46 protein-coding genes, 1 rRNA gene and 3 pseudogenes (1 of these 50 running past the window's edge) are annotated in these 57,671 nt (G+C 72.4%); 14 read left to right on the top strand and 36 right to left on the bottom strand.

The genetic code is table 11. The features are described from left to right. The 3 genes from ABZ851_RS33935 to ABZ851_RS33925 all read right to left on the bottom strand — a co-directional run. Positions 1–104, bottom strand: the 5' portion of a protein-coding gene (locus tag ABZ851_RS33935) for a hypothetical protein (RefSeq protein WP_361136037.1). 874 nt of this gene lie to the left of the window's left edge; 104 of the gene's 978 nt are visible here — the first part of the coding sequence; it begins with the start codon at positions 102–104; the stop codon falls past the left edge of the window. Continuing rightward, on the bottom strand, positions 101–1,360 hold the full coding sequence (locus tag ABZ851_RS33930; protein WP_361136034.1) for a glycosyltransferase family 4 protein: 1,260 nt from the start codon (positions 1,358–1,360) through the stop codon (positions 101–103). Before ABZ851_RS33930 ends, ABZ851_RS33935 begins: the two co-directional genes overlap by 4 nt. A 267-nt stretch (positions 1,361–1,627) precedes the next feature. Continuing rightward, positions 1,628–2,230 (bottom strand): transglycosylase family protein, encoded by a 603-nt coding sequence (locus ABZ851_RS33925; protein ID WP_361136031.1) that lies wholly within the window; start codon positions 2,228–2,230, stop codon positions 1,628–1,630. Positions 2,231–2,514: 284 nt separating this feature from the next. On the opposite strand from ABZ851_RS33925, the gene ABZ851_RS33920 reads away from it, so the two are divergent. Further along, positions 2,515–3,312 (top strand): hypothetical protein, encoded by a 798-nt coding sequence (locus ABZ851_RS33920; RefSeq protein ID WP_361136028.1) that lies wholly within the window; start codon positions 2,515–2,517, stop codon positions 3,310–3,312. Positions 3,313–3,429: 117 nt separating this feature from the next. Next, positions 3,430–3,774 (top strand): hypothetical protein, encoded by a 345-nt coding sequence (locus tag ABZ851_RS33915; protein WP_361136024.1) that lies wholly within the window; start codon positions 3,430–3,432, stop codon positions 3,772–3,774. A gap of 25 nt (positions 3,775–3,799) precedes the next feature. Here the strand turns inward: ABZ851_RS33915 and der are convergent, their stop codons facing one another. From der to aroH, 5 genes are all read right to left on the bottom strand, one after another. Further along, entirely contained in the window at positions 3,800–5,260 is a 1,461-nt protein-coding gene (gene der / locus ABZ851_RS33910) for a ribosome biogenesis GTPase Der (protein ID WP_088796995.1), read from the bottom strand. 94 nt (positions 5,261–5,354) lie between these two features. After that, positions 5,355–6,011 carry a lysophospholipid acyltransferase family protein gene (locus tag ABZ851_RS33905; protein ID WP_361136021.1) on the bottom strand — a complete coding sequence of 219 codons (657 nt, stop codon included), beginning with the start codon at positions 6,009–6,011 and terminating at the stop codon, positions 5,355–5,357. Continuing rightward, positions 6,008–6,742, bottom strand: a complete 735-nt coding sequence (cmk, locus tag ABZ851_RS33900) for a (d)CMP kinase (RefSeq protein WP_311625739.1) — start codon at positions 6,740–6,742, stop codon at positions 6,008–6,010. The genes ABZ851_RS33905 and cmk overlap by 4 nt, the downstream gene beginning before the upstream one ends. An 86-nt stretch (positions 6,743–6,828) precedes the next feature. Beyond that, entirely contained in the window at positions 6,829–7,914 is a 1,086-nt protein-coding gene (locus tag ABZ851_RS33895; protein WP_336053236.1) for a prephenate dehydrogenase, read from the bottom strand. Next, a complete protein-coding gene (gene aroH, locus ABZ851_RS33890) occupies positions 7,911–8,273 on the bottom strand; it encodes a chorismate mutase (RefSeq protein ID WP_336053234.1) in 363 nt (120 codons plus the stop codon). Before aroH ends, ABZ851_RS33895 begins: the two co-directional genes overlap by 4 nt. 264 nt (positions 8,274–8,537) lie before the next feature. Between aroH and ABZ851_RS33885 the strand changes: the two genes are divergently transcribed. Further along, positions 8,538–9,233: a nucleotidyltransferase domain-containing protein gene (locus ABZ851_RS33885; protein WP_361136017.1), complete on the top strand. Its 696-nt coding sequence runs from the start codon at positions 8,538–8,540 to the stop codon at positions 9,231–9,233. A gap of 61 nt (positions 9,234–9,294) precedes the next feature. Here the strand turns inward: ABZ851_RS33885 and ABZ851_RS33880 are convergent, their stop codons facing one another. From ABZ851_RS33880 to ABZ851_RS33830, 11 genes are all read right to left on the bottom strand, one after another. Next, positions 9,295–10,167 (bottom strand): nucleotidyltransferase domain-containing protein, encoded by an 873-nt coding sequence (locus ABZ851_RS33880; RefSeq protein WP_361136013.1) that lies wholly within the window; start codon positions 10,165–10,167, stop codon positions 9,295–9,297. After that, a complete protein-coding gene (locus ABZ851_RS33875; RefSeq protein ID WP_361136011.1) occupies positions 10,160–11,173 on the bottom strand; it encodes an ADP-ribosylglycohydrolase family protein in 1,014 nt (337 codons plus the stop codon). The genes ABZ851_RS33880 and ABZ851_RS33875 overlap by 8 nt, the downstream gene beginning before the upstream one ends. Positions 11,174–11,253: 80 nt before the next feature. Next, positions 11,254–12,417 carry a pseudouridine synthase gene (locus ABZ851_RS33870; RefSeq protein ID WP_361136008.1) on the bottom strand — a complete coding sequence of 388 codons (1,164 nt, stop codon included), beginning with the start codon at positions 12,415–12,417 and terminating at the stop codon, positions 11,254–11,256. Further along, positions 12,417–13,133 carry an SMC-Scp complex subunit ScpB gene (scpB, locus tag ABZ851_RS33865; protein WP_361136005.1) on the bottom strand — a complete coding sequence of 239 codons (717 nt, stop codon included), beginning with the start codon at positions 13,131–13,133 and terminating at the stop codon, positions 12,417–12,419. Before scpB ends, ABZ851_RS33870 begins: the two co-directional genes overlap by 1 nt. Further along, the gene (locus tag ABZ851_RS33860) at positions 13,130–14,185 is read right to left on the bottom strand and encodes a segregation/condensation protein A (protein ID WP_361136002.1); all 1,056 of its coding nucleotides are present in this window, start codon (positions 14,183–14,185) and stop codon (positions 13,130–13,132) included. Before ABZ851_RS33860 ends, scpB begins: the two co-directional genes overlap by 4 nt. A 294-nt stretch (positions 14,186–14,479) precedes the next feature. Then, positions 14,480–15,145 (bottom strand): hypothetical protein, encoded by a 666-nt coding sequence (locus tag ABZ851_RS33855; RefSeq protein ID WP_361135999.1) that lies wholly within the window; start codon positions 15,143–15,145, stop codon positions 14,480–14,482. Beyond that, entirely contained in the window at positions 15,130–16,146 is a 1,017-nt protein-coding gene (locus ABZ851_RS33850; RefSeq protein WP_129297091.1) for a ParA family protein, read from the bottom strand. The genes ABZ851_RS33855 and ABZ851_RS33850 overlap by 16 nt, the downstream gene beginning before the upstream one ends. Before the next feature lie 488 nt (positions 16,147–16,634). Beyond that, positions 16,635–17,750 carry an alanine dehydrogenase gene (gene ald, locus ABZ851_RS33845; RefSeq protein WP_336053292.1) on the bottom strand — a complete coding sequence of 372 codons (1,116 nt, stop codon included), beginning with the start codon at positions 17,748–17,750 and terminating at the stop codon, positions 16,635–16,637. A 168-nt stretch (positions 17,751–17,918) separates the two neighbouring features. After that, a complete protein-coding gene (locus ABZ851_RS33840; protein WP_361135996.1) occupies positions 17,919–20,066 on the bottom strand; it encodes a tetratricopeptide repeat protein in 2,148 nt (715 codons plus the stop codon). Positions 20,067–20,238: 172 nt separating this feature from the next. Beyond that, positions 20,239–20,865 (bottom strand): NUDIX hydrolase, encoded by a 627-nt coding sequence (locus ABZ851_RS33835; protein ID WP_336053225.1) that lies wholly within the window; start codon positions 20,863–20,865, stop codon positions 20,239–20,241. A gap of 96 nt (positions 20,866–20,961) precedes the next feature. Then, positions 20,962–22,617, bottom strand: coding sequence for a CTP synthase (locus tag ABZ851_RS33830; RefSeq protein ID WP_361135993.1), 1,656 nt, complete (start codon positions 22,615–22,617; stop codon positions 20,962–20,964). A gap of 464 nt (positions 22,618–23,081) precedes the next feature. Here ABZ851_RS33830 and ABZ851_RS33825 point away from each other — a divergent pair, with 464 nt between their 5' ends. Continuing rightward, positions 23,082–24,893, top strand: a complete 1,812-nt coding sequence (locus tag ABZ851_RS33825; RefSeq protein WP_336053290.1) for a glycoside hydrolase family 15 protein — start codon at positions 23,082–23,084, stop codon at positions 24,891–24,893. Between the two features lie 105 nt (positions 24,894–24,998). On the opposite strand, the pseudogene ABZ851_RS33820 reads toward ABZ851_RS33825, so the two are convergent. Further along, a pseudogene (locus tag ABZ851_RS33820) lies at positions 24,999–26,209 on the bottom strand (beta-1,3-glucanase family protein). A gap of 244 nt (positions 26,210–26,453) precedes the next feature. On the opposite strand from ABZ851_RS33820, the gene ABZ851_RS33815 reads away from it, so the two are divergent. Both ABZ851_RS33815 and ABZ851_RS33810 read left to right on the top strand, forming a co-directional pair. Then, positions 26,454–27,584, top strand: coding sequence for a LacI family DNA-binding transcriptional regulator (locus tag ABZ851_RS33815; RefSeq protein ID WP_361136167.1), 1,131 nt, complete (start codon positions 26,454–26,456; stop codon positions 27,582–27,584). Positions 27,585–27,707: 123 nt separating this feature from the next. Further along, positions 27,708–29,372: a PucR family transcriptional regulator gene (locus tag ABZ851_RS33810; RefSeq protein WP_361135990.1), complete on the top strand. Its 1,665-nt coding sequence runs from the start codon at positions 27,708–27,710 to the stop codon at positions 29,370–29,372. 72 nt (positions 29,373–29,444) lie between these two features. Here ABZ851_RS33810 and ABZ851_RS33805 read toward each other — a convergent pair whose 3' ends face one another. From ABZ851_RS33805 to ABZ851_RS33765, 9 genes are all read right to left on the bottom strand, one after another. After that, positions 29,445–30,608: a glycosyltransferase family 4 protein gene (locus ABZ851_RS33805; protein ID WP_361135987.1), complete on the bottom strand. Its 1,164-nt coding sequence runs from the start codon at positions 30,606–30,608 to the stop codon at positions 29,445–29,447. A gap of 462 nt (positions 30,609–31,070) precedes the next feature. Continuing rightward, positions 31,071–31,862, bottom strand: coding sequence for a hypothetical protein (locus ABZ851_RS33800; RefSeq protein WP_361136164.1), 792 nt, complete (start codon positions 31,860–31,862; stop codon positions 31,071–31,073). Positions 31,863–31,990: 128 nt separating this feature from the next. Further along, complete coding sequence (locus tag ABZ851_RS33795) at positions 31,991–33,319, bottom strand: LCP family protein (protein ID WP_361135984.1); 1,329 nt, start codon at positions 33,317–33,319, stop codon at positions 31,991–31,993. A gap of 250 nt (positions 33,320–33,569) precedes the next feature. Beyond that, positions 33,570–35,663: a bifunctional polysaccharide deacetylase/glycosyltransferase family 2 protein gene (locus ABZ851_RS33790; RefSeq protein ID WP_361135981.1), complete on the bottom strand. Its 2,094-nt coding sequence runs from the start codon at positions 35,661–35,663 to the stop codon at positions 33,570–33,572. Between the two features lie 593 nt (positions 35,664–36,256). Then, positions 36,257–37,984: a DNA repair protein RecN gene (recN, locus tag ABZ851_RS33785; protein WP_361136161.1), complete on the bottom strand. Its 1,728-nt coding sequence runs from the start codon at positions 37,982–37,984 to the stop codon at positions 36,257–36,259. Between the two features lie 350 nt (positions 37,985–38,334). Continuing rightward, a complete protein-coding gene (locus ABZ851_RS33780; protein ID WP_361135978.1) occupies positions 38,335–39,072 on the bottom strand; it encodes a class I SAM-dependent methyltransferase in 738 nt (245 codons plus the stop codon). Between the two features lie 288 nt (positions 39,073–39,360). Then, entirely contained in the window at positions 39,361–40,302 is a 942-nt protein-coding gene (locus ABZ851_RS33775) for an NAD kinase (RefSeq protein WP_328388002.1), read from the bottom strand. After that, complete coding sequence (locus tag ABZ851_RS33770; protein WP_088797018.1) at positions 40,299–41,114, bottom strand: TlyA family RNA methyltransferase; 816 nt, start codon at positions 41,112–41,114, stop codon at positions 40,299–40,301. Before ABZ851_RS33770 ends, ABZ851_RS33775 begins: the two co-directional genes overlap by 4 nt. 7 nt (positions 41,115–41,121) lie before the next feature. Then, positions 41,122–41,463 (bottom strand): hypothetical protein, encoded by a 342-nt coding sequence (locus tag ABZ851_RS33765; RefSeq protein ID WP_361135974.1) that lies wholly within the window; start codon positions 41,461–41,463, stop codon positions 41,122–41,124. Positions 41,464–41,537: 74 nt separating this feature from the next. Here ABZ851_RS33765 and ABZ851_RS33760 point away from each other — a divergent pair, with 74 nt between their 5' ends. Continuing rightward, positions 41,538–41,885, top strand: coding sequence for an SCP2 sterol-binding domain-containing protein (locus ABZ851_RS33760; protein WP_336054662.1), 348 nt, complete (start codon positions 41,538–41,540; stop codon positions 41,883–41,885). On the opposite strand, the gene ABZ851_RS33755 is transcribed toward ABZ851_RS33760, so the two are convergent. The 3 genes from ABZ851_RS33755 to ABZ851_RS33745 all read right to left on the bottom strand — a co-directional run bounded on the left by ABZ851_RS33755 (position 41,869) and on the right by ABZ851_RS33745 (position 45,126). After that, positions 41,869–42,813 carry an ABC transporter ATP-binding protein gene (locus ABZ851_RS33755; RefSeq protein ID WP_361135971.1) on the bottom strand — a complete coding sequence of 315 codons (945 nt, stop codon included), beginning with the start codon at positions 42,811–42,813 and terminating at the stop codon, positions 41,869–41,871. The genes ABZ851_RS33760 and ABZ851_RS33755 overlap by 17 nt on opposite strands. A gap of 67 nt (positions 42,814–42,880) precedes the next feature. Beyond that, positions 42,881–43,939, bottom strand: a complete 1,059-nt coding sequence (locus ABZ851_RS33750; RefSeq protein ID WP_361136158.1) for an iron chelate uptake ABC transporter family permease subunit — start codon at positions 43,937–43,939, stop codon at positions 42,881–42,883. Between the two features lie 137 nt (positions 43,940–44,076). Then, positions 44,077–45,126, bottom strand: a complete 1,050-nt coding sequence (locus ABZ851_RS33745) for an iron chelate uptake ABC transporter family permease subunit (RefSeq protein ID WP_361135968.1) — start codon at positions 45,124–45,126, stop codon at positions 44,077–44,079. A gap of 64 nt (positions 45,127–45,190) precedes the next feature. Here ABZ851_RS33745 and ABZ851_RS33740 point away from each other — a divergent pair, with 64 nt between their 5' ends. Together ABZ851_RS33740 and ABZ851_RS33735 are read left to right on the top strand one after the other, a co-directional pair. Then, a complete protein-coding gene (locus ABZ851_RS33740) occupies positions 45,191–46,219 on the top strand; it encodes an ABC transporter substrate-binding protein (protein WP_361135965.1) in 1,029 nt (342 codons plus the stop codon). A 152-nt stretch (positions 46,220–46,371) separates the two neighbouring features. Next, the gene (locus tag ABZ851_RS33735) at positions 46,372–47,274 is read left to right on the top strand and encodes a siderophore-interacting protein (protein ID WP_361135962.1); all 903 of its coding nucleotides are present in this window, start codon (positions 46,372–46,374) and stop codon (positions 47,272–47,274) included. A gap of 97 nt (positions 47,275–47,371) precedes the next feature. On the opposite strand, the gene ABZ851_RS33730 is transcribed toward ABZ851_RS33735, so the two are convergent. Beyond that, a complete protein-coding gene (locus tag ABZ851_RS33730) occupies positions 47,372–48,400 on the bottom strand; it encodes an HAD-IIA family hydrolase (protein ID WP_361135959.1) in 1,029 nt (342 codons plus the stop codon). 172 nt (positions 48,401–48,572) lie between these two features. Here ABZ851_RS33730 and ABZ851_RS33725 point away from each other — a divergent pair, with 172 nt between their 5' ends. The 5 genes and pseudogenes from ABZ851_RS33725 (at position 48,573) to ABZ851_RS33705 (ending at position 55,299) form a co-directional block, all read left to right on the top strand. Beyond that, positions 48,573–49,838: a DUF1015 domain-containing protein gene (locus ABZ851_RS33725; protein ID WP_361135956.1), complete on the top strand. Its 1,266-nt coding sequence runs from the start codon at positions 48,573–48,575 to the stop codon at positions 49,836–49,838. A gap of 161 nt (positions 49,839–49,999) precedes the next feature. Then, positions 50,000–51,571: an aspartate aminotransferase family protein gene (locus ABZ851_RS33720; RefSeq protein ID WP_361135952.1), complete on the top strand. Its 1,572-nt coding sequence runs from the start codon at positions 50,000–50,002 to the stop codon at positions 51,569–51,571. Positions 51,572–51,607: 36 nt separating this feature from the next. Then, on the top strand, positions 51,608–52,927 hold the full coding sequence (locus tag ABZ851_RS33715) for a lysine N(6)-hydroxylase/L-ornithine N(5)-oxygenase family protein (protein WP_361135948.1): 1,320 nt from the start codon (positions 51,608–51,610) through the stop codon (positions 52,925–52,927). Continuing rightward, positions 52,924–53,406: pseudogene (locus ABZ851_RS33710) on the top strand (GNAT family N-acetyltransferase); the annotation flags it as partial. The gene ABZ851_RS33715 and the pseudogene ABZ851_RS33710, both read left to right, overlap by 4 nt. An 84-nt stretch (positions 53,407–53,490) precedes the next feature. Continuing rightward, complete coding sequence (locus ABZ851_RS33705) at positions 53,491–55,299, top strand: IucA/IucC family siderophore biosynthesis protein (protein WP_361136155.1); 1,809 nt, start codon at positions 53,491–53,493, stop codon at positions 55,297–55,299. Between the two features lie 89 nt (positions 55,300–55,388). Here the strand turns inward: ABZ851_RS33705 and ABZ851_RS33700 are convergent, their stop codons facing one another. The 3 genes and pseudogenes from ABZ851_RS33700 to rrf all read right to left on the bottom strand — a co-directional run. Next, on the bottom strand, positions 55,389–56,204 hold the full coding sequence (locus ABZ851_RS33700) for a hypothetical protein (RefSeq protein WP_336054674.1): 816 nt from the start codon (positions 56,202–56,204) through the stop codon (positions 55,389–55,391). Between the two features lie 450 nt (positions 56,205–56,654). Continuing rightward, positions 56,655–57,290 (bottom strand): annotated as a pseudogene (locus tag ABZ851_RS33695) (hypothetical protein); the annotation flags it as partial. A gap of 290 nt (positions 57,291–57,580) precedes the next feature. Further along, positions 57,581–57,671: ribosomal RNA gene (gene rrf / locus ABZ851_RS33690) — 5S ribosomal RNA — on the bottom strand; the annotation flags it as partial.

The raw sequence follows: 57,671 nt of genomic DNA, 5'->3' as shown, positions 1-57,671 counted from the left end.
GGGCCCGGGGTGTGCGCGCTCACCGGAACTCCGGTTTTCTGATCAATGGCAGCGGACTCCTTCATCTCGTCTCCGGTCACGGTCAGTTGGCTCGGCGCCGTCATACCGTCCGCACCCCTCTCATCGCGGCGCGGGCCGCATCCTTGGTGGCGTATGCGCCGCCGAGCAGGGCTCCCCGGGCGCGATGCAGGCTGCCGCGCAGCCGGTGGCCCCGCCTGCGGGCGAGCAGTTCGGCGAAGAGCTCTTCATGGCGTTCCGCGACCGTGGCGGGGTCGAAGCGGGCGGACGAGGCCAGCGCGGCCCCGCCCATCCGCTTGCGGGCGTCGTCGTCGTTGATCAGCGTGAGCAGCGAGCCGGCCAGCGCCTCCGGATTGCCGACCGGGACCAGCTTGCCGTCCACCCCGTCGTCGATGATCTCGCCGGGCCCGTGCGGGCAGTTGGTGGCGACGACCGGGAGGCCGCAGCGCATGGCCTCGACGATGGTCATCCCGAAGGACTCCAGGCTGGAGGAGACCGCCGCGATCGAGCCCTTGGCCCACTCCGGCTCCAGGGGGTTGGCCGGGCCCATCAGGAAGACGTGGTTGTACAGGCCGAGTTCGTCGATCAGGGCGCGCAGCGCGGCCTTCTCGGTGCCGCCGCCGTATATCCGCAGCCGCCAGTCGGGGCGCTCGGCGACGACCTGGGCGAAGGCGCGGATGAGGACGTCATAGCGCTTGACGCGGGTGAGCCGGCCGGCCGCGACGACCCACTTGCCGCTGCCGTCCGCGGGCGCGAGAGCGGACGCCGGCACGCTGTTGGGCACCGACTCGACCCGCACACCGGGCAGCCGCAGCGTGCGGCGGTAGGCACGGGCGTCGGCCTCGGTGACGGTGGTGACCGCGTCGAGGCGCGGATAGGCGCTGCGCAGTGCGAGTTTGAGCGCCTTGCTGTGGGTGTCCAGGGTCAGGTGCTCCTGGCCTATCCGGACCGGGCCGCGGCGCGCCTGCTTGGCGATGTGCACATTGAGACCGGGCCGGGTGCCGACCACCACGTCCGTCTCCATCCGGCGCAGATGCTGGGCTATCCGGCCGTCGGTGAGCTCGCTGTACTGGCCGAACCGGTTCTCGGCGGCGGGAAATATCCTGGCGGGGCGGGCGTGCGCGGGGTCCGCGCCCTCGTAGGCGGGGCTGTTCTCCCTGAGGTCCACGAGATGCCGCAGCGCGACGCGCGGGCCGAGGTCGAAGACCGGGGCGTCGCGGTGGCGCAGTACGGACACGATCTCGACCTCGTGCTGCTCGGCGAGCGTACGCGCGAGGTTGAACGTCGTCCGGATCGTCCCCCCGATGCCGTAGGCATTGTGAATCAGGAATGAGATGTGCATCCGTCCCCGTGTCCCCTGGTCTTCCGTTCCGGTCTCCCCGTGGGATGCGTCGCGCCCCCCTCCCGATGGCGCGACGCATCCCCCTGCGAACGGTAGGACCGCGAAAACCGGTTCCCGGTTGGGTCTTTCGCCAACTTGTTCCGCAAAAGTTAGGTCATCGGTAGCTGCGGCAGGGAACCTCCCGACCTGGGATCCCCTCCGCCTCCGCCGCGTTCACCAGGCCTTCCGGCGCGGCGTTCCCGCCGCTGAACTCCCGCCGCCCGCCCGTCATTCGTCGTCCGCCGGACGGGAGTGCTTCTTCGGGCTCTCGGGGAGCCGCAGCTTGGTGCCGGCCATGAGCTTGCCGGGATCCGGCCCGATGGTCGAGCGGTTGGCGCTGTACAGCGCCCGCCAGCCGCCCTTCACCTGGTACTTCTCGGCGATCTCGCCCAGCGTCTCCCCGCTCCGTACGACATGGGTCCGCGCGGGGGGAAGCAGTCCGTAACGCCGGGCGCACACCGGCCAGGCGCCCCATCCCTGGGCGGCCTGCACCCGCTTCGCGATCTTGATCTGCTCCTTGCGGGTGGCGAGATCGGCCCGCTCCGCGAAGTCGAGGCCGCCGAAGGCCTCCCAGGTGGGCTGCCAGAACTGCAGCCCGCCGTAGAAGGTGTTGCCGGTGTTGACGTGCCAGTCCCCGCTGCTCTCGCACTCCGCGAGGCAGCCCCAGGGCCAATGGTCGGCGGCGCAGGCGTGCGTGGTCTTGCCGCCGGGGCCGCCGCCGGTCCCGTCGGCGGCGGCGGCGCCGGGCAGGCACAGCACCAGGGCGGCGGCCACGGTGAGCAGCCCGACGGATCCCACGAAGCGCCGAGGCGCCGAAGAGTTGTCCGACATAGCCGGTGACGGTAAGCAGCCGTCGGCCGCTGACCAGCGCGCCACGCCCTCAGGACCCCGCACCCACCCGGTCCGGTGTACGGAACACCGCCGACTGCGCCAAGTTCTGCGCAAGAGTTGGCGTTATGTGACCGCTTCTGGGGCGGCTTTCCACGGTTTTCCGCTGTGCGGGGATTGGTTCGATTCCGTTCCCGCCCTCGCGTGACTCCTGCCGCAGGTCACCCGTTGTCCTTGTACGAGCCGGGAGACCACCCGGCAGACGCACAGAGATCGAGGAGCCACCCGTGCCGCGCATGCTCGACGTCAGCGACGACGTTCGCGCCGAGATCGGCGACGAAGAAGCCGACCGCCTGCTGGCCGGTGGCGACGCCCCCGGCAGCTATGACTGCACCTCCTGCCGGACCCCCGGGGACAGTGAGCAGGAGCGCACCAGCACCGTCCTGTTCGTGGGCGAGGAGACCGCGGTGCTCGCGTTCGCCCACGCCACCTGCATCCCCTCGCAGGTCGTCCCGGTGTCGGAGGAGCAGCTTCAGGGAGCCGTGCGCTCCATCACCGGCGAGGACGCCGCCCCCGAGACTCCCGCCCCGGCCGTCCCGCTCCCCACCACCCCGCGCCAGGCGACCCTCGGGATCACCTGCGGTCTGGTGCTGGTCGAGGGCGACCTGCGCCCGGCCCTGGTGGTCGAGCCGGACGGCCCGATCGCCCGCCCCGGCACGGCCGGCCCGGACGACGCCTTCCTTCCGCTGCTCCTGGAGCAGGGCTTCCACCCGGTGACGGACGTGGACCAGCTCCCCGGTCCGAACCCGGGCTGGTCCGCGCTGCTGGCCATGGGCAAACTGCACGCCGTCCTGCAGCCGGGCGGCGCCGGCCAGCAGGCCGCCTGGTGGCAGGCCCACCAGCCGCTGGCCGTCTCGGACGGCTGGCGCGCCGCGGCCAACAAGGCGCAGTCGGTGCTGATGTACGCGGCGCCCGCGGGCTCCATCGGCCACCAGCCCCGCGAGGACCTGATGCGCGAGGCGCTGGAGAAGGCCGCGGCCAAGGGCACCCTGGTCGCCGCGGAGATGCCGCTGGCCGGCACCTGACAGCCCCCGGCACCCGATCGCGGGGGCGGACCGCCATTCCGGACGGTCACGCCCCCGCGATCAGCCATTTCCGCACGAAAGCCGCATCCCGCGGCCGTCGAGGTCGTTGGCACAGACGTGCACGCATACGACCCGTCCTCCCGCGCCCCGTACACCCACCCGATCCCCGGCATGCGCCCGTCCTACGAACACCGGACGACGCACACCACGGAGCATGGTTCGGCCACGCCGATCTATGACGCGCTGTACGCCGAGTACCGCCGCGCTTTCCGGGCCCTGCCCGGGGACCGTACGGACGAGCCGGAGCTCCCGGAGTCGCTGCGCGGTGCCGTGAACTGGAACCGTACGGCGGCGTCCGCGGGCCACTGGGAGGTCGTCAGCCGGCAGCCGTACCACCCGCGGGGCCATGTCCCGGCGGCGCTGCCACCGGCGCAGCGGGACGCCCGGCCGCACGGACACTGAGCGGTCCGCGCGGCCCGATCCGCCGCTACTTCTTCTTGCTGCGCTTCTCGCGCACCCGCACGGAGATGTGGATCGGCGTGCCGTCGAAGCCGAACTCCTCACGCAGCCGCCGCTCGACGAAGCGGCGGTAGCCGGCCTCCAGGAAGCCGGAGGCGAACAGGACGAAGCGCGGCGGCTTGGTGCCCGCCTGGGTGCCGAAGAGGATGCGGGGCTGCTTGCCGCCGCGGATCGGGTGCGGGTGGGAGGCGACGATCTCACCGAGGAAGGCGTTCAGCCGCCCGGTGGGGATCCGGGTCTCCCAGCCCTCCAGCGCGGTCTCGATCGCCGGGACCAGCTTCTCCATGTGCCGGCCGGTACGCGCGGAGACGTTCACCCGCATCGCCCAGGGGATCTGCACGAGGTCCCGCTCGATCTCCCGCTCCAGGTAGAAGCGGCGCTCCTCGTCGAGGGTGTCCCACTTGTTGTAGGCGATGACCAGGGCGCGTCCGGCCTCCACGGCCATCGTGACGATGCGCTGGTCCTGGACGCTGATGGATTCGGACGCGTCGATCAGGACGACCGCGACCTCGGCCTTCTCGACGGCCGCCGCGGTGCGCAGCGAGGCGTAGTAGTCGGCGCCTTCCTGGAGGTGCACCCGGCGGCGGATACCGGCGGTGTCGACGAACTTCCAGGTCTTGCCGCCCAGTTCGATCATCTCGTCGACCGGGTCGCGGGTGGTGCCGGCCTGCTCGTTGACGACCACCCGCTCCTCGCCGGCGACCTTGTTCAGCAGCGACGACTTGCCGACGTTCGGCCGGCCGATCAGCGCGATCCGGCGGGGGCCGCCGAGGGCGGTGCCGAAGGTCTGCGCGGGGGCCTCGGGCAGCGCCTCCAGCGCGGCGTCGAGCATGTCGCCGGTGCCCCGGCCGTGCAGCGCGGAGACCGGGTAGGGCTCGCCCAGGCCCAGCGACCACAGCATGGCGGCGTCGGCCTCGCCCGACGGGCCGTCGACCTTGTTGGCGACCAGGACGACGGGCTTGCCGGCCCGGCGCAGCAGCTTGACGACGGCCTCGTCGGTGTCGGTGGCGCCGACCTTGGCGTCGACCACGAAGACCACCGCGTCGGCGGCCTCGATGGCGAACTCGGCCTGCAGCGCCACGGAGGCGTCGATGCCGAGGACGTCCTGCTCCCAGCCGCCGGTGTCGACGACCTTGAAGCGGCGGCCGTTCCAGTCGGCCTCGTAGGTGACGCGGTCGCGGGTGACGCCCGGCTTGTCCTCGACGACCGCTTCCCGGCGGCCGATGATGCGGTTCACCAGGGTCGACTTGCCGACATTGGGGCGGCCGATGACGGCGAGGACGGGCAGCGGGCCGTGGCCGGCCGCGGCGATGTCGCCCTCGACCTCCTCGAGGTCGAAGCCCTCCTCCGCGGCGAGCTCCATGAACTCCGCGTACTCGGCGTCGCCCAGCGCACCGTGCTCGTCGCCGGCGGGGATCTGGTCGTTCATGAAGTCCGTTCCTCACGCATTCAATGTGCGGCTACCGCCGCGTGGTCCTCGTGATCGGTGGGCCGCTCGTCCGCGGCCCACTACTCACGTCTCTTCAGCGCCCGGTCAGGCGCCTGGCCTGTGCCAGGTGGGCGGTCAGCCGCTCCTGGATCCGTACGGTCGCCTCGTCGAGCGCCTTACGGGTGCGCCGGCCACTGTTGTCGCCCGCTTCGAAGGCGTCACCGAAGACGACATCGACGCGGGAGCGCAACGGCGGCACGGCCGGTGTCAGCCGACTGTGCCGCTCCGTGCTGCCGAGCACCGCCACCGGCACCACCGGGGCGCCGGAGCGCACCGCGAAGTACGCCAGGCCCGCGCGCAGGGACGCGAAGTCGCCCTCGCCGCGGGTGCCTTCCGGGAAGATTCCCAGCACTCCGCCCTGGGCCAGTACCCCGAGGGCGTCGGTGATCGCCTTGCGGTCGGTGGTCTCGCGGTCCACCTTCAGCTGCCCGATGCCCCGCAGGAACGGGTCCAGCGGGCCGACGAAGGCTTCCTTCTTGATCAGGAAGTGCACCGGCCGCGGCGCGGTGCCCATCAACATCGGGCCGTCGATGCCGTGCGAGTGGTTGACGGCCAGGATCACCGGGCCGGACGGGGGCACCCGCCAGGCGCCCAGCACCCGCGGCCGCCACAGCCCGTACATCAGGCCGATGCCGATCCGCCGGCCGACCGCGGCGCCCGCCTCGCTCGGGGCCCCGCCGCTGTCGGTCACCGGGCGACCCGCCCTGCCTTCTCGGCACCGGCGCCCTCGATGAGGGTGACCACGCACTCGATGACCTGCTCCAGCGTGAGCTCGGTGGTGTCGACCTCGACGGCGTCGTCCGCCTTGGCCAGCGGGGAGGTCTTGCGGCCGGAGTCGGCGGCGTCCCGCTTGATCAGCGCCTCGCGGGTGGCGGCCAGGTCACCGGCCTCCTTCCCCTTGAGCTCACCGCTGCGGCGGGCCGCCCGCGCCTCCGGGGAGGCGGTGAGGAAGACCTTGAGGTCGGCGTCGGGCAGGACGGTGATGCCGATGTCCCGGCCCTCGACGACGATGCCGTTGGGGGCCTCGGCGGCGATGCTGCGCTGCAGATCGGTGATCAGGGTCCGCACCTCGGGCACGGCGCTGACGGCGCTGACCGCGGCGGTGACCTCCTGGGTGCGGATCGGGCCCGCGGCGTCCAGGCCGTCGACCGTGATGGTCGGGGCGGCCGGGTCGGTGCCGGAGACGATCACGGGCTTGGCGGAGGCGTCGGCCACCGCGGTTGCGTCGTTGACGTCGATGCCGTTGGTCAGCATCCACCAGGTGATCGCGCGGTACTGGGCGCCGGTGTCGAGGTAGCCGAGGCCCAGCTTGGCGGCGACGGCCTTGGACGTGCTGGACTTGCCCGTGCCTGCGGGGCCGTCGATGGCGACAATCACTGCTGCCGGGGCGGTCCGAGCGGCGGTTTCCACGGTGACGAACACCTTTCTTGTACACGGGGCGGGGGTCCAAGGGCCACAACGGCCTCGGACAAGGTTACTGGCTCACCCGCACGGCGCCGTCCACGGTGTCATTGCCGGATCGACCAGCCCCGCTCCCGCAGCTCCGCGGTCAGTCCCGGGACGGCCTGCGGCTCGACCATGAGCTGGATGAAGCCGGCCTGCTGGCCGGTGGCGTGCTCGATGCGGACGTCCTCGATGTTGACCCCGGCCCGGCCGGCGTCGGCGAAGATCCGGGCCAGCTCGCCGGGCTGGTCGCCGATGTGCACGGAGACGATCTCATAGGTGGCCGGGGCGGCGCCGTGCTTGCCGGGCACCCGCTCCCGCCCGGCGTTGCCGCGGCGGAGCACGTCCTCGATGCCGCCGGCGCCACCGCCGCGCTTCGCGTCGTCGGCGGACTCCAGGGCGCGCAGGGACCGTACGGTCTCGTCCAGGTCGGCGGCGATCTCGCCCAGCACATCGGCGACCGGGCCCGGATTGGCGGAGAGGATGTCGATCCACATCGCCGGATCGGAGGCCGCGATCCGCGTCACATCGCGGATGCCCTGGCCGCAGAGGCGTACGGCGGTCTCGTCGGCGCCCTTGAGCCGGGCGGCCACCAGGCTGGAGACCAGTTGCGGGGTGTGCGAGACCAGGGCGACGGCGCGGTCGTGCGCGTCCGCGTCCATCACCACCGGGACGGCCCGGCACAGGGCGACCAGTTCCAGTGCGAGATTGAGCACTTCGGTGTCGCCGTCGCGGGTCGGGGTGAGCACCCAGGGCCGGCCCTCGAAGAGGTCGGCGGTGGCGGCCAGCGGGCCGGAGCGCTCCTTGCCGGCCATCGGGTGGGTGCCGAGGTAGGCGGACAGCTCGCAGCCCATCGCCTCCAGCTCGCGGCGCGGGCCGCCCTTGACGCTGGCGACGTCGAGGTAGGCGCGGGCCGCCCCGCGCCGTATGGCATCGGCCAGCGCCGTCGCGACATGGGCCGGCGGCACGGCCACGACGGCCAGGTCGACCGGGCCCGGGGGCGGCTCGGTGGTGCCCGCGCCGAGCGCGGCGGCGGTACGGGCCTGGGCCTGGTCGTGGTCCTCCAGGAAGACCTGGACGCCGCGGGCGCTCAGCGCCAGCGCGGCGGAGGTGCCGATCAGGCCCGTTCCGATGACGAGTGCGCTTCTCACTGCGCGATGTCCTTTCGCAGCGCCCCGGCCGCGCCGAGGTAGACATGGGCGATCCCGGCCTTGGACAGATCGGTCTCGACATGGGCGAGCACCCGTACCACGCGCTCCATGGCACCGGTGATGTCCAGCTCCTGGGCGCAGATCAGCGGCACGTCCGTGATGCCCAGGGCGCGCGCGGCGGCGGCCGGGAAGTCGCTGTGCAGATCGGGGGTGGCGGTGAACCACACACTGATCAGGTCGTCCGCGGTGAGGCCGTTGCGTTCGAGGAGGGCGGTGAGCAGTTCGCCGACCTGCTGCTGCATATGCTCCGCGTCGTCCCGCTCCAGCTGGACGGCCCCGCGGACCGCTCGTACCGCCACGTCGCTGCTCCCCTTGCGTTCTGTGCCGCGTCACGCACCTGTGCGCGCACTGATCAGCGTAACCAGCCGCACCGACAATCCGTACGCGGCGGCCGGCCGGCGAGACGGCCGGGGGCGCGCGGGCGGCGGTCCCTGCGCGTCGCGACCGGCGGCCTCTGCGGGTTGCGACCGGCCGCCCACCGACGGTGAGAACGCCGCCGGACTTCGACATTCCGCTTCCAAAACCTGGTGACATTCACCATCCCGCCAGCGACAATCGCCGCCATGTCCGAAGCCGCCGAAGGTCACACCCTGGTCGCCGAGCACACCGTCTACGCCTGTGTGATGGGCTCGCGCGCCTTCGGTCTGGCCACGGAGACCAGTGACACCGACCGGCGCGGGGTGTATCTCGCGCCCACCCCGCTCTTCTGGGGCTTCGAGAAGCCCCCGACCCATGTGGAGGGGCCGCGCGAGGAGGAGTTCTCCTGGGAGCTGGAGCGCTTTTGCCAGCTGGCCCTGCGCGCCAACCCCACCATCCTGGAGTGTCTGCACTCCCCTCTGGTCGAGCGGGTCGACGCCACCGGCCGGGAACTGCTCGGGCTGCGCGACGCCTTCCTGTCCCGGCAGGCCCACCGCACCTTCACCGGCTACGCCGGCGGTCAGCTCAAGCAGCTGCGGGCCGATGTGCGCCAGCACGGCGCGCCCCGCTGGAAGCACGCCATGCATCTGCTGCGGCTGCTGGCCTCGTCCCGCGATCTGCTCCGTACCGGCAGGCTCACGCTGGACGTCGGGCAGGACCGGGAGGAGCTGCTGGCGGTCCGGCGCGGCGAGGTGGCCTGGGACGCCGTGGAGCGCCGGATGGCGCGGCTGGCCGAGGAGGCGGAGGCCGCGGTGTCCGGCTCGCCGTTGCCGGCCGAGCCGGACCGGGGCCGGGTGGCCGACTTCCTGTTCCGGGCCCGGCGGGCATCGGCGCTCGGCTGAGGCCCGGCCGTCCCGGTCCGGACGAGGCGTCCCGCCCGGACGAGGCGTCCCGCCCGGACGGTCAACCCGGGCCCGGGGAGTGGGTCCTGGCCCGGACGACGAGGTCGTGCAGCGCCTCGCGGGCACCGGGAGCGTCCGGCAGGGCCGTCGCGTCCTGCGCGGCGTCGAGCCGGGCGTGCAGCGCCTCGACGTCCCCGCGCAGCCGCTCCGGGTCCACCACCCCACCAGCCGTGCCGTGTTCGGCCGCCTCCTTGGCCGCGATCAGCTCCGGCAGGTAGGCGGGCGCGGCCGACTCGCCCGCCAGCGTGGGCAGATGGGGCTGCACCCGGCCGCTCTCCATCAGGTGGATGCCGGTGAGCAGCACGCGCAGCGTGTACAGCAGCGGCTTGAGCTCGCCGGTCTTCTCGAACAGCCGCCACTGGGTCCTGGCGAAGCCCCGGTAGTGGTGGGCGTGGTGGGAGGTGAGCAGGTCCGGCACCAGCGCGAGCAGTTCGTCGTGCACGGGCGTGGTGTGCACGACCAGGGGCGAGACCAGCTGCTCCAGTACGTAGCCGTTGCGCCGGAGCAAAAGCCGGGCGAACTTGCGCAGGTCGTGCGAGACCAGGTCCAGCTCGGTGCGGTCCTGCTCCCACATCCGGGTCCGGGACTCCTCGGGCTCGTACAGGCCGAGGAGGGCGGCGGCCGGCAGGAGGTGGGCGCCGCGCAGGTCGACGTCGGAGTCCCGGGACGGGAAGCCGTACAGGTGCGCGCCGGAGACCGTCGCGAAGACCAGCGGGTCGTCCTGCTCGGCCACCACGGCGCCCAGGCCGACGGCGGGCAGCCCGGCCGCGCGGAGGACGGCCTCCCGTGCGGTGGCCGTTGCGGGAGCCGTTGCGGGAGCCGTTGTGGGGGCCGCATCGGTGGCCGTTCCGGTGGATGCCGGGTTCTCAGGCATCCCAGGCCTCCCCCAGTGCCAGTAGTTCCTCGCGGTACTCGATACGGGAGGCCCACGCCCCGGGCCAGGCCCCGGCGCCCAGGTGGGCACCCGCGAAGGCGCCGGTGAGGCAGGCGATCGAGTCGGAGTCCCCGGAAGTGCAGGCGGCCCGGCGCAGCGCGGTGAGCGGTTCACCGGGGAAGAGCAGGAAGCACAGCAGGCCGGTGGCCAGCGCCTCTTCGGCGATCCAGCCGGCGCCGGTGGCCAGGCAGGGGTCGGCCTCCGGGTCCGGGGCGCCGAGCGCCGCGTCCAGCCGGTCCAGGACACCGAGGCATTCGTCCCAGCCGCGGGCGGCGAAGGCCGTCGCGGAGGGTTCCTGGCTCCGCCGCCACAGGTCGCCGAGCCAGTCCTCCCGGTAGACGGTGCGGTGGTCCTCGGCGTACGCCCGCAGCCGGCCCGGCAGCTCGGCGGGCGGTGTGCCGTCGGCGAGGGCGCGTACGGCGTAGGCGGTCAGGTCACTGGCGGCCAGTGCGGTGGGGTGCCCATGGGTCAGTGCGGACTGCAGCTGTGCGGCGCCGGAGCGCTGCTCGGGGCTCAGCCCCGGTGCCAGCCCGATCGGCGCGACCCGCATATTGGCGCCGCAGCCCTTCGACCCCATCTGGACGGCCCCGGCCCAGGGCAGGTCCCGGTCACTGAGCAGTTCACAGGCCCTCAGGCACGTCCCGCCCGGTGCCCGGTTGTTGTCGGGCGAGCGCCACCAGGCGACGTACTCCTCGCGCACGGCACCCACGAGAGCGGCCGGCGTGAGGTCGCCGTCCTCCATGGCGGTGCGCAGCCCGCGGCCCAGCGCCAGCGTCATCTGGGTGTCGTCGGTGACGAGGGCGGGCTCGGGCAGCGCCATCCGCCGCCACGGGCCGCTCTTGGCCAGGATCGACGGCACGTCGTGGAACTCGGTGGGAAGGCCGAGCGCGTCGCCGAGAGCGAGCCCGATCAGCGAGCCGGTAGCGGCGGACCCCGTGGACACCATCAAAAAACCACCCCTTAATGTCACAGTGACACTAAGGGGTGGTGCGACGCCGTCGCAAGGCCTTTACCTGCCTCGCGGACCTAGAGCTCGACCTCACGCATCAGCATGCCGACCTCGGTGTTGGTCATCCGGCGCAGCCAGCCCGACTTCTGGTCGCCCAGGGCGATCGGGCCGAAGCTCGTCCGCACGAGCTTGTCGACCGGGAAGCCGGCCTCCGACAGCATCCGGCGCACGATGTGCTTACGGCCCTCGTGGAGCGTGACCTCGACGAGGTAGTTCTTGCCGGTGTTCTCCACGACCCGGAAGTGGTCGGCGCGGGCGTAGCCGTCCTCCAGCTGGATGCCGTCCTTGAGCTGCTTGCCCAGGTCGCGCGGGAGGGGGCCCTGGATCGCGGCCAGGTAGGTCTTCTTGACGCCGTAGCGCGGGTGCGTCAGACGGTGGGCCAGCTCGCCGTGGTTGGTGAGCAGGATGATGCCCTCGGTCTCGGTGTCCAGCCGGCCGACGTGGAACAGCCGCGTCTCACGGTTGGTGACGTAGTCGCCCAGGCACTGGCGGCCGTCCGGGTCCTCCATGGTGGAGACCACACCGGCCGGCTTGTTCAGCGCGAAGAAGAGGTACGACTGGGTGGCGACCGTCAGGCCGTCGACCTTGATCTCGTCCTTCTCCGGGTCGACCCGGACGCCCTGCTCCATGACGATCTGGCCGTTGACCTCGACCCGCGCCTGGTCGATCAGTTCCTCGCAGGCCCGCCGCGAGCCCATACCGGCCCTGGCCAGCACCTTCTGCAGGCGCTCGCCCTCCTGGTCGCCGAACGTCTTGGGCGTCTTGACCTGCGGCTTGTCGTGGCGGGCGCGGTTGCGCTCCTCCACCTGGGCGTCGTACTCACGGGGCCGCGCGGGCGCCTGGCCGCGGCCGCGCTGCGGGCCGCCGCTCTTGCCGCCCGGGCGTCCCTTCGCGGCGGCGCCCGTACGGGGACCGCCCTTGGCACCACCGCGGGCCGCCGCGCCCCGGCTGCCGCCGGACTTGGGGGCGCCGCTCTTGGGGGCGCCGCTCTTGGGGCCGCCGCCCCTGCGCTCGTCCTTACGGTCCGACGAGCCACCGGAGCCACTGGTTCCGCCGACGTCGTAGCGGCGCTCCTCAGGACGGGGGCGGCCAGCGCGCTGCTGCTTCTCGTCCCGCTGGTTGCCCGCGCCGCGGTAGTTGCCCCGCCCGCTGTCCCTGTTGTTCCTGCCGCTGCTTCGCATCAATGATCCGTCTGAGAGTCGCCGCTGTCGTCTACGTCGAACGACGGGATACCTTCCGGGGAGTCACCCTCGACCGCCTCCGCCTCCGGGAGGAACGGTGCGAGCTCAGGGAGCTCGTCCAGGCCGCGCAGGCCCATCCGCTCCAGAAAGTAATTCGTCGTCCTGTACAGGATCGCACCTGTTTCAGGTTCCGTCCCCGCCTCCTCCACCAGGCCGCGCTGGAGGAGCGTGCGCATCACACCGTCACAGTTCACGCCGCGTACGGCCGAGACTCGGGAACGGCTGACCGGCTGACGGTACGCGACCACGGCCAGAGTCTCCAAAGCCGCCTGCGTGAGCCGGGCCTGCTGCCCGTCCAGGACGAAGCTCTCCACCGCGTCCGCGTACGCGGCACGGGAGTAGAACCGCCAGCCCCCGGCCACCAGCCGCAGGTCGAAACCGCGCCCCTGGCGGGCGTAGTCCTCGGACAGCTCGCGCAGCGCCAGCGCGACCGCCCGGCGGGGCCGCTGCAACACCCTGGCCAGGTGTTCCTCGGTCGCGGGCTCGTCGACGACCATGAGGACCGCCTCCAGCGCGGGCTTCAGCGCCAGCTCGGCCACGCCCAGCGCCCCGGCCGGCGCCTCGGACCGCTCCCCGGGGGCCCCGCCCGCCACCTCGCCCGGACCGGACGCCGCCTCCGTGATGTCGTACGTCCCGCTGCCGGCCACGCCGCTCATGCCCGCTCCTTCGCTGTGTGCTCGCCCTGTTCCGCCCCGGCGGCGCGCTGCCCCGGTTCCTGGTCGAACTCGTCCGTGACCACCGGCTCGGCCCCCTCCGCACCCGTCCACCGGACCGTGAGCGCCCCCAGGGCCTCCTCCTGCTCCAGGACCACCACCCGCTCCCGGTAGAGCTCCAGCAGGGCCAGGAAGCGCGCCACGACGGTGAGGGTGTCCGGTGCGTCCGCGCACAGATCCGCAAAGCCGGCCTCGCCCGCCTCCCGCAGCCGCGCCATCAGCACCTCGGCCTGCTCCCGCACGCTCACCAGCGGCGCGTGGATGTGGTCGACGTAGACCTGCGGCCGGGCCTTGGGCTGCATCGCCTTCACCGCGAGCTTGGCGAAGCCCTCCGCCCCGGTGCTGATGACCACCTCGGGCAGCAGCTCGGCCAGGTACGGCTCCAGCCCGACCGTACGGGGGTAGCGCCGGGCCTCGTCGGTCAGCCGGCCGCTGAAGATGTCCGCGATGCGCTTGTAGGCGCGGTACTGCAGCAGCCGGGCGAAGAGCAGATCACGGGCTTCCAGGAGCGCGAGGTCGGCCTCGTCCTCCACTTCGGCCGCGGGCAGCAGCCGGGCCGCCTTCAGATCCAGCAGCGTCGCCGCGACGACCAGGAACTCCGTGGTCTGGTCCAGATCCCAGTCCGGCCCCATGGCCCGGATGTGCGCCATGAATTCGTCGGTCACCTTTGACAGCGCGACCTCGGTGACGTCCAGCTTGTGCTTGGAGATCAACTGCAGGAGGAGGTCGAAGGGGCCCTCGAAGTTCTCCAGCCGGAGGGTGAACGTGCCGTCGCCGGTCCCGGGGGACGTCCCGCCGGGAGGGCCGTCAGGGGTGCCCTCGGGGGCGTTCCCGGGGCTGTCCCCGGGGGCCTCTTCGGGGCTGTCCGCGGGTACGTCCGCGGGGACGTCGTCCGGTGGCGGCGGCACATCCGGTGCCACCGGCCCCGCGGCGGCCCCGCGCCCGAGGGGTCTGCGGGCGCGGGGCGCGGGGGCGTCGTCGTTGGTCGTCGGCATCGCGGTCGGTCCATGGTGCTGTGGTCCCGTGCCGGGGGCGACGGGCTGGTCACGGGCGGGACAACCCGCCGAGGAGGCAGGCTATCCCGCGGCAGCGCGCGAGCGCCGGTCCCGACGCGGCCGGTCCCACGCGGCGTGACGTTTCCGCAGCGCTTCGGCACCAGGGCACCACACCACCCGCCCCACCACGGCATCCGCCACCGGGAAGCGCCGCCACCACGGCGAGCGGTCACCCCGCAGGCACCTGTTGGGTGCCGGACCGGCCGCGCCCCACGCATGCGCCGGGGCCGGGCGTCAGCGCCCCCGCAGCCGCCGCACCAGAATGCTGGCGTCGCCGCGCGACTCCAGGTCGGCGAGGACGACGGCGACCGCCTCGCGGACGATCCGGCCGCGGTCGACGGCGAGACCGTGCTCACCGCGCAGCACCAGCCGGGCGTGTTCGAGGTCCATGAGCTCCTCGGCGGAGACATAGACGGTGATCTTCTCGTCGTGCCGCTCCCGGCCACTGGGGCGGCGGTTGGCGCCGCGGGAGCCGCCGCGCCGGCGGCCCTGGCCACCGGCCTGTGCCGTCGCCGCGGCCGCGTCCGAAGCCGCCTGGCCGCCCTGGCCCGCCTGCGCCCGGTGGCCCTTGGCGGCGTCGCCGTCGTTCTCCCGGCCGCCGTGCTCGGCCGGAGGGCCGACGGCGGGTACCCGGGGCGGGGTGGCCGGTCCGCCGTCACCGGCCGTCGCCGCCGGGGTGTCCCAGCCGCCGCCTCCGGACCGTCGCTGCCGTACCGCGGTGGCCGTCTCCGGCCCCTCCTCCGCCGTATCGGGCTCACCGGCCGGTGCGGGTACCCGGGGCGCCTCGCCGCCGGCCGTGGAGCCGTTCGCCGAGCGGCGGGGGCTGGAGGGCTGCAGCCCCCCTCCCCCGGTGGTGCGGAACAGTTCGTCGGCTCCCGGCAGACTCACTCGGCGTGACACCGGGCGAGCACCTCCCTGGCGAGCTGGCGATAGGCGGCGGCGCCGACGGAGTTGGAGGCGTACGTGGTGATCGGTTCGCCCGCGACGGTGGTCTCGGGGAAGCGGACCGTACGGCCGATGACGGTGTGGTAGACGTGGTCGTCGAAGGCCTCGACGACGCGCGCCAGCACCTCACGGCTGTGCACCGTGCGGGAGTCGTACATCGTCGCCAGGATGCCGTCCAGCTCCAGTTCGGGGTTGAGCCGTTCCTGGACCTTTTCGATCGTCTCGGTGAGCAGCGCGACACCGCGCAGCGCGAAGAACTCGCACTCCAGCGGCACGATGACCTTGTGAGCCGCCGTCAGGGCGTTCACGGTGAGCAGACCGAGGGAGGGCTGGCAGTCGATGACGATGTAGTCGTAGTCGGCCAGCAGCGGCTTCAGGGCGCGCTGCAGGGTCGACTCGCGCGCGACCTCACTGACCAACTGCACCTCGGCAGCTGACAAATCGATATTGCTGGGCAGCAGGTCCATGTTGGGGACCGCGGTCTTCAGGAGCACTTCGTCGGCCGCCATGCCCCGCTCCATGAGCAGGTTGTAGACCGTCAGGTCGAGCTCCATCGGGTTGACGCCGAGTCCGACCGACAGGGCGCCCTGCGGGTCGAAGTCGACGAGCAGCACCCGTCGTCCGTATTCGGCAAGCGCGGCACCCAGGTTGATGGTCGAGGTGGTCTTGCCGACCCCGCCCTTCTGGTTGCACATGGCGATGATTTTGGCGGGGCCGTGGTCGGACAGCGGTCCCGGGATGGGGAAATAGGGAAGCGGGCGCCCGGTCGGGCCGACGCGCTCCCGGCGCTGGCGCGCGGCGTCCGGCGCGAGCGTCGCGGCGTATTCGGGGTCGGGCTCGTACTCCGCGTCCGGATCGTAGAAGTGCCCCTCGGGCAGGTCGTCGTAGTCGGCGAGACGGGCGGGTTCTCCACTGCCCCGGTCGCCGGCCATGGCGTTCACGTGATGGCCGTCCATGCTCTGGTGGGCTGTCGTGGAAATGCTCTGATGGGCTGCGAAGGTGTGGACCGCAACGGAGCCGACAGCCTCGCGCCCCGAGGGACCCTGGTCCCCTGCAACCGCTCCTGGTTGACCACCCCCGGGAGTAAATGTCGACTCATTCACAAGTCGTCTTACCTCCTTGGATGGGACCAGGAAACTTTATCGATAGGTCAGCGTGGCACCATGCCGACGGTTGGCGACTCTATGGCGTGTCGGGCGTCCGCAGCAACACAATCCACCGGACCCGGCACGATGTGTCGGTAACCGGACCCCCGATGTCAAGGGCGCACGTGGCGTCGGACCGAAGTTTCCGGGGTGCGCGAAACGGCTAAAGGGTCACGTTCGCGGCGAGTTGGGGGCCGGCGTTCCGGAACGCAGTGTTCCGCACGCCACCCATGCGACCGGCCGGGCCCTGTCGACAAGGCCCGGCCGGATATGCAGCGTTGACGCGCTTCGTTGACGTCTCAGCCGAGGAGCGTGCGCAGTTCGACGTGCTCCAGGCCGTGCGCCTCGGCGACGGGGCCGTAGACGACCTTGCCGTCGTGCGTGTTCAGGCCCTTGGCCAGCGCCGGGTCACGGCGCAGCGCCTCGACCCAGCCGCGGTTCGCCAGCTCCACGATGTAGGGCAGCGTGGCGTTGGTGAGCGCGTGGGTGGAGGTGTTCGGCACCGCGCCGGGCATGTTGGCGACGCAGTAGAAGACCGAGTTGTGGACCGCGAAGGTCGGCTCGGCGTGCGTGGTGGGACGGGAGTCCTCGAAGCAGCCGCCCTGGTCGATCGCGATGTCGACAAGAACACTTCCGGGCTTCATCTTGGCGACGAGCTCGTTGGTGACCAGCTTCGGCGCCTTGGCGCCGGGGATCAGGACGGCACCGACGACGAGGTCGGCCTCGACGACGGCCTTCTCCAGCTCGTAGGCGTTGGAGACGATCGTCTGCACCTTGGTGCCGAAGATCTTGTCGGCCTCGCGGAGCTTGTTGATGTCCTTGTCGAGCAGGGTGACGTGGAAGCCGAGGCCCACGGCGATCTGCAGCGCGTTCCAGCCGGAGACGCCACCGCCGATGATGACGGCCTTGCCCGCGTGGACACCGGGGACACCGCCGGGCAGCACGCCGCGGCCGCCGGCCTGGCGCATCAGGTGGTAGGCGCCGACCTGCGGGGCGATCCGGCCCGCGACCTCGGACATCGGGGCGAGCAGCGGCAGCTGGCGGCCGGCCGTCTCGACGGTCTCGTAGGCGATCGCGGTGGTGCCGGACTCCAGCAGCGCGTCGGTGCACTCCCGGGAGGCGGCCAGGTGCAGGTAGGTGAAGAGCGTCTGGTCCTTGCGGAGGCGGTGGTACTCCTCCGCGATCGGCTCCTTGACCTTCAGCAGCAGGTCAGCGGTGCCCCAGACCTCGTCGGCGGTGTCCAGGATGGAGGCACCGGCGGCGACGTACTCCTCATTCGTGATGGAGGAGCCGGCGCCGGCGTCCTTCTCGATGAAGACCTGGTGGCCGTGGCGGACGAGTTCGTTCACTCCGGCGGGCGTGATAGCCACGCGGAACTCGTTGTTCTTGACCTCGCGGGGGATGCCGACCTTCACGTCGATCACGGTCCTTGAAAGAGAGGGTGCAGGAGGAATTATCCCCTCATGCGTTGCATGACGGAACTGACCGCGCCGAACGCGGCCCGGCCAGTCTATTGAAGGAGCTCTCGTTGTCTAGCCTTGCAAAGCATTAATTTCCGCGAGAAGCACCACCGATTTCGCAGGCTACTGGGAGTGATCTTCGAGAAGGCGCTCCCCCACGGCCCGGTGGAGCCGTGCCGCGGCCGGGTCCCCGAGGCGTTCGAGGGTGTCCGCAATCCGTAGTTGCAGTGCCGCCTCCAGTCGTCCGTCGCCCGCTTTCCTGGCGATGCCGAGGGCTTCGAGACAGGTCCGCAGCGCCTCCTCGGGCCGCCCCGCGTACTCCTGCACCCGGGCCAGCTCACCGGTCGCCCGCGCCTGGCCGGCCACCTCGCCGGTCCTGCGGTACGTGCCGACCGCCGCCCGCCAGGCCTTGAGCGCTTCGCCCCACCGGCCCGCGTAGGTGTGCGCCTGGCCGATCCGGCCCTGCAGCCGCGCCGCGTCGCCGCTCTCGCCGCGGGCCAGCCGCAGCTCCAGAGCCCGGCCGTACCAGTCGGCGGCCCGCTGCCAGTCACCCAGCGTGGTGTACGTACCGCCCAGCGACTCCAGCGCCCGGCCGGTCGCCACCGGGTCCTGCACCGAGCGGGCCGCCTCCAGCGCACCCCGGTAGCGGGTGAGTGCCTGGGAGGTGCGGCCCGCCTGCCCGTCCAGGTCCGCGAGGTTCAGCAGGGCGGCGGCCTTCTCCCGCGGCAGCCCGCGCCGCTCGGCGACCCGGAGCACGAGGGTGTGCAGCGCATAGAGGTCCGGCGCGGCGGCCTCGGGGCCCTGGTGCGCGAGCAGCGTGCGGGTCAGCGCGGCCATCAACCGGCGGTCCAGCGTGTCGAGTTCACCGTCCGCGACGGCGATGGCGGCGGCGTCGAGCAGCGCACCGCGGCGGGTGTGCAGCCAGTGCGCGGCAGCGGCCTTCGAGGAGAAGCGCAGCGAGCGCGGCAGCCCGGCGACCTTGTGCCGCGCGGGGGAATCGGCCGGCTCGGCCATCGCCCGGCAGGACTGGAGCAGCCGTACCGTCCGCTCCAGCATCCGGGCGCGGGCCAGCTGGATGTCGGCCGGGCGCTCGTGTTCCGGGAGCAGGTCGCGCGCCAGCGGGGCGAGGCAGCCGGGCAGGCGGTACTGCGGCCGCAGGGCCGGGTCGGGCGCACCGTCACCGGCGGCGGCCCCGTCGTCCTCGGCGCCGGCCGGCCGCAGCAGGCCCAGCGCGGTGAAGTCGCCCAGCATCGTGGCGGCCGACGCCACCGAGCAGCCGGCCAGGGCGGAGGCGATATGGGCGTCCACGAGACCGGCCGGTGCCAGGGTGATCAGCCGCAGTAGGCGGGCGGCGGGCGGCGGCAGGGCGTCATGGACGAGCCGGAAGGCGCGGTACAGCGGGCGGGCGCCGGTGGGCAGGTCCTCGGGCAGCGCGACGGCGTGCAGCGCCTGGTACAGATCGGCGACCGAGGACATGGGGCGGGCGGCGAGCCAGGCACCGGCCAGCACCAGCGCGGCGGGCTGGCCGCCGCACACCTCGGCGACGCTGTCGGCGGTGCGCGGGTCGACGGTGATCCGGGTCGGCCCGGCGTACCTGCTGAGCATGTCGACACCGGCCGCGCTGTCCAGGCCGCCCAGAGTGCACGGCCGGACGTCCGAGATGCCGGTCAGCGGCCCCTGCGAGACCACCACGACCAGACAGCCGGGGGCGTCCGGGAGCAGCGGTTCGACCTGTTCGGCGCCCGGTGCGTCATCCAGGAAGAGCAGCGCGCGACGCCCGGCGAGGGCATCGCGCAGCTGCTCGGTCAGCTCGTCCTCGGCGGCGCCCGGCACGGCCTCGAGGCCGAGCGCGGCCAGCAGCTCCCGCGCGGTGCGGCCGGTGTCGGCCGGTTCGCCGCCCGGTCCGGTCAGTGTGGCCCGCAGCACTCCGTCGGGATGGCCGTCCGCCAGCTCGTGCAGCAGCTCCTCGGCCAGGGCCGTCCGTCCGGAGCCGGGACGGCCGGCGATCAGCAGCACCCGGCTGCGGGCGCCCTTGCGGCCGGAGAGGGTGTCCAGGCCGGCCCGCGCGATATCGGCGTGCAGTGCCTTGAGCTCACGGCGGCGGCCGGCGAACCCGCCGGTGCCGGGCGTGGTGGCGGTCGCACGGGCGGCGGGGCGGGCGGCGGGGCCGTCTCTGCGGGCCCCCGGCGCCCGCTGTCCGGGTGCCGCCGTGGCAGGCCCGTCCGCCATCTCCGGCGGGAGGTGCTCCCCGCCCACCGCCTGATCCGTCACCGGTCACGCTCCCGTCCACCTGCGCGTACGTGTCCGCCGCTGGGACGGAACGCTGCCGAGCGTAGTTCACGGGCCGTCACCTCCCCTGCAGAGCGGGGCGGTTGCGTCACCCGATCGGATCGGTGGATCATCCGACCGGCTCGTGGCGGGACGGGGCGGCGGGCGCGGCGGCTCAGGCCTCGAAGGGGCGGGCCGGCCACGGGGCACCGGCCGGCCGCAGCGCGTCCAGGCCCTCGCCCCCCTGGGCGGCGGTCAGCGCCAGCACTCCCACGACGAGGCAGTTGTTGTGCAGCTCACCGGCGAGGACGAGGCGGACCAGCTCGTCGTGCGGCACCCGGGCCAGCTCCATGTCGGCCTCCTCCTCGGAGACCTCGAACCGCTCCCCCTCGGCCTCGGACAGACCACGGGCGAGGAAGATCCGTACGGCCTCGTCGCAGCCGCCGGGCGTGGTGTAGACATCGGTCAGCACCCGCCAGTCCGCGGCCTTGACGTGCGCCTCCTCGTACAGCTCGCGCTGCGCGGCGTGCAGCGGGTTCTCACCGGGGATGTCGAGCAGCCCCGCGGGGATCTCCCACAGCCGCCGGCGTACCGGGTGGCGGTACTGGCGCAGCACCAGCACCCGGCCCTCGTCGTCGAGGGCGAGGACGGCCACGGAACCGGGGTGGACCTGGTAGTCGCGGGTGACGGTGGAGCCGTCCGGCATGACGACCGTGTCGGTGCGCACGCTGGTCTTGTTCCCGGTGAACGGCGTCGTGGTCGCGGTGACCGTCCACTCCTCGGGGGTGTCCTTGATCGCCATGGCGCGTCCTCCTGTGTGTTGCCTGTGCCAACGCAGAAACCGGGGCACGACCTCGAAGAGGCCGTACCCCGGCAACCGTATCCGCCGCGGTGTTCCTTACTTCGCGGTGCCCGTCTTGCGCGCGACCGCGGCCTTCACCAGCCCGGCGAAGAGCGGGTGCGGGCGGGTCGGACGGGAGCGCAGCTCGGGGTGCGCCTGGGTGGCGACGAGGTAGGGGTGCACCTCGCGCGGGTACTCGACGTACTCGACGAGCTTGTTGTCCGGGGAGGTGCCGGAGAACTGCAGCCCGGCCTTCTTCTCCAGCTCACCGCGGTAGGCGTTGTTGACCTCGTAGCGGTGGCGGTGGCGCTCCTCGACGTAGGGCTGGTCGTCGTAGACCTCGCGGACGATGGAGCCCTCGGCGAGCTTGGCCGGGTACATACCCAGTCGCATCGTGCCGCCCATATCGCCCTCACCCGCGACGATGTCCATCTGCTCGGCCATCGTGGAGATCACCGGGTGGGCGGCGGCCGGGTCGAACTCGGTGGAGTTCGCGCCCTCGATGCCGGCCAGGTTGCGGGCCGCCTCGATGACCACGCACTGCAGGCCCAGGCACAGGCCGAGCAGCGGGAGCTTGTGCTCCCGGGCGTAGGTGATCGCACCGACCTTGCCGTCGACACCGCGGTCGCCGAAGCCGCCGGGGATGCAGACGGCGTCGCAGTCGTCGAGCTGCGCGGCGGCGCCGGCCGGGGTCTTGCAGTCGTCGGAGGTGACCCACTTCAGCTTCACGCGGGTCTTGTTCGCGAAACCGCCGGCCCGCAGCGCCTCGGTGACCGAGAGGTAGGCGTCGGGCAGGTCGATGTACTTGCCGACCAGCGCGACCTTGACCTCGTGGTCGGGGTTGTGGACGCGGTCGAGCAGGTCCTCCCACTGGGTCCAGTTCACGTCGCGGAACGGCAGGTCGAGCTTCCGTACGACGTAGGCGTCCAGGCCCTCGGTGTGCAGGACCTTGGGGATGTCGTAGATCGACGGGGCGTCGATCGCGGCGACGACCGCGGCCTCGTCGACGTCGCACATCAGCGAGATCTTGCGCTTGATGGCGGTCGGCACCTCGCGGTCGGCGCGCAGCACGATCGCGTCGGGCTGGATACCGATGTTGCGCAGCGCCGCGACCGAGTGCTGGGTCGGCTTGGTCTTCAGCTCACCGGAGGGGCCGATGTAGGGGAGCAGCGAGATGTGCACGACGAAGACGTTGTCCCGGCCGACCTCGTGGCGGACCTGGCGGACGGTCTCCAGGAACGGCAGCGACTCGATGTCGCCGACCGTGCCGCCGACCTCGGTGATGACGACGTCGACGTCCTCGGTCGCCATCCGCCGGATGCGGTGCTTGATCTCGTTGGTGATGTGCGGGATGACCTGCACGGTGTCACCGAGGTATTCGCCGCGCCGCTCCTTGGCGATCACGGTGTTGTAGACCTGGCCGGTGGTGACGTTCGCGCTGCCGTCGAGGTCGACGTCGAGGAAACGCTCGTAGTGACCGATGTCCAGGTCGGTCTCGGCGCCGTCGTTGGTGACGAAGACCTCACCGTGCTGGAACGGGTTCATCGTTCCCGGGTCGACGTTCAGGTACGGGTCGAGCTTCTGCATCGTGACCCGCAGGCCCCGCGCCTTGAGGAGAGCACCCAGGCTGGAGGCGGTGAGCCCCTTGCCCAGCGAGGAGGCGACGCCCCCGGTGACGAAGAGGTGCTTGGTCGTCGTGGATTTGGGCGGCATGGCCAAGAGGGAGCTCCCGTGGTCGCGAGGTGGAGAGGTGCGAAGCGGCGTGGGGCCTGGGATTCAGGTGCCGTCGCTGCGGTTCGGGGGTGCCGTGACTTCTGCCGTGACATCTATCTGCGTCCCACCGGTCCACGGGGTACCAGGCTATCAGCGACCGGGCATGGTCGTGTCCGGCCGCACGGGGAATCCGGCGGCGGCGGTTCCGGATGACGCTGTCACGTGACGGAGGCCACCCGTTTGGACCGCATTCACTCGTCGCGAGGGTCGCGCGGATCACCCACGTGCGTCGTATCCTGCTCGGACACTCGCGACGAGCCGCCCGGGAAGGCAGCACCCTCCCCCAGCTACCGCTGGACGGTGCCCCCAGCCCGATTTCCGGTCCCGCTGCTCGGCGACGTTTCATGGGCAGGACGGACCGATTCATACGTCCCATGGGGGGCGTGACTCCAGTTCGACGGGAGATGCACGTGGCCGGGCGCATCGAGGACTACGCACTTATCGGCGATATGCAGACCGCCGCTCTAGTGTGCAGGGACGGCACGGTCGACTGGCTGTGCCTGCCGCGCTTCGACTCCCCGGCGGTCTTCGCAGGGCTGCTGGGCACGGAGGAGCACGGATTCTGGCGGATGGGGCCGGTCAACGGCCCCGGGGGGCGGCCCGCGCCGGCCGACCGCCGGCGCTACCGGGGCGATTCGCTCGTCCTGGAATCGGAGTGGGACACCCCGCGCGGCACCGTCCGCGTGATCGACTTCATGCCGCCCCGTGACGGGGCGCCGCAGCTGATCCGCATCGTGGAGGGCGTCAGCGGCCGGGTCCCGATGCGCTCGCAGCTGCGGATGCGGTTCTCCTACGGCTGGGTCGTGCCCTGGGTGCACAAGATCGACGACCGTACGGTCGCGGTGGCGGGCCCCGATTCGGTGTGGCTGGACACCGAGGCGGAGACCTACGGCAAGGACCTGACGACGTTCTCCGACTTCACCGTCTCCCCGGGCGAGCGGATCGCGTTCACGATCAGCTGGGAGCCCTCCCACAAGCCGCCGCCGGCCGTGGCGGAGCCCGAGGCGTCGCTGGAGGCGACCGAGGAGTTCTGGCGCGAGTGGGTCGAGCACTGCACGTACCACGGCCCCTACCGCGACGCGGTGGTGCGCTCACTGATCACGCTCAAGGCGCTGACGTACGCGCCGACCGGCGGGATCGTGGCGGCGCCGACGACCTCGCTGCCGGAGTGCATCGGCGGCGTGCGCAACTGGGACTACCGCTTCACCTGGCTGCGGGACGCCGCGATCACCCTGTCCTCCCTGCTGCGCACCGGCTACCGCGAAGAGGCGCGGGCCTGGCGGGAGTGGCTGCTGCGGGCGGTGGCCGGCGATCCGGAGAACCTGCAGATCATGTACGGCATCGCCGGTGAGCGCGAACTCGGCGAGAACGACCTCAACTGGCTTCCCGGATACGAGAATTCCCGTCCGGTACGGGTCGGCAACGGCGCCGCCGGACAGCTCCAGCTCGACGTCTACGGCGAGGTCACCGAGGCGCTGCACCTGGCGCACATGACGGGCCTGGCCCGCAACGACTACGCCTCGCTGCTCCAGCTCAAGCTGATCCAGTGGGTGGAGAAGCACTGGGACGAGCCGGACGAGGGGATCTGGGAGGTCCGCGGTCCGCGCCGGCACTTCGTGCACTCCAAGGTCATGACCTGGGTCGCGGTCGACCGCACGGTCAAGCTGATCGAGTCCGGGGACGTCGACGGGCCGCTGGAGCGCTGGAAGGACCTGCGCGAGACCATCCACCGGGACGTCTGCGAGAACGGCTACGACAAGGAACGCAACACCTTCACCCAGTCCTACGGCTCGCAGGAGCTGGACGCCTCGCTGCTGCTGATCCCGCAGATGGGGTTCCTGCCGCCGGACGACAAGCGCGTCATCGGCACCATCGAGGCGATCCAGCGGGAGCTGTCCACCGAGGACGGCTTCGTGCTGCGCTACCCGACGTCCGGTGAGGACGACCTCGGGGTGGACGGCCTGGAGGGCGAGGAGGGCGCCTTCCTCGCCTGCTCGTTCTGGCTCGCCGACGACCTCGCGATGATCGGCCGGGTCGACGAGGCCCGCAAGCTCTTCGAGAAGCTGCTCTCGCTCCGCAACGACCTGGGGCTGCTCGCCGAGGAGTGGGACCCCAAGGCCAAGCGGCAGGTCGGCAACTTCCCGCAGGCGTTCAGCCATGTTCCGCTGATCGACACGGCGCTGCGGCTGACGGCCAGCGGGGCCTACGGAGGCTAGCGCCCCCTCGGGGCGCCGGCCTCCCGGAGTTCTGTGGTGCCGTCCGGCGTTCGGGCGGCACCTACCTCTTTGTCAGGTTCTCTTTGCCGGTTTCTTTGTCAGAGGTCAGAAGGGGGTCAGGGTGAGGGTGATCTCCTTCGGGGCGCCGTCCTCGATGTAGGAGGCGAAGCCGGCGACGTCGTCGAAGGCGAAGCCGTAGGCCTTGCCGTCCCTCGTGGCGGCGTGCATGGCCTTGGCGTAGTGGTGGGTCGGTTGCTGCCGGTAGAAGGCGGCCGGATCGGTGGTGGGCTGCCGCGCCTGTGAGGCGAGGGTGGAGCGGTTGAGGGCGGCGCCCAGGATGGCGGCGACCGGGCCGCGGATTCCGTCATCGGGGGCCGCGAGGGTGCCGTCGCAGAAGAGGACGTCGCGGGTGGACGGCTGGTCGAAGGAGACCGTCCCGCCGGGGGCGCCCCCACCCCGGCCCTTGAGGCCTCGGGGGACGGTGAAGGAGAGCTTTCCGCGCTGACCCGGCCGGTGAAGGTGCCTGCGTCGGTGGTGACGGTCAGGTCCTTGCCCGCGTAGACGGACCAGGCCTCGTCGATCGCCGGGGCGAAGTGGTCCGCGGCGAACAGCCCGCTGTCCAGGCCGTGGCCGGGGGCGATCACGCGCCGGTCGCCGATGACCAGGCGGTCGAAGCCCTCGGCGGCCCGGACGTCGGAGAAGACCGTGGCGCGGGCGCCGTCCTTGAGCTCGCCGGTGGCCTGCTTCTTCGCCCCGGTGAGCTCGATCGCCAGCGGGACGCTGAACATGTCGACCATCGTGGTGTTGCAGAACATCCCGCCGGAGTTGTACGTGAACTCGGCGCAATCGTGGAGGACGTCGTAGTTGGGGTCGGAAGCGACCCAGCCCGCCGGGTAGGCGAGCGCGGCCTTGCCGTTGCCGTCCTCGACCGCCTTGAACTTGAGCTTGCCGCCCAGCGCGGTGTAGATCCGGCCGGACATCTGCGGCAGCCGAAGGGTGGTGGTGCCGCTCGCGGCGAGCGGTATCGCGTAGTCGGTGTAGCCGTCCGGGCCGTTGTCGGCGAGCGCGACGGGCCGGAGTGCGCCGTCCGGGGTGACGTGCACCTGCTGGGTGCCGTCGTTGCCGACGACGTAGATCCAGACCGAGGAGTTGGCGTAGGCGCCGGAGCGGTTGACCACGTGCAGGGGCATCGAGGCGGCGGTCCGGGCGGGTGGCACAGGGGCGGGGGCGCCGAAGGCACGGGCGGCCGACGCGATTCCGGAGGCGGTGGCGGTACCGGCGGCGAGGCCGCCGAGCAGGCTGCGACGAGTGATCACGAGGCGGCTCCCTGCGAGGCGGGCTCCTGCCGCCTTGCCGCCGCTCGTGGACAGGACTTCCCGGGCCGATATCTCATGCTCATGACACTCTTTCCGGCAGTGGGGGGTGGGGAGTTCCTTGGGCCATCCAGCGTGAGAGCGCTCTCATATCGTGCGCAGTGAACCCTGCCGACTCGATGGGGCACCGTCAAGCCATCGCGGGGAAAAAGGAGTTGGAGAAATGGAGAGCAGTGGAGAGGAGTGGATGGTGGCCGATCCGAACCGGCCGGGGCCGCGCCCGACGCTGGAGGCGGTCGCCGCGCTCGCCGGGGTCTCCCGCGCCACGGTGTCCCGCGTGGTCAACGGCGGTGCGGGCGTACGGGCCGCGGTCCGCGAACGCGTCCACGAGGCGGTCGCCGCACTGGGGTACGTACCGAACAGCGCGGCCCGCTCCCTGGTCACCCGCCGCACGGGAGCGGTCGCCGTGGTCATCACCGAGCCCGAGGCCCGGGTCTTCAGCGACCCGTTCTTCGGACGCCAACTGCGGGGCATCAGCCGCGAACTGGCCGCGGCCGACACCCAGCTCCTGTTGATGCTCGTCGAGCGGCCCGCCGACTACGACCGCATCGGCCGCTATCTGTCGGCCGGGCATGTCGACGGCGCGCTGATGTTCTCGCTGCACCGCGACGACCCCCTGCCGGCCATGGCCGAGCGCGCCGGGCTGCCCACCGTCTACGGCGGCCGGCCCGGCTGGGCGGGCGCCGACCGCGCACCCCGGCCGCTGTACGTCGACACCGACAACCGCGACGGCGCCCGCCAGGCCGTACGCCACCTCCTCGGCCGCGGCCGCCGCCGGATCGCCGTGATCACCGGACCGCTCGACCAGACGTCGGCGGAGGACCGGCTCGACGGCTACCGCGATGCGCTCGGCACACCGGAGCCGGACCCGCGGCTGATCGCGGACGGCGGCTTCACCGCGCAGGGTGGTGAGCGGGCCATGGGCAGGCTCCTCGATGCCGTACCGGACCTGGACGCCGTCTTCGTCTGCTCCGACCTGATGGCGAGCGGCGCGCTGCGCACGCTCCGGGCCCGCGGGCGGCGGGTGCCGGACGAGGTGGCGGTGGTCGGCTACGACGATCTGGAGCCGGCGGCCTGGGCGGATCCACCGCTGACCACGGTGCGGCAGGACGTGGAGGAGATGGGGAAGCTGATGGCCCGGTTGCTGCTGAGGCTGCTGGATCCTCGGAAGCCCGCGGGGGTGGGTGGTGCAGACGGAGCGGACGGGCCGGATGGCGCTGACCGGGCGACGGGAGGGGAGCACGGGCCCGGGGCCGGTCCGGCGGAGCTCGCGCCGGTGATCACCAAGGCGCGGCTGGTGGTGCGGGAGTCGGCATGAGGGCGGCGGTGGGCGCGGTCCTCGCCGGGACCGTGCCCCTGCCCCGCTCTGCCCCGTGCGGCGCGGCACCGCCGTTCGGACCGCGCTGCTCCGCACCGCGGAATACGGGTACCGTTCCAGGTCATGGGGCCGGAAGCGAAGATCGAAGCCGAGATCACGGTACGCAGGGCACTGGAGCTGCCCGCGCTGCGACGCGGTCTGCCGGAGGTCCTGGCCGGCGAGGACCGGCTGGACCGTCCGGTGCGCTGGGTGCACGCGGGCGAGGTCCCGCATATCGCCTCGCTGCTCAAGGGCGGCGAGCTGCTGCTGACCACCGGGCTCGGCCTGGGGGCCCGGCCGTCCGAACAGCGCGCCTTCATCCGTAAGCTCGCGGACCGCGAGATCGCCGCTCTCGTCGTGGAGCTGGGCTCCCGTTTCGCGTCCCTGCCGGCCGCACTGGTCGACGCCGCACGGGACTGCGGACTGCCGCTGATCCAGCTGCACCGCGAGGTCCCGTACGTCACGGTCACCGAAGCGATCCACACCGAGATCATCAACAGCCACTATGCGCTGCTGCGGCGTGCCGACGAGGTCCTGCGGCGCTGCACGGATGTGCTGCTGCGGGGCGGCGGCGCTCCCGAGGTGCTGCGGCTGCTGGCCGTCTTCACCGGCAACCCGCTCTGCCTGGAGGCCCCCGACGGCAGCCCGCTCTACGCCGCGGGCCCGGACGCCGCCGACGGCCCGGCGGACGCCGACCCGCTGCTGGCCTGGGAGGGCCTGCGCGACACCGGCGTACGCATCGACGTTCCCGGAGGGGGGTCCCCTCGTTCGAGCGGAGCCGAGAGCGGGGGAGGCCCCGGACCGGACGCGGTCCGCGCGCGGCTCGTGCTGCTGCCCGTCAACGCTCCCCTGGCGCCGGTGCACCGGATCGCCGCCGAGCGCGCGGCCGACCTGCTGGCCGTCGTCATGCTCCAGTCCCGCCAGGAGGAAGTGCTCGCCGCGCGCGGCCGCGGCGACTTCCTCGCCGACCTGGCGGAGGGCCGGGTCTCCGCCGCCGAGGCGCCCGGCCAGGCCCGCCTGCTGGGCTTCCGCTCCGGCACGGACCCCGTGCTCCCGGTGGTGATGCGGCTGCCCGCCGGCCTTCCCTCCCCCGGCAGCTGGGCGCTGCTCGCCCAGGCGCTGCGCGAGGAACTTGCCGCCCTCGGGGTGCCCGTGCTCCTCGGCGTACGCCCCGTGGAGGGCCGGGTCCCGATGCTCATCGCGCTGCGCGCGGGCCAGGACCGCGATGCGCTCGCCGACCGGATCGCCGACGCGCTGCGCGCCGGAGTCGTCCGCACCGGCCTGGACCGGCCGGCCGCACACCGTCCGGTGGTCGTGGTCGGCACACCGGGCGACTGGGCGGCGGCGGGCCCCGGCCTGCGGCACGCCACGGAGGCGGCGGCCGCGGCCCAGGGGCTGCCGGAAGCGCCCTGGTACGACGCGCGCCGCCTGGACATCGAGCTGCTGCTGTGGCGGATGCGCGAGCACGGCGAGCAGGGGGTGCTCACCGACTTCGTGGAGCGCGCCATCGGGCCGCTGCTCGCCCATGACCGTGGTGCCCGTCAGCCGCTGCTGCCGACGCTGGAGGCCTATCTGGCCAGCGCGGGCCGCAAGGCGGAAACGGCCCGCGACCTGAATGTGAACCGGCAGACGCTGTACGACCGGCTGGCCCGTATCGCTCAGCTGCTGGGCACGGACCTGGACGATCCGCAGACGGTCCTGGGCCTGCGCCTGGCCCTGCGCGCCAGGCGCCATACGGACACGCCGTAACGGGCGGCGGGCCCGGACGCATCCCGCGGCCGTGCCCGGCCGCCGCGATACCTCGCTGCCGCGACGCCTCGGCTACGCCGGCTGCACCGGCTGGGTCAGTTCGTCGTAGACGCTGAGGACCTGGGTGACGGTGTCGTTCTCGCTGGGCCAGCCGGCGGCTTGGTCACGGCCCGCCGCGGCGAGTGCGTCCCGCCGTACCGGATCGGCGAGGAGCGTGAGCACCGTACGGGCCAGGGCGGCGGCATCGCCGTACCGCACCAGTTCGGCGGCGCGGCCGACCAGTTCGCGGGTGCCTCCGGTGTCGGTGGCGACCAGCGGCACCCCGGCGCGCAGCGCCTCCTGGGCGATCAGCGAGCGGGCCTCCCACCTGCTGGGCAGCACCACCAGGTCGGCGGCGGCGAGGAGTTCGGGCACATCGTCGCGGCGCCCGAGCAGCTGTACCGGCAACTGCTCGACGTCGATCCGCCGCTGCAGTGCCGCCCGCTGCTCGCCCTCCCCCGCGATGGCGACCAGCGGCTGCGGGTCGAGCGCGCACCAGGCGTGCGCCGCGTCCAGCAGCAGGTCATGCCCCTGGCTCGGGTCGAGACGGCCGACCGCGAGCAGCAACGGGCGGTCCACCGCGCCCAGTTCGGCCCGCTCCTTGCGGAACATCCGGTCGTGGTTCCCGGGCTCGTCCGGAGCGCCGGCCGACCGGGGGCGGGGAATCGCGACCGGCGCGAGCCGGGCATCACGCGCGCCCCGCTCACGCGCCCGGTCCACCAGGTCGGAGCACGCCCCCAGCACGACGGCCGCCGCCCGCGCCACCCGCCGCTCCATCAGATGCATCAGCCCGGCCCGCGCGCCCTCGATGTGGGCCTTGGTGTGCCAGGTGATGACCAGGGGGACCCGCCGCCCGCCCCGCGGGCCGCGCAGTCCGCGCAACGCCATCGAGGCACGCAGCCCGGCCCGCAGACCGTGCGCATGCACGAGGTCGGCATCCCAGCAGGCGCTGCGCAGCGAGGCCACGCTCGCCGGATCCGTGCGCGGAGGGACATGCACGAACCGCGCGCCCGCGCCGCTGAAGTCGTAGGCCTCCTCGGATTCCGGGGTGGCGCAGACGGTCACCCGCACCCCGCGGGCGACGAGCCCTTCGGCCAGCGAGCGGACGTGCGCGGCGCTGCCGGCGCTGCCGTGCCCCAGCACCTGGACCGTGCGCAGCGGCGACAGCCCGTGCGCCGAGGTCGGGGTGCTGATCACGTGGTCGGGGCTCCTGGGTCGGGGGCGGGACGGGCCGTACCGGCGAGCCGGTCCGTGTGCTGCGGGGTGCCGCGACGCGGACGAGCGGCCGCCCGCCTGTCCGGCGGACGGGCAGGACGGGTCGGGCACGCCCGACAGGACGGACGAGCACACCCGCGACTGCGCACCGCGCCCAGGATGCCAGCACCGCGATGTCAATTCGGCACCCTCAGCCCGCCGTTCCGGTGGGAAGTCTCACCCCGGCACCCACCAGATCACCCACATGGGCGACAAACCGCCCGCGCGAATCAACGGCTCGTTCGAGTGAGTCCGCTTCCTGGAGTGCGCCTGCGCCACGGCAAGGGGCGCGTACGCCGCCGGCCGGAGCGCATGGGTGTGTGGCCGAAGCGGCGGGCCGGGGGAGGTGGTGCTCGGGAGGCCCGGGGGCTCCGACCCCCTTCCCCCGGCCTCTCCCCCGCGAACTCAGACCGCCGCTGCCGCCCGGCTGACGCGGTCCCCCGCGGCCGCGGCGGCGACCAGCGCCGCGGCGTGTGCGGCCAGTCCCCGGCGGCCGTTGTCCGTGGCGATGGCGAGGCCGAGCGCCGCGCCGAGGGCGTGCGCCCCGGAGTCCCCGATCATCGTGCGCTCCCCGAGGTCATCGCCGATGACGGCCGCCGCGGCCCCCATGGGCGCCGCGGACAGCGGACCCGCCGGACCCCGGCGCAGCAGCCCGGGTGCTCCGATGGCCAGGACGGCGCCGGCCGCCCGGCCCGGCCGCACATCCAGGAGGTTCACCAGGTGGGCCGAGCCCGCGATCACCACACCGGCCAGGAGCTTGTCGGCCGGACGCTCCTTGAGGAGGGCCCCCGCCGCGAGCCCCGCGGCGCCGATCCCGAACAGCTTCACGGCGCCGCTGGTGACTTCCTTGTCCCGGAGTGCCGAGAGATGCGCCCGGAATCCGCGGCGGGGGTCATCCGCGCCGAAGACGTCGTCGTACGCCCCGCAGCCCCCGGCGGCCAGTACGGCCAGCGCCGTGGCGGCCCGGGTCCGGGCGGGCAGCCCCGGTGCGGCGGCGGCGGCGAGCGCGGTACCGGTGGCCGTGGCGAGCCCGGCGTGCAGATCGACGGTCCGGCCGGCGTAGTTCTTGCGCTCCCACCGCGCGGCACCACCCGGCGGCCGCTTCCGGAGTGCCGTATACGCGGCCCTGCTCACCCCGGCCGCCCCCAGGAGAACCGAGATCCGCCCCAGCACCCCGGTACCTGCCACCGCCACCATGCCGCTCCCCTCGCCCGGCACCGTGCCGCGCTCAACTGCCGTCACCCTAGAGCGCTTCACCCGTTTACCCGGCGGACGGGACGGCCCGCTCAAGGGAGACACCCCCTAGGACACCCCTGGGACACCCCCTAGCCCTGCCGGCCCTTCGCCCCGGCCGTCACCGGCCGGTCCTCGTGCAGTTCGGCGAAGAGCTTCTTCGCCTGCGGCGCGTCCCACTTCACGGCGCTGCCCTTGCGGGTCTGGAAAGCGAGGCTGGAGACGGGGACATGGAGGCGGGTGCCGTTGCCGGCCGCGACGCTCTTCATCGCTTCGAAGAGCGACGTGAGGTTCCACAGGCTCATGTTCTTGTCGACGATGAGGGTGTCGAGGCCCGCGTTCATCGTGGGGTAGACCTTGGCCGGGTTGAGCAGGATGCCGGGTGTGGCCGACTTGTGGGAGAGCGCGGCCAGGAATTTCTGCTGGTTCTGGCCGCGGCCGAGGTCGCCCTGAGCCTCTTGGTGGCGCTGGCGGACGAATGCGAGCGCGGCGCGGCCATCGAGCGTGTGGCAGCCCTTGGTGAGGTTTTCGCCGGACTTCTTGTCCTTGACGGCCTTGTCCAGGCACATCGGCACCCCGCCGACCGCGTCCACGATGCCGACGAAGCCCGCGAAGCCGAGTTCCGTGTAATGCCCGATGCGCAGGCCCGTGTTCTGCTCGATGGTCCGTACGAGCAGTTCGGGACCGCCGCGCGAGAACGCCGCGTTGAGCTTGTCCTTCGACGCGGAGTAGTGCTTGCCGGTTTCGGGGCGGATGTACGGCGGGATGGTCACCCAGGAGTCGCGCGGCAGGCTCATCATCGTGGTGCCGTGGGCGCCGGTGTGCAGCAGGATCATCGAGTCGGTGCGGCGGCCCGCGTCCGCCGAGCCGCCGGTGTGCAGGTCCTTCAGCTGCTTTCCGGAGAGGCCCTGGCGGCTGTCGGAGCCCACGATCAGGTAGTTGGCGCCCTTGCCCGGTGACGGCCGGGCGGCGAGCTTGCCGAGGTCGACATCGCGCTCCAGCTTGGTGTCGGCCCACGTGTAGGTACCGACGGAAGTGAGCAGGGCCACCACGACCAGGAGGCCCGAGAGGCGCAGGATCCGGCGGCGCCGGGTGGGACGGGTGGCCGCGGGCCGGGTTCTTCTGCGCGCGGGCCCACCGGGTCCGCCTGGTTCGCCCGGTCCGCCGGTCGAGCCCGGCCCGCCGTACGAACCGTCCCCGCCGGGCGGGAACACCGGGTCGGCCACGGGAGCGTCGGTCGAGGCCAAGGAGACCGCGGCATACGGGTCCTCGCCGCCCGGATGGCCGGGCAGCGGCCTGGCGGCGACCGGCTGCGGCGCGTACGGGGCGGGCTGCCATATCTGCCCCGTGAGGGCATGCGCCGCCTCGGCTTCGCCGCCGTGACGGCGGGTGTCGGGGGACCACTCCAGCCAGTCGTTCATGGGCGGACAGTCTGCATGCTCACGAGCCCTTCACCAAATGGCCCGGAATTCCGCACCAAAGGAGTGGTTTTTAGGGGAGAAAAAGCGGATTTCATGCGTGGCGGGGTGACGATGCGGACGAGGTCTTCGCCCGGGAACCGGGGTCCCTGGCACGCCAGGTGTGCAGGCAGCTGCGGGCGCCCGGAGGCCGGCGGGCGCCCGGCGGCGGGGCGGGCGCCCTGTGACGGGGCCCGCCCCGCAGCCGGCTCGTTCACCTCGACGACAGGCTCTGATAAGCCGGCTGCCCGATCTGCTGCGCGGCGGTCCCCGAGCGGTGCATCCGGTGCCACCTCAGTCGGGTGCCCAGCAGGAAGGCCACCACGGACTGGATGACGACGAGGTACATCAGCTGCCGGTAGACCAGGAGCTGGAAGGGCATCGCCCACAGCGCCCGCACCTTCTCCCCGTCCAGGCGCAGCGCGTATCCGGCGCAGAGAAGTTGCACGAGCAGGAAGCCGCACCAGACGCCTGCCGACTGCCAGGGGCCGAGGAAGAGCAGCCCGTACAGCGCGAAGATGTCGACGATCGGCGCGAGCAGCGGCAGGGCGACCTGGAAGAGCGCGAGGTAGCTCAGCCCGCGGCGGCCGAAGCGCCCGGCCGGGCCCATTTCGATGACGGCCCGGCGGTGCTTCCACATCGCCTGGATCGTGCCGTAGCACCAGCGGTAGCGCTGCCGCCACAGCTGCCGCAGCGAGGTGGGCACCTCGGTCCAGGCGATCGCGGACTCCTCGTAGACCACCCGCCAGCCCGCCTGCCACAGGGCCATCGTCAGGTCGGTGTCCTCGGCGAGGGTGTCCTCGCTGACGCCGCCGACGCCCATCAGCGCATCCCGCCGGAAGGCCCCGATGGCGCCGGGGACCGTCGGCATGCACTCCAGCACCTCGAACATCCGCCGGTCGAGGTTGAACCCGAAGACGTACTCCAGGTGCTGCCATCTGCCCAGCAGGCGGCGCCGGTTGCCGACCTTGGTGTTGCCGCTGACCGCGCCGACCGCCGGGTGGGTCAGCGGCTGGATGAGGCACTGGATGGCGTCCTGTTCGAAGACGGTGTCGGCGTCGACCATGACCACGATGTCGTACATGGCATGGGCCAGACCGGTGTTGAGGGCGGCCGCCTTGCCGGCGTTGCGCTGCCGGATCACCTGCACCCGGGGATCGTCGATCCAGGTGGCGATGTCCGCCGTGGCGTCCGTCGACCCGTCGTCGATCACGATGATCTGCAACTGCCGGTGGGTCGAGGCGAGCAGCGAACGGACGGTGGACTCGATGCCCGCCTCTTCGTTGTAGGCGGGGACGAGGACCGTCACCGGGTCGGTGACCTCGCGCAGCCGGGGCGCTCCGGGACGGAACCGGGTCAGCCGCCGGACATGGGCACGGGCGAGGAAGACCAGCATCGCCAGTCGCAGCAGTCCCAGCCCGCCCGCGACGGCGAGCACCCAGGCCATGCCGCTGACGAAGGCGTGCCCCAGGGCCTTGGCCCAGATCAGGGCGGTACCCGTCCAGCGCTCGACGGCGGAGACCGGCGCGTCGGGCGAGGGCTGCCGGACGCCCGCCGTCACGGTGGTGAACTTCGCGACCCTCGGGTTGTCGAGCAGCTCCTTGGTGCCCAGGTAGGCGAGGTCGTTCTGGCTGAACTGCCGGATCACGCCCTGCGACGGCTTGCGGTACCACTGGTCGGCGGCGACCAGTGTGTAGCCCTCCGCGCCGGCCTTCTTGGCGGCCTTCCACTCCGCGCCGCACATGGTGTCCGCCGACGTGGTCTGCGGCAGCCGCAGCAGCTTGGTGTGGAGGCCCACGCTGCCCGCCAGTGCCTTCTGGGTGAGCGACAGCTCCAGCGAGGCGCGCACCGGCGAGGACTCACCCATGGCGGCGCCGGTGTAGGTGTTCGAGCCGATCTCATGACCCTCGGCCCGGATCCGCCGCACCAGGTCCGGGTACTGGGCCGCCTGGGCACCACGGAGGAAGAACGTGGCATGGGCGTGGTGCTTGCGCAGCAGGTCGAGCAGCCGGGGTGTCCATACGGGGTCGGGTCCGCCGTCGTAGGTGAGCGCCACCGTACGGGCGGGTACCGCGGACGAGGCCACCTTGCCGTGGTCGAACCGCAGCACCGGGCCGCCCTTCTCGACGGACCTGGGCACGGGGGTGGTGCAGTCCTTGCGGGTCTTCGCGGCGTCGACCTCGTGGGTCGTCCAGCCCTCGAAGAGCAAGGCGCCGAACATCACCGGAAGGACCATGCACAGCAGCAGCCAGTGGCCGCGCGGGTCACGGGACTGCCGGTGCCGGGCACGGTTCGAGCGGCGCCTCACATCGCCCCCGGGACGCCGGGAACAGGCGCCGCTGTGACCCTTCTGCGGACAGCAAAGGCCCGATACGGGGCAATTTTTTCCACGTCAGCGAGCGGGCTCCGCGGAGCCCTCGCGCGCCGGCGGGAAGCATCGGCGCATGGTCGGTCATCGGATATTTTGTGCCGTTTTCTATACCGTCTGGCCTCACACATGGTGGGCGAGTGTACTCATGAGGACGCCGGGGTACGCACCGCAGATCAGCGAGCGCCCCGGCCGTGCGCAGGAGGTTTGTAACACCTGCGCGAGCGACGGCGCAGAGAGAGAACGGGGGGCGGCGTCGCGGCAGCGGCCTCCCCGTGACCAACGCGATCCCACGAGCCGGCTCTCCGGCCTTCGTCGGCATGCGGCCGTGGGCGCGCCCCCTCCCGGTGGTGCGGAAGGCGCTCCCACCGGCGGCCGACGGCTCGGGCGGAAGGAGACACTGCTCACATGCCGGAGTGGCGACGCTCACATCCCGGGCGGCGAGGGACGGACCGCCCGGGCGGAGCGGCCCCGGGTGACCCGAAGGCACCTAGGGTCTGTCTTCAAAGTCCCGCCTGCCTCGCGGCCACGCCCTAGCTCCCCGTGCGCGCCGTCTCCAGCAGTTCCTCGGCGTGCGCGCGGGCCGTTTCGGAGTCCTCCTGGCCGGCCAGCATCCGGGAGAGCTCGCGGACCCGCTCCTCACCCTCCAGGACCGTGACGCCGCTCCTGGTGACCGACCCGTCGTTGGTCTTCGCCACGAGCAGCTGACGGTCCGCGAAGGCCGCGACCTGCGGGAGGTGCGTGACGACGACGACCTGCGCCGACTTCGCGAGCCTGGCCAGCCGCCTGCCGACCTCGACGGCCGCCTTGCCGCCGACGCCCGCGTCGACCTCGTCGAAGAGGTAGGTCGGTACGGGGTCGGAGCCGGCGAAGACCACCTCGACGGCGAGCATCACCCGGGAGAGCTCACCGCCGGACGCCCCCTTGGCGATCGGCCGGGGCGGTGCGCCCGGGTGCGGGGCCAGCAGGAGTTCGACCTCGTCGGCACCGGCCGGTCCGTAGGCGACGGTGCGGCCGCCGACCTCGATGCCGTCGGCGTCCTCGGCGACCTCGGTCTGGCGGATCTCGACGGTCACCCGGGCGTGCGGCATCGCGAGTTCGGCGAGCTCGGCGGTGACCGCGTCGGCGAAACGCTTCGCCGACGCCGTGCGGGCATCTGTCAATGTTTGGGCCAGTTCGCCCAGTTCGGCGCGCAATGCGTCCCGTTCGGCGGCCAGCTCGCCGATCCGGTCGTCGTCGCCGTCCAGTTCGGCGAGCCGGGCGGCGCTCTCCTCGGACCAGGCCAGCACGGCCGCGATGTCCTGGCCGTACTTGCGGGTCAGATGGTTCAGGGCGGCGCGGCGCTCCTCGACCGCGGCGAGCCGCAACGGGTCGGCGTCCAGGCCGTCCGCGTAGCTGGCCAACTCGCCCGCCACGTCCGCCATCAGGATGCCGATCTCACCGAGCCGTTCGGCGAGCGCGGAGAGTTCCTGGTCGTGACTGCGTACGGCCTCCAGCGCGCGGTGGGCACCGGCGACCAGGGTCGTGGCGTCGACGCCCTCGGGGTCCTCGGGGTTGCCGGCCAGCGCGGCGTGCGCGGCACTCGCCGCGGAGGCCAGCGCCTCGGCGTGGCCGAGCCGCTCGGCCTCGGCGGCGAGGTCGGTGTCCTCCCCGGGCTGCGGCTCGGCCTCCGCGATCTCATCGAGACCGAAGCGCAGCAGGTCGGCCTCCTGCGAACGCTCACGGGCCTGCGTCGTCAGCTCGTCCAGCTCGGCGGCGACGCCGCGCAGCCGGCGGTGGGCGGCGGTGTACTTGGCGAGCGGGACGGCGACGGTGTCCCCGGCGTAGCGGTCCAGCGCCTGGCGTTGGCGGGCCGGCCGCAGCAGGCCCTGCTGGTCGGTCTGGCCGTGCACGGCGACCAGGTCGTCGGCCAACTCCGCCAGCAGGCCGACCGGTACGGAGCGGCCGCCGACATGGGCGCGCGAACGGCCCTCGGCGGAGAGCGTGCGGCTGATCAGCAGCGCGCCGTCGTCCAGCTCCGCGCCGGCCTCCTCCGCCCGTACGGCAGCGGGGGCCCGGGGGCCGACCCCGATCCTGCCCTCCACGACGGCCGACTTGGCACCGATCCGCACCAGCGCGGGGTCGGCGCGCCCGCCGAGCAGCAGGCCGAGGCTGGTGACGACCATGGTCTTGCCCGCGCCCGTCTCGCCGGTCACCGCCGTGAAGCCGGGGGACAGCTCGACAACGGCGTCGTCAATGACACCCAGGGACCGGATCCGCATCTCCTCCAACACGGATACGACCTTACGAGGTCCGGGGGCCGCCCCGCGACGGCCTCCCCTCACTCCTGCCGCCCGCCCCGCGGAAAGTCTCCGGGCAAAGCGGAGGAATTCCCCGAGGTGCGCGCTCGCGTTCCGCCACCCGGAGGGTCACAGAACGGAACGAAAGGTGCGCTCATGGCGAGAGCGGCGGCGCATGGGGTGCCGCGTGGCCGGCGTCCCGCCTTCGCCGGCGCGGGGCCCGCATTCGCCTCGACGGGGGACCGCCCGGAGCCGGGTGCCGGAGCCGGGTGCCGGGGCCGGGTGCCGGGGCCGGGGCCGGGGCCAGGTGCCGGTCGGGTAACGCGTGCCGGTTACGACGGCACCGTCCGGCGCCACAAGGCCGTCCACAGGAACGGTTCGCCGAAGCACGCCGACTGCGGCCCCTCGTCGTGCATGCGGCGCAGTTCCACCTCCGACAGACCGGAGAAGATCCAGCGCAGGGACTCCGGGGTGTAGGCGAGGCCGCCGTGGAGGCGGGCCTGGCGGTAGAAGTCGGTGTCACCGAGTTCGGAGCCCATCCCGCCCGCCGCGAAACAGGTGAGGGCGAGATGCCCGCCGGGTGCCAGGGCCCGGTCGAGGAGGGCGAGGTAACTGATGCGGCGGTGCGGCGGCAGATGGTGGAAGCAGCCGGAGTCGTAGATCAGGTCGTACGGGCCGGTCAGCTCGGTGTCCGCAAGGGCGAAGGCGTCGCCGCACAGGAACCTGACGTCGGCCCCCGCTTCGCGGGCCCGGCACTCGGCCCAGGCGAGGGCGGCCGGCGAGAGGTCCACGGCGTCCACCGCGAAGCCCGCGGAGGCGAGGTGCAGTGCGTTGCGGCCCGGGCCGCACCCGAGGTCGAGGGCGCGTCCCGGGCTGATCAGTCCGCGTGCGAGGTAGGAGACCAGGCTTTCGTCGGGCTTCGCCACGAAGAACGGCACCGGCTTGGAGCGGTCCGCGTAGAAGCCGTCCCACCAAGGGGCCCCGGATGCCGTCCAGCGGTCGGCCTCCGGCGCGAACAGGCCGTCCAGGAGCTTGAGTACGTCCTCCACGCTGCGGATGTTCCGGTCCATCGGCTCCCCCTTCGCCATCCCCGCCCCCTGCCCTTTCCGCCCCGTTTTCCCCTTTCGCAGATCATAGGACCGGATGCCGCCGGGGCCCGGGGCCAGAGGTGTGGCCGGGTGCCGTGACGGACCGGGAGAGCGGTGCCGGCGGAGGCGGGAAGGGTGCCGGTCACGGCCGGGGGCGAAGTGCCGTCCAGGCCCCCGGCACGGGGCGGCACGGGGGCATTTCCCGCCGCGCCGGCCCCTGTTTCTCAAGGTGGAGAGCCGTTTCTCAGCGGAAGAAGCCCCCGGCGGCCCCTAGTGCGGTGCTCCCCGCCACCCCGCCACCGGGAGGGCGAACTTGGCGACCAGGCGGTCCGTGAAGGAGGCATGATGCAGGCGGGCCAGGCGTACGGGCACGGCGCCGCGGCGGACCTCGACCCGGGCGCCGGCCGGGAGTTCGATGCTGCGGCGGCCGTCGCACCACAGCACGCCGTGCGGGGTCTTGGGCTGTACCTCGACCGCCAGGACGGAGCGCGGCGAGGTGACCAGCGGCTTGGCGAACAGGGCATGGGCGCTGATCGGGACCATCAGCAGGGCCTCGACCTCGGGCCAGACCACCGGGCCGCCGGCCGAGAAGGCGTAGGCGGTGGAGCCGGTCGGCGTCGCACAGACCACCCCGTCGCCGCCGAAGCGTGAGACGGGCCGGCCGTCCACCTCGGTCACGACCTCCAGCATCCGCTCCCGGGCGGCCTTCTCCACCGACGCCTCGTTCAGGGCCCAATCGGTGTAAACGACACTGCCGTTGTTGCGGACGAGGACATCGAGCGTCATCCGCTCCTCGACCTCGTACGCGCGGGTGACGACCCGGTCGACGACCTTGTCGAGGTCATCGCGTTCGGCCTCCGCGAGGAAGCCGACCCGGCCGAGGTTGACGCCGAGCATGGGGACGCCGGACGTCCGGGAGAAGTCCGCGCCGCGCAGCAGCGTGCCGTCCCCGCCCAGGACCACCAGCAGTTCGCAGCCCTCGGCCGCGCACTGCTCCGACTCGACGCGCTCGACCGACGGCGGCAGCGGCAGATCCGCGGCTTCCTCCGCCAGCACCCGCACTCCGATGCCGCAGCGCAGCAGCCCCTGGACGACGAGCTCGGCGCTGCGGATGGCCGCGGGGCGGCCGGTGTGGGCGAGCAGGAAGACCGTCCGCCCGGCTCCGGTGTTCCCGTGTGCTGCGCTGCCTTCAACTGCCTGGGTAGTGGTCAACGAGGCCCCTCCGCCACTGCACGGTCGACATCCGCCGGGTCGAGTGCAGGCGCCCCGGCGCGGAGCCACAGAAAGTACTCGACATTCCCCGACGGTCCCGGCAGCGGGCTCGCAGTTACGCCAAGTACGCCAAATTCCAGCTCCGCGGCGCGCTGCGCGACGGCTCGTACCGCGTCGGCGCGCAGCTCCGCGCTGCGCACCACCCCGCCGCTGCCCAGCCGCTCCTTGCCGACCTCGAACTGCGGCTTGACCATCAGCACCAGGTCCGCGTCAGGCGCCGCACAGCGGGCCAGCGCGGGCAGGACGAGCCCCAGCGGAATGAATGAGAGGTCGCCGACGATGAGATCGACGGGCTGTGAGTCGATCTGTTCGAGGGTCAGCTCGCGCACGTTGGTGCGGTCCTTCACGGTGACCCGCTCATCGCTCTGCAGCGACCAGGCGAGCTGTCCGTATCCGACGTCGACGGCCACGACATGACCGGCACCGGCCCGCAGCAGGACATCGGTGAAGCCACCGGTCGAGGCGCCCGCGTCCAGCGCCCGCCGGCCCTCGACCTTCAGGCCGAGCGGTACGAAGGCGGCGAGGGCTCCGGCGAGCTTGTGCCCGCCGCGCGAGACATAGTCCGGATCGCTCTCGTCCTCGCGTACGACCACGGCCGCGCTGGTCTCCACCTGAGTGGCCGGCTTGGTTGCGGTCGCCCCGCCGACGGTCACCCGGCCCGCGGCGATCAGCTGGCTCGCGTGCTCACGGGAACGGGCCAGCTTGCGGCGCACCAGCTCCGCGTCGAGTCGGCGTCGTGCCACTCCTGCCACCTGTGGTTCAGCTCCTGTTGTCGTGCGTCGTCGGGGAAGGGGCGGGCGGCCCGGGGTGCTGGTCGAGACCGGCCAGCACGTCGCGCAGTCCACGGTGCACATCCTCGTACACCTGCAGGTGTCCGCTCGCCGGGAGGTGGTCGGCATCGGCGAGGCGGCGCAGCCTGGAGTCGACCGCGGTCTGACCGGTCGGGGTCGTCCCCACCCCGAGCGGCTGCGGCTCGGCATCACCGGCCGGCGCGGCTCCCGCGGCGCCGGCGCCCTCCTGCTGTTCCCCGGACGGCACGGGCTCCGGCTGCGCGGCTTGTGCGGGTGCCTCCGGCTCCGGGCCGGGCATCGGCTCTTCCATGCCCCCGACGCTACCTTGGCGAAGGCTGACAAGGACGAACGAGCCGTCCCCGACCTGGCGTATCGTCGCTCACGATGGCAACCCTCGACCAGTGCCGCGCCGCTCTCGACCGGCTGGCCCAGAATCTGTCCTCGGCGGACGGCAACGTCCGGCGCGCGGCCGCGTTCGACCGTTCGCTCAGCTGCCGCATCACGGACCTCGATGTGACCTTCCTCGGGCGGCTGTCCGACGGCTCCATCCAGGAGGTGACCCAGGTCCCCGGCCCGCCTCCGCACAAGGCCGAGATCCGGCTGTCCATGGCCGGCGACGATCTGGTCGCCCTGGTGGACGGGAAGCTGAACTTCGCCAAGGCCTGGGGCAGCGGTCGCGTCAAGCTGGAGGCCGGCCTGCGAGACCTGCTGCGCCTCAGGACGCTGCTGTAGTAGCCGTCCCGCCCTTCGTCTTCCCGGCGGCCGGGTTTCCGGCGGCCGGGGCCCCACCCGCGGCGGTCCCGTCGGCCCGGCCCCCGTCCTGCCCCGTGTGCGGCGTCCGCGCCGGGCCCCGGCCCGCCCCCCTCCCGCCGTTACGGGGCTTGCGCGCGGCCGGGACGACCAGCGGGGTGCCGGTCTCCGGGTCCTCGATGATCCGGCAGCTGAGCCCGAAGACCCGTTCCACCAGCTCCGCCGTGACGATGTCGCCCGGCGCGCCCTCGGCGAGGACCGCGCCGTCCTTCATGGCGATCAGATGGGTCGCGTAACGGGCCGCGTGGTTGAGGTCGTGCAGCACCGCGACCAGCGTCCGCCCCTGCTCCTCGTGCAGCTCGGCGCACAGGTCCAGGACCTCGATCTGGTGCTGGATGTCCAGGTAGGTCGTCGGCTCGTCGAGCAGGAACAACGGCGTCTGCTGGGCGAGCGCCATCGCGATCCACACCCGCTGCCGCTGCCCGCCGGACAGTTCGTCGACATAGCGGTCGGCCAGCTCGCCGACCCCGGTGGCCGCCATCGACTCCCGGACGATCCGCTCGTCATCGGCCGACCACTGCCGCAGCAGCCCCTGGTGCGGATAGCGGCCGCGGGCCACCAGGTCCGCCACGGTGATCCCGCCCGGGGCGATCGAGGACTGCGGCAGCAGCCCGAGCGTCCTGGCGACCTTCTTGGCCGGCAGGGAGGAGATCGCCGAGCCGTCCAGCAGCACCGATCCCGTGGCCGGCTTGAGCATGCGCGAGAGCGCGCGCAGCAGCGTGGACTTACCGCAGGCGTTCGGGCCGACGATGACCGTGAAGGAGTGGTCGGGGATGGCCACCGAGAGGTTCTGGGCGATGACCCGCTGGTCGTAGGCGAGGGTGACGTTCTCCGCCGTAAGACGGCTCACTTCAAAGCTCCTGAGGTTGTCGTATCCATGCGGGTGCGCGGCGCGTCGGTCCGTCGCGTCCGCCGTCTCATATCCGTCCCGCCCTGCGCTCCGTGGCCAGCAGCCACAGCAGATAGCCACCGCCCAGGACACCGGTCAGCACGCCCACCGGCAGCTGGTCGGCGCCGAAGACCCGCTGGGCGGCCCAGTCGGCGACGACCAGCAGCACGGCACCCATGAGGGCGGACAGCAGCAGATTGGGGCCGGGCAGGGGTGCGCCGCTGCCCGCGCCCTTGAGGAAGCGCGGGAGGGACAGCCGCCGGGCCAGCTGGGGTGCGGTCAGCGCCACGAAGGAGATGGGCCCGGCCGCGGCGGTGGCGGCGGCGACGAGCACGACCGCCGCCGGCAGCGCGACGATACGGACCCGCTCGACGCGTACGCCCAGGGCGCTCGCGGCGTCATCGCCCATCTCCAGCATGCGCAGCGCACGCCCGTGGAACAGCAGCAGCGGGACGAGGACGACGCAGACGGCGGCCAGCGGCCACAGCTGGTCCCAGTCGCGGCCGTTGAGGGAGCCGGTCATCCAGGTGGTGGCCCGGGTCGCGTCGACGATGTTCGCCTTGGTCAGGAGGTAGAGCACCATCGCGTAGAGCATCGCGCCGGCTCCGATGCCGACGAGCACGAAGCGGTAGCCGTGGATACCGCGCTTCCAGGCGAGCAGGAAGATGGCGACGCCGGTGACCACGCCGCCGACGACCGCTCCGGCGGCGACCGCGAAGGTCCCGGCCTGGAAGCAGACGATGGCGACCAGCGCGCCGACGGACGATCCCTGGGTGAGGCCGAGGACGTCCGGGCTGCCCAGCGGGTTGCGCGAAACGGTCTGGAAGACCGCCCCGGCGATCCCGAACGCGGCGCCGACCAGCAGCCCCACCAGCACCCGCGGCAGCCGCAGGTCCCGCACGATGAACTCCTGGCCGGCATCGCCGCCGCCGGTCAGGGTGGCGATGACCTCGGCCGGGGTCATCGGGTAGTCGCCGGAGCCGATCAGGGCGACGGCGGCGGCCAGCGCGACGGCCAGCAGCACCAGCCCGGCCACCACGGCGGGCACGTCCAGGCGCACCGACAGCCCGCCCCTGGTGCGCACCACCGTGACCCGCCGGGCCCTTCCCGCCCGTCCGCGCGGGGCACCGGCCTTGGCCACCGCCCCGGTGTCCGGCCCGGCGTTCTCTCCGGCGCCCGGCTCGGTGTTCTCCTCGGTGCCCTTCCCGGGCCGCACACTCGCGCTCACAGCTGGGCCATCCTCCGACGCCGTACGAGATAGATGAAGACCGGGCCGCCGACGACGGCCGTGACGATGCCGACCTGCAGCTCACCGGGCCGGGCCACCACCCTGCCGAGCACATCCGCGCCGAGCAGCAGGACCGGCGAGAGCACCGCGGAGTACGGCAGGATCCAGCGCATGTCGGGCCCGGTGATGGCCCGTACGAGATGCGGAACCATCAGGCCCACATAGACGATCGGGCCGCAGGCGGCGGTCGCCCCGCCGCACAGCAGGGTGACCGCGAGCATCGCCTGCACCCGGGTGCGGGTCAGCCGGGCTCCCAGCGCCCGCGCCTGGTCGTCGCCGAGCGCAAGGGCGTTCAGCGGCCGGGCGAGCAGCAGCGCGAGGACACCCCCCACGGCGAGAAATGGCGCGATCCGGCCGACCGTCGGCAGGGTGGCCGAGGCCAGCGAACCCACCGTCCAGAAGCGCATCTTGTCCAGGGCCGCGGTGTCCATCAGATTGACGGCGTTGATGTAGCCGACGAGGACGGCGGTCAGCGCGGTGCCGGCGAGGGCGAGCCGTACGGGTGTGGCGCCGCGGGTGCCGCCGAGGACGTACACCGCGACGGAGACCACCGCGGCGCCGGCGAACGCGAACCACACATAGCCGGTCAGCGAGGTGACGCCGAAGAAGCTGATGGCCGAGACGACCGCGGCCGAGGCGCCGGCGTTGATGCCGAGAACTCCCGGGTCCGCCAGGGGATTCCGGGTCAGCGCCTGCATGACCGTGCCGGCCAGGCCGAGCGCGGCACCGATGATCAGGCCGAGCAGGGTGCGGGGAAAGCGGACATCGCGGATGACGACATCGGTGTCGGAGCCGGAGTAGTGGAACACCCCGTGCCACACCTGGTCGAGGGGGATCTGTTTCGCGCCCACGGCGATACCGAGGACGGCGATCACGGCCAGTACGGCGAGGGAGGCCACCAGCCCCGCGGAGCGCAGGAGATGCCGTCTCCTGGGGGTCGCGGGGGCCGGGGCCGCAGCTGCTTCGGGGGGACTGTCAACCAACACGACAGTTAGGTTAGCCTACCCTCATATTGACCAGCTGCCCCTTCCAGAGAGAAGCACAGCCATCATGAGCACCTCCCGTAGCGTCACCCCGTCCCGTCGCGGCATCCTGGCCACGGGCGGCGCCCTCGGCATCGGCGCCCTGCTGGCCGCTTGCGGCGGGAACAAGGACTCGGGCGGCACCAACAGCGGCGCCCCGACGGGCCGTTGGTCGTTCACCGACGACCGTGAGCAGAAAGCCGCCCTGAAGAACACCCCCCGGCGCATCGTTGCCTTCACCGGCACCGCGGCTGCCCTGCACGACTTCGGGATCGACGACCGGATCGTCGGCGTCTTCGGCCCCACCAAGCTCAAGAACGGCAAGCCCGACCCGCAGGCCGGTGACCTGGACGTCGACAAGGTCACCGTCATCGGCAACGCCTACAACCAGTTCAACGTCGAGAAGTTCGCGGCGCTGCGCCCCGATCTGCTGGTCACCAACATGTACGAGCCGGGCGCGCTGTGGTTCGTACCGGACGACAGCAAGGACAAGATCACCAAGCTCGCCGAGTCCGTCGCCCTCACCTCCTCCCGCGTCCCGCTCATCAAGATCATCGAGCGCTACGCCGAGCTGGCCGGGTCGCTCGGCGCCGATCTGAAGGCCAAGAAGGTCACCGACGCCAAGGCCCGCTTCGAGAAGGCCTCCGCGGCGCTGCGCAAGGCCGCGGGGTCCCACCCGGTCAAGGTGCTCGCCTGCTCCGGCAGCCCCGACCTCTTCTACGCCTCCAACCCCGGCATCAACGCCGACCTCATGTACTACAAGTCCCTCGGCGTGGATCTGATCGTCCCCGACCACCTGGACAAGGGCGGCTACTTCGAGAGCCTGAGCTGGGAGAACGCCGACAAGTACCAGGCCGACGTCCTCCTGCTGGACAACCGGACCGCGACCCTCCAGCCCAAGGACCTGGCCGCCAAGCCCTCCTGGTCCAAGCTGCCCGCCGTCAAGGCCGGCCAGATCACCCCCTGGTCGAGCGAGCCGCGCTTCTCCTACGCGGGCGCCGCACCGCTCATCGAATCGCTCGCCAAGGCGATCGAGGGCGCCAAGAAGGCCGGCTGACGTACGGCCGCGGCGCTCGGCGCCCGCCGGCCGCAGGACCCGTCCGCACCGCCCCGTCCGCCTCTGCGGGCGAACGACGGGACGCTCACGACCGGCCCTCGCCGCCCGCCGCGGTCTCCCCCGCCCCCACCACCGTTCCGGGAGGTACCCGTATGACCACGACCGTCGCCCCGTCCACCGCACCGTTCCGCTTCTTCGATGTGCACGTCGTCCGGTCCAGGCGGCTGAGCCCCTCCATGGTGCGGATCACCTTCGGCGGCGAACGGCTCGCGGAACTGGCCTCCGGCGGCCGCGACCAGCGCTTCAAGCTCTTCCTCCCGCAGCCCCACCAGGACCGGCCGGTCTTCGACGACACCGGCGACGGCTGGTACACCGCCTGGCGGGCACAGGATCCGGCCGAGCGTGCGGTGATGCGCTCGTACACGATCCGCGAACAGCGCCACGAACCGGCGGAGTTCGATGTCGACTTCGCGCTGCACGGCGCCGGTCCTGACAGCGCCGCCACGGCGGGCGGTCCCGCCTCCCGCTGGGCCGCCCGGGCCCGGCCCGGCGACCGGCTGACCGTCCTCGCCCCCGCCGTCGAGGACAACGGCGGCGTCGACTTCCGTCCACCGGCCGGCACCGACTGGATTCTGCTCACCGGCGACGAGACGGCGCTGCCCGCCATCGCCGGCATCCTGTCCTGGCTCTCCCCCGGCACCCGGGCCGAGGTCTGGCTCGAAATCGCGCACGAGGACGACCGGCAGCGGCTCGCGACCTTCGCCGACGCCGGCATCCGGTGGCTCGTCCGGGACGAGGCGGCCGCCGGGCGCGGCGAGCCGGTGCTCGACGCGCTCCGCGCCGCCGAGCTGCCCGAGGGCACCCCGTACGCCTGGATCGCCGGGGAGGCCGGGACCGTCAAGGCGGTGCGCAGGCACCTCGTCCGCGAGCGCGGCATCGACCGCAGGGCGGTGAAGTTCACCGGCTACTGGCGCCGCGGCGCCACCGAGGAGGACCTGATCGCGGAGCTGACCGCCGCGGCCGCGGCTACGTCGTCGTCGGCCGAGGAGAACTGACGGCGGGAACGGACGGCGAGGGCCACCGGCGAGGACCGGCGAACCCGCCAGGGGCCTTGCGGAGAAAGAGCCCGGACCGCAGGGCCCGGGCCCCGCCTCACCTCCCGATCCGCCCCAGCGCCTTCCCCGCATCCGCCCCGCAACTGCCGTCCCCGGCAGCCGTCCAGGCCGCCGCGCACAGCGCCCGCAGCCCGTCCAGCGGCGCCCCCTCGCCCGTGACGGACAGCGCGCCACCGGCCACCTCGGCCCGCCAGCCGCCGCACCGGAACCCGCCGTCGTCCGCGGTCACCGCCGGCTGCGGTGCCAGCAGCCCGCGCAGATCCTCGGCCACATACGCGGGACGGTGCCGCGGCGGGGCGGCCAGCAGCTCGGCGGGCGTGGTGACGCCGGTGAGCACCAGCAGCGAGTCGACCTCGCCGTTGCAGGCGCCCTCGATGTCGGTGTCGAGCCGGTCGCCGATCACCAACGGCCGCTGCGCACCGGTGCGCAGCACCGTCTCCCGGTGCATCGGCGGCTGCGGCTTGCCCGCCACCTGCGGCGAGCCGCCGCCCGCGGCGGTCCGCACCACCTCCACCAGCGCACCGTTGCCGGGCGCGATCCCCCGTTCCTTGGGGATCGTCAGATCGGTGTTGGACGCGAACCACGGCACCCCGCGCTGCACCGCGTACGCGGCCTCCGCCAGCCGCTCCCAGTCCAGCGTGGGGTCAAATCCCTGCACCACCGCCGCCGGGTCGTCGTCCGCGGAGCGGACGGGTTCGAGACCGCGCTCGCGCAGCGCCACCCACAGCCCCTCGCCCCCGACGGCCAGCACCCGCGCGCCCGACGGCACCTGCTCGGAGATCAGCCGCGCCACCGCCTGCGCCGACGTGATCACATCGGCCGGGCCGGTCGGCAGCCCGAAACCGGACAACTGGTCGGCAACGGCCTGCGGGGTGCGGGCGGCGTTATTGGTCACATAGGCGAGGTGCATCCCGCCGTCCCGTGCGTGCGTCAGCGACTCCACGGCGTGGGCGATGGCCCGCCCGCCGGCGTAGACGACCCCGTCCAGATCCAGCAGCGCCGTGTCGTACGCCTCGCTCAGCGGGCGCCGGCACCCGTCGGGCCGCCTGCGAACCTGCTCGTTCATGCCGTCTCGCTCCTCGCTCCCACACACCGCACGAAGAGATCCGCCGGGGCCGGGCGCACGCTCACCGTGCCGCCTGACACACCGTTCCCCCCTCGCGCATACCGATATTTCCAGCCACGCACGGGCTGTCCCCCGATCTTCCCTCATCGGCCCGGCGGCATAGCATTCTTCAATGACCAGTACCGACGGCCTCCGCCTCCACCCGTTCCGCGGACTGCGATACGACCGCGAGCGGGTCAGCAGCCTGACCGCTGTGATGTCCCCGCCGTACGACGTGGTGGTGCGGCCGGATGGCGTGCGCCACCTGGAGACCGCCGACCCGTACAACATCGTCCGGCTGATCCTGCCGCACGCCGCGGACCCCACCACCCGCCACCGCCAGGCCGCCGACACCCTGCGCCACTGGCGCGCCGAGGGCGTGCTGCGGCAGGACGCCGAGCCCGCACTGTACGTCTACGAGCAGCGTTCCGGCGAGGTGCTGCAGCGCGGACTGATCGGGGCGCTGGGCCTGGACGGCCCGGTGCTGCCGCACGAGGGCGTCATCCCGGAGGTGGTCGAGGACCGGGCCGCCCTGATGCGCGCGGCGGCCGCCAATTTCGAGCCGTTGCTGCTCTCCTACCGCGGCCAGGGCACCTCGACCGGCGCCGCCGCGGTCATCGAGCGCACGGTGCAGCGCGATCCGCTGCTCGCCACCACCACCGAGGACGGCTTCGCGCACCGGCTGTGGGCGGTCACCGACCCCGCCGATCTCGCCGCCGTCGACGACGATCTGGCCGGCCGGCAGGCGCTGATCGCCGACGGCCACCACCGCTGGGCGACCTATCAGCGGCTGTACGAGCAGCAGCCCGGCGCCACCGCCGCCTCCCCCTGGGCGTCCGGCCTGGTGCTGCTGGTGGACACCGCCCGCTACCCGCTCCAGGTCCGGGCGATCCACCGGGTACTGCCGCATCTGCCGCCCGCCAAGGCGCTGGCGGATCTGGCCGGTGCCTTCCGGGCCCGCACCCTGCCGGGTGAGCTGTCCGCCGCCCTGGAGGCCCTGGAGGAGACGCCCGGCACCGCCTTCGTCCTCGCCGGCGGGCCGGACTCCTTCCACCTCTTGGACCGCCCCGACCCCTCCCTGCTGGACCGCACGATCCGCCGGGACCGGCCCGAGGCCTGGCGGCGGCTGGACGCCACGGTGCTGCACTCCGTCCTGCTGGACGAGGTCTGGCACATCCCCGACCACCCGTCGGACATCAGCTACCTGCATCACACCGCGGCCGCCGTCGAGCAGGCCGCCCGGCACGGCGGCACCGCGGTCCTGATGCGCGCCACCTCCGAGGAGACGGTCCGTCAACTCGCGGAGCACGGCGTGACGATGCCGCGGAAGTCCACCTCGTTCGGCCCCAAGCCCGCCACGGGTCTGGTCCTGCGCACCCTGGACGACCACCGGAACTGAATTCTCCGGGCCGCCGCCCCCTCCACGGCACCTCTCATCCCTCCCGAGGCGAAATTAGGCTAGCCTTACCTAACCACGTCGCACGGGTGGGTCTCCCTGCCCCTGCGCGCACCTCAGCCTGCGCCGGACGTGGTCAAGTCCGCACCAGGGAGGACACCTTCATGGATCTCCTCGCGCGCCCCGCCGAGGACCCGGCCGACAGCCGGACATACCTGCTCAACGAGAAGACGGCCCAGCGCTACCGCAGCGCGGTCACCGAGAGCGTCACACGGATCGGCGCCAAAATCGCGGGCACCACCCGCCCGTTCACCGGCATCACCGTCGACGACCTCGCCCCCGCCGTCATGGGCGTCGACCTCGACGCCCCGCTGCACGACGCGGCCGCCGCGCTCGACGAGCTCGAAGAGGTCTACCTCCGCGACGCCGTCTACTTCCACCACCCGCGCTACCTGGCGCACCTCAACTGCCCCGTGGTGATTCCCGCCCTCGTCGGCGAGGCCGTACTCTCCGCCGTCAACTCCTCCCTGGACACCTGGGACCAGAGCGCCGGCGGCACCCTCATCGAGCGCCGGCTCATCGACTGGACGGCCGAGCGGATCGGCCTGGGCGAAGCGGCCGACGGGATCTTCACCAGCGGCGGCAGCCAGTCCAACCTCCAGGCCATGCTGCTCGCCCGCGACGAGGCCTGCCGCCGCGCGCTGACCGCCGACGGCGCACCGTCCGCCAAGCTCTTCACCCCGTTCGAGCAGGGAGGGCCACCGGCCACCCGCCGCACGGACGTCCTGCCCCGGCTGCGGATCCTCACCTCCGAGTGCAGCCACTTCAGCATCCGCAAATCGGCCACCCTGCTCGGCATGGGCGCGGAGGCCGTCCTCACCGTCCCCGTCGACGAGCACAAGCGGATGCGCACCGACAGCCTGGCCGCGGAACTGGCGCGCTGCCACCGCGACGGCCTGATACCCATGGCCGTCGTGGCCACCGCCGGCACCACCGACTTCGGCTCCATCGACCCGCTCCCCGAGATCGCCGGCCTGTGCGCCGGCTACGGCGCCTGGATGCATGTCGACGCCGCCTACGGCTGCGGCCTGCTGGTCTCCCGCCGCCGCGCCCTGCTGACCGGCATCGAACGCGCGGACTCGGTGACTGTCGACTACCACAAGTCCTTCTTCCAGCCGGTCAGTTCGAGCGCCGTCCTGGTCCGCGACCGCGCCACGCTGCAGCACGTCACCTACCACGCGGACTACCTCAATCCGCGCCGGATGGCGGAAGCCCGCATCCCCAACCAGGTCGACAAGTCGCTCCAGACGACCCGCCGCTTCGACGCCCTCAAGCTCTGGCTCACCCTGCGCATCATGGGCGCCCACGCCGTCGGGGAGCTCTTCGACGACGTCATCGACCGCGCCGCGGAGGCCTGGAAACTCCTCCACGACGACCCCCGCTTCTCCGTCGTCGTCCAGCCCCAGCTGAGCACCCTGGTCTTCCGCTACGTCCCCGGCACCGACCAGGACCCCGAACTCGGCGACCGGGTCAATCTGCACGCCCGCGAGGCCCTGTCCGCCTCCGGTGACGCGATCGTCGCGGGCACCGTCGTCGACGGCCGCCACCACCTCAAGTTCACCCTGCTCAACCCGGAGACCACCGTGGAGGACATCGCCACCGTCCTCGACCTGATCGCCGAACACGCCGGGACCTTCCTCGCCGAGCAGCCCCGGCCGGCACTCAGCGCGCGCTGACCCTCGCCACCGCAGACCTCCCCCATCGGAGACCTCGTGTCCGCCCCTTACGACTTCATCGCCATCGGCCTCGGTCCGTTCAACCTGGGCCTGGCCTGTCTGACCGAGCCGGTCGACGGACTCGACGGCCTGTTCCTGGACGACAAGCCGTCCTTCGACTGGCACCCCGGCATGATGCTGGACAGCAGCCACCTCCAGGTGCCGTTCCTGGCCGACCTGGTCACCCTCGCCGACCCCACCTCGCCCTTCTCGTTCCTGAACTACCTCAAGGAATCGGGGCGGCTGTACCCCTTCTACATCCGCGAGAGCTTCTATCCGCTGCGCGCCGAGTTCAACGACTACTGCCGCTGGGCGGCCGGCAAACTCGACAACGTCCGCTTCGCCCACCGGGTCACCCGCGTCGCGTACGACCAGGGCGCCGAACTGTACGTCGTCCACGCCGAGCACCTGCCCACCGGCGAGCGCACCACCCACCGCACCCGCAAGCTCGTCCTGGGCACCGGCACCCCGCCCTACCTCCCCGACGCCTGCCAGGGCCTGGGCGGCGACCTGCTGCACAACGCCGGCTACCTGGACGCCAAGCCCGCCCTCCAGGCCAAGGAGAGCATCACCCTCATCGGCAGCGGCCAGAGCGCCGCGGAGATCTACTACGACCTCCTCCAGGACATCGACAGCCACGGCTACCACCTGACCTGGGCCACCCGCTCCCCGCGCTTCTTCCCCCTCGAATACACCAAGCTCACGCTGGAGATGACCTCACCGGAGTACGTGGACTACTTCCACGCCCTCCCCCCGGCCACCCGCGACCACCTCAACGCCACCCAGAAACACCTCTACAAGGGCATCGACTCCGCCCTGATCAACGACATCTTCGACCTGCTCTACCAGAAGAACCTGGCCGGCCCCGTCCCCACCCGGCTGCTCACCAACACCGCGCTGCGCCAGGCCGGTTACGACGAGGCGAGCGGCACCTACACCCTCGGCCTGCGCCAGGAGGAACAGGGCAGCGACTTCACCCTCGACACCCAGGGCCTGATCCTCGCCACCGGCTACCGCTACCGCGTACCGGACTTCCTCGCCCCCGTCCACGACCGGATCGCCTGGGACGACGCCGGCCGCTACGACGTGGCCCGCAACTACAGCATCGACACCACCGGCCACGGCATCTACGTGCAGAACGCCGAGCTGCACACCCATGGCTTCGTCACCCCCGACCTCGGCATGGCCGCGTACCGCAACGCCTGCATCATCCGCGAACTTCTCGGCCGCGAGTACTACCCGGTCGAAAAGGCCATCGCCTTCCAGGAATTCGCCGCCCCGGCCGGCCCGCACCACCTCATGGAGGCCCCGGCATGAGCGCTGTGCTCTTCACCCGCACCGACCCCGCGCTGGGGGAATTCTCCGTCCGCCCGGTCGACCCGTCGGCCGACGCCGCGCTGCTGCACGGCTGGGTCACCCACCCCAAGGCCGTCTTCTGGCTGATGCAGGAGTGCGACCTCGCCGCGGTCGAGAAGGAGTTCACGCGGATTGCCGCCGACCCCTTCCACGACGCCTTCCTCGGCCTGCACAACGGCACCCCGGCCTTCCTGATGGAGCGCTACGACCCCGCCCACCGGGAGCTGGTCGGCATCCACGCCGCCGCCCCCGGCGACGTCGGCATGCACTTCCTGGCGGCTCCCACCGACACCCCCGTGCACGGCTTCACCCGGGCCGTCATCACCACCGTCATGGAAATGCTCTTCGCCGACCCGGACACCCGCCGGGTGGTCGTCGAACCCGACGCCGGCAACACGGCCGTCCACGCCCTCAACAAGGCCGTGGGCTTCGAGATCCAGCGCACCGTCTCGCTCCCCTCCAAAGACGCGTACCTCAGCACCTGCACCCGCGAACAGTTCCTGGCCACCCGAGGGAGACCACCGATGACCGCCGGCAACGGGCCGACCGCCCAGGACGCCGTCGCCCACCTCACCCCCGCGCTGTGGGCCCGCGCCAACCGCCTGCTGATCCGCAAGGGGCTCGCCGAGTTCGCCCACGAGCGGCTGCTCACCCCCCGGCGCCTGCCGCAGGACGACCACTACACCATCCGCAGCGACGACGGCATCACCGCCTACCGCTTCGCCGCCCGCCGGCGGGCGCTGGACCACTGGCAGGTCGACGCCGACAGCATCACCCGCCACCGCGGGGACACCGAACTCCCCCTGGACGCGCTGGAGTTCTTCATCGAGCTGCGCGAAGCCCTGGGCCTCGGCGAGGACATCCTGCCGGTCTATCTGGAGGAGATCAGCTCCACCCTGTCCGGCACCGCCTACAAACTGGCCGCCGGCCTGACCGGCGCCGCCGAGCTCGCGAAATCGCCGTTCCAGGCGATCGAGACCGGCATGACCGAGGGCCACCCCTGCTTCGTCGCCAACAACGGCCGCCTCGGCTTCGGCATCCACGAGTACCACGCCTACGCCCCGGAGACCGCGAGCCCGCTCCGGCTGATCTGGCTCGCCGCCCACCGCGACCACGCCACCTTCACCGCCGGCGCCGGCCTGGACTACGACACCCTCATACGCGACGAACTCGCCGACACCACCCGCACCCGCTTCACCGCCACTCTCACCGGCCTCGGCCTCGACCCCGACGACTACTACTTCTTCCCCACCCACCCCTGGCAGTGGTGGAACAAGCTCTCCGTCACCTTCGCCGCCGAGGTCGCCCGGCAGCGCCTGGTGTGCCTGGGCCCCGGCGACGACGACTACCTCGCCCAGCAGTCCATCCGCACCTTCTTCAACACCACCAGCCCCGCCAAGCACTACGTCAAAACGGCCCTCTCCGTCCTCAACATGGGCTTCATGCGCGGCCTGTCCGCCTCCTACATGGAAGCCACCCCGGCCATCAACGACTGGCTGGCCCGCCTGATCGCCGCCGATGACACCTTCCGGGCCGCCCGCTTCTCGATCATCCGCGAGCGCGCCGCGATCGGCTACCACCACCGCCAGTACGAGGCCGCCACCGCCAAGGGCTCCCCGTATCTGAAGATGCTCGCCGCCCTGTGGCGCGAAAGCCCGGTACCCACCATTGAACCGGGGCAACGGCTGGCCACCATGGCCTCGTTGCTGCACCTCGACGACGAGGGCGGCTCGTTCGCCGCCGCCCTGATCGAGGAGTCCGGCCTGGAGCCCGCCGTCTGGCTCCGCCGCTACCTCGACGCGTACCTCACCCCCGTCCTGCACGCCTTCTACGCCTACGACCTGGTCTTCATGCCGCACGGCGAGAACGCCATCCTGGTCCTCGAGGACGGCGCCGTGGACCGCGTGATCTTCAAGGACATCGCCGAAGAGATAGCCGTCATGGACCCGCACGCGGTCCTGCCCCCCGCCGTCGAACGCATCCGCGCCGACGTACCCGAGGACAAGAAACTCCTCTCGGTGTTCACCGACGTCTTTGACTGTTACTTCCGCTTCCTGAGCGGCACCCTCGCCGACCGCGGCGTCCTCGACGAGGACACCTTCTGGCGCACGGTCGCCGCCTGTGTCACCGGCTACCAGGCCACGGCTCCCCACCTGGCCGACAAGTTCCGGCAGTACGACATGTTCACCGACGACTTCGCCCTCTCCTGCCTCAACCGCCTCCAGCTGCGCAACAACCAGCAGATGGTCGACCTCCAGGACCCCGCCGGCGCCCTCCAGCTCATCGGCACCCTCCGCAACCCCCTCGCCCCTTACGCACCGACTGCCCCCTGACCCCCACACCGCAAAAGAGAGAAGGGCGGGCCCCTCACGGGGACCCGCCCTTCTCCTCACCTCAGCTCGTCACGAGGCGACCAGCCGACTCAGCCCTTCGCCGGCCCCTCGTCGTCCCGTACACCGTCGCCGTCCCGTGCACCATCGGCGTCCCGTGCACCACCGTCGCCCTCACGGGCCCCGGCGCTCTCGTCGGCCTCCGTCGTCTCCTCCATCTCGTCGGCCTCCTCCAGCGCATCGGTGAACTCCACCCCGTCCAGCTCGGCGAGCCGGTCCGAGGCATCCGTGGTGCCGCCCTGGTCGGCCTCCAGCGCCCTGGCGAACCAGTCGCGCGCCTCGTCCTCGCGCCCGACGGCCAGCAGCGCATCCGCGTACGCATACCGCAGCCGCGCCGTCCACGGGTGCACCGCACTCGACGCCAGCTCCGGGCTCTGCAGCGTCACCACCGCGGCATCCGCCTGCCCCATGTCCCGCCGGGCACCCGCCGCGACCAGCCGCATCTCGACCTGCCCGGCCCGGTCCAGCTTCTGGACCTCGGGCTCACCGGCCATGGCCATCGCCTTCTCGGGACGCCCCAGACCACGCTCACAGTCCGCCATGACGGGCCACAGCTCCACGCTGCCGGTCATCCGCCGTGCCGCCCGGAACTCCGCCAGCGCCTCGCTGTACTTGCCGACCGCGTACGCCGCGAAGCCCGCGGCCTCGCGCACGGCCGCGACCCTGGACGCCAGCCGCAGCGCCACCCGCGAGTATCCGTACGCCTTCTCCGGGTCCTCGTCCAGCAGCTTCGCCACCATCACCAGGTTCTTGGCGACATCATCGGCAAGCGTCTTCGGCAGGCTCAGCAGCTCCTGACGCACATCCTTGTCGATCTCCTCACCGGTGACATCCTCCGGAATCGGCAGCCGCTTGATCGGCTCCCGGTCCCGGTCCCGCCGGTCGTCGCGCCGGTCGTCCCGGCGGTCATCCCGCCCGCGCCCCGCACCATACGGCCGACGCCCACGCTCCTCGTCCCTACGGAACCCACCACGGTCGTCCCGCCGGTCATCCCGCCGGAACCCGCCGCGGTCCCCACCGCGGTCATCGCGCCGGTCGCCACCGCGGTACCCACCACGGTCACCACCCGACGGACGGTCGTCCCGACGGAACCCACCCCGGTCACCACCGGACGGACGGTCATCCCGACGGAACCCGCCACGGTCGTCCCGCCGGTCATCCCTGCGGAACCCGCCACGATCCCCGCCACGGTCATCCCGCCGGAACCCGCCGCGGTCCCCACCGCGGTCATCCCGCCGGTCGCCACCGCGGAATCCACCACGGTCACCACCCGACGGCCGGTCATCGCGACGGAAACCACCACGATCCCCCCCGCGGTCATCCCGCCGGTCGCCGCCCCGGAATCCACCACGCTCGCCACCCGACGGACGGTCGTCACGACGGAAACCGCCACGATCCCCACCGCGGTCATCCCGCCGGTCGCCACCGCGGAACCCACCCCGGTCACCACCGGACGGACGGTCGTCGCGACGGAACCCACCACGGTCCCCGCCCCGGTCATCCCGCCGCTCGTCCCGTCGGAATCCACCCCGGTCGCCACCGGACGGGCGGTCATCGCGACGGAAACCACCACGGTCCGCACCACGGTCGTCCCGCCGGTCGCCACCGCGGAACCCACCACGCTCGCCACCCGACGGACGGTCGTCACGACGGAAACCGCCGCGCTCGCCACCGCGGTCATCGCGCCGGTCGCCACCGCGGAATCCACCACGGTCACCACCCGACGGACGGTCGTCACGACGGAACCCACCACGGTCCCCGCCCCGGTCATCCCGCCGCTCGTCCCGTCGGAATCCACCGCCGCGCTCATCATCGCGACGCGGCCCACGCGGCCGGTCGTCACGGCGGTCTCCCCCACGGAATCCACCCCGGTCGCCACCGGAAGGACGGTCGTCCCGACGGAAACCACCACGGTCCCCACCACGATCGCCGCGGTTGTCCCTGCCCGCGTAACCGCCACCGGCACCGGCCGGGCGGCCGCCGCGGTCGCTGTCACGACGCGGTCCCCGGTCGTCACGCCGGAAACCACCGCGGTCACCGTCGTCGCGCCGCTGCGGCCGGCGCTCCGAACGATCGTCGGAAGAGTTGGTGGACATCGACGTGACTCCTGTCTTCGGTACTGCATTCATTCTCACGCACCGATGACTTCGGCGCGCTTCGGCATAAAAACAAAAAAGACCCTTGGTCCCAGCGTGAACGCTGGGACCAAGGGTCCTGAAAGATTGTTCGGCGGCGTCCTACTCTCCCACAGGGTCCCCCCTGCAGTACCATCGGCGCTGAAAGGCTTAGCTTCCGGGTTCGGAATGTAACCGGGC

This window comes from Streptomyces sp. NPDC047049 (assembly GCF_040643995.1).
Lineage (GTDB): Bacteria > Actinomycetota > Actinomycetes > Streptomycetales > Streptomycetaceae > Streptomyces > Streptomyces mooreae.
This window is presented reverse-complemented; position numbering and strand designations above follow the sequence as displayed.

Bases quoted from the DNA above. Each gene is read 5' to 3' on its own strand.
- ABZ851_RS33810 (WP_361135990.1), top strand. From the start codon at position 27,708: ATGGGGCCGGAAGCGAAGATCGAAGCCGAGATCACGGTACGCAGGGCA.
- ABZ851_RS33705 (WP_361136155.1), top strand. From the start codon at position 53,491: ATGACCGCCGGCAACGGGCCGACCGCCCAGGACGCCGTCGCCCACCTC.
- ABZ851_RS33730 (WP_361135959.1), bottom strand. From the start codon at position 48,400: ATGAACGAGCAGGTTCGCAGGCGGCCCGACGGGTGCCGGCGCCCGCTG.
- ABZ851_RS33815 (WP_361136167.1), top strand. From the start codon at position 26,454: ATGGTGGCCGATCCGAACCGGCCGGGGCCGCGCCCGACGCTGGAGGCG.
- ABZ851_RS33760 (WP_336054662.1), top strand. From the start codon at position 41,538: ATGGCAACCCTCGACCAGTGCCGCGCCGCTCTCGACCGGCTGGCCCAG.
- ABZ851_RS33850 (WP_129297091.1), bottom strand. From the start codon at position 16,146: ATGGACGGCCATCACGTGAACGCCATGGCCGGCGACCGGGGCAGTGGA.
- ABZ851_RS33735 (WP_361135962.1), top strand. From the start codon at position 46,372: ATGACCACGACCGTCGCCCCGTCCACCGCACCGTTCCGCTTCTTCGAT.
- scpB (WP_361136005.1), bottom strand. From the start codon at position 13,133: ATGAGCGGCGTGGCCGGCAGCGGGACGTACGACATCACGGAGGCGGCG.
- ABZ851_RS33740 (WP_361135965.1), top strand. From the start codon at position 45,191: ATGAGCACCTCCCGTAGCGTCACCCCGTCCCGTCGCGGCATCCTGGCC.
- ABZ851_RS33860 (WP_361136002.1), bottom strand. From the start codon at position 14,185: ATGCCGACGACCAACGACGACGCCCCCGCGCCCCGCGCCCGCAGACCC.
- ABZ851_RS33930 (WP_361136034.1), bottom strand. From the start codon at position 1,360: ATGCACATCTCATTCCTGATTCACAATGCCTACGGCATCGGGGGGACG.
- ABZ851_RS33880 (WP_361136013.1), bottom strand. From the start codon at position 10,167: ATGCCTGAGAACCCGGCATCCACCGGAACGGCCACCGATGCGGCCCCC.
- ABZ851_RS33885 (WP_361136017.1), top strand. From the start codon at position 8,538: ATGTCCGAAGCCGCCGAAGGTCACACCCTGGTCGCCGAGCACACCGTC.
- ABZ851_RS33925 (WP_361136031.1), bottom strand. From the start codon at position 2,230: ATGTCGGACAACTCTTCGGCGCCTCGGCGCTTCGTGGGATCCGTCGGG.
- ABZ851_RS33825 (WP_336053290.1), top strand. From the start codon at position 23,082: ATGCACGTGGCCGGGCGCATCGAGGACTACGCACTTATCGGCGATATG.
- ABZ851_RS33835 (WP_336053225.1), bottom strand. From the start codon at position 20,865: ATGGCGATCAAGGACACCCCCGAGGAGTGGACGGTCACCGCGACCACG.
- der (WP_088796995.1), bottom strand. From the start codon at position 5,260: ATGAACGACCAGATCCCCGCCGGCGACGAGCACGGTGCGCTGGGCGAC.
- ABZ851_RS33830 (WP_361135993.1), bottom strand. From the start codon at position 22,617: ATGCCGCCCAAATCCACGACGACCAAGCACCTCTTCGTCACCGGGGGC.
- ABZ851_RS33795 (WP_361135984.1), bottom strand. From the start codon at position 33,319: ATGAACGACTGGCTGGAGTGGTCCCCCGACACCCGCCGTCACGGCGGC.
- ABZ851_RS33720 (WP_361135952.1), top strand. From the start codon at position 50,000: ATGGATCTCCTCGCGCGCCCCGCCGAGGACCCGGCCGACAGCCGGACA.
- ABZ851_RS33780 (WP_361135978.1), bottom strand. From the start codon at position 39,072: ATGGACCGGAACATCCGCAGCGTGGAGGACGTACTCAAGCTCCTGGAC.
- ABZ851_RS33765 (WP_361135974.1), bottom strand. From the start codon at position 41,463: ATGGAAGAGCCGATGCCCGGCCCGGAGCCGGAGGCACCCGCACAAGCC.
- ABZ851_RS33875 (WP_361136011.1), bottom strand. From the start codon at position 11,173: ATGGTGTCCACGGGGTCCGCCGCTACCGGCTCGCTGATCGGGCTCGCT.
- ABZ851_RS33870 (WP_361136008.1), bottom strand. From the start codon at position 12,417: ATGCGAAGCAGCGGCAGGAACAACAGGGACAGCGGGCGGGGCAACTAC.
- ABZ851_RS33800 (WP_361136164.1), bottom strand. From the start codon at position 31,862: ATGGTGGCGGTGGCAGGTACCGGGGTGCTGGGGCGGATCTCGGTTCTC.
- recN (WP_361136161.1), bottom strand. From the start codon at position 37,984: ATGCGGATCCGGTCCCTGGGTGTCATTGACGACGCCGTTGTCGAGCTG.
- ABZ851_RS33725 (WP_361135956.1), top strand. From the start codon at position 48,573: ATGACCAGTACCGACGGCCTCCGCCTCCACCCGTTCCGCGGACTGCGA.